The 57,671-nt window shown below is 64.5% G+C and carries 37 protein-coding genes (1 of these 37 running past the window's edge); 7 read left to right on the plus strand and 30 right to left on the minus strand.

What is annotated here, in order from left to right; genetic code table 11:
* The 5 genes from BR71_RS13775 to BR71_RS13795 all read right to left on the minus strand — a co-directional run.
* Window positions 1–7,558 (minus strand): non-ribosomal peptide synthetase (locus BR71_RS13775; RefSeq protein WP_162179217.1); only part of this gene is annotated, 7,558 nt, incomplete at its 3' end.
* 14 nt (window positions 7,559–7,572) lie between these two features.
* Window positions 7,573–11,124 carry a type I polyketide synthase gene (locus BR71_RS13780; protein WP_043638441.1) on the minus strand — a complete coding sequence of 1,184 codons (3,552 nt, stop codon included), beginning with the start codon at window positions 11,122–11,124 and terminating at the stop codon, window positions 7,573–7,575.
* Entirely contained in the window at window positions 11,121–15,782 is a 4,662-nt protein-coding gene (locus BR71_RS13785) for an SDR family NAD(P)-dependent oxidoreductase (protein ID WP_043638445.1), read from the minus strand. Before BR71_RS13785 ends, BR71_RS13780 begins: the two co-directional genes overlap by 4 nt.
* On the minus strand, window positions 15,782–20,875 hold the full coding sequence (locus tag BR71_RS13790) for an amino acid adenylation domain-containing protein (protein WP_081862670.1): 5,094 nt from the start codon (window positions 20,873–20,875) through the stop codon (window positions 15,782–15,784). The genes BR71_RS13785 and BR71_RS13790 overlap by 1 nt, the downstream gene beginning before the upstream one ends.
* Before the next feature lie 1,348 nt (window positions 20,876–22,223).
* Window positions 22,224–23,393: an aminotransferase-like domain-containing protein gene (locus BR71_RS13795; protein ID WP_244269631.1), complete on the minus strand. Its 1,170-nt coding sequence runs from the start codon at window positions 23,391–23,393 to the stop codon at window positions 22,224–22,226.
* 74 nt (window positions 23,394–23,467) lie between these two features.
* Here BR71_RS13795 and BR71_RS13800 point away from each other — a divergent pair, with 74 nt between their 5' ends.
* Both BR71_RS13800 and BR71_RS13805 read left to right on the plus strand, forming a co-directional pair.
* Window positions 23,468–23,935: a MarR family winged helix-turn-helix transcriptional regulator gene (locus tag BR71_RS13800; protein WP_043638457.1), complete on the plus strand. Its 468-nt coding sequence runs from the start codon at window positions 23,468–23,470 to the stop codon at window positions 23,933–23,935.
* Between the two features lie 97 nt (window positions 23,936–24,032).
* The gene (locus BR71_RS13805; RefSeq protein ID WP_043638461.1) at window positions 24,033–24,290 is read left to right on the plus strand and encodes a TFIIB-type zinc ribbon-containing protein; all 258 of its coding nucleotides are present in this window, start codon (window positions 24,033–24,035) and stop codon (window positions 24,288–24,290) included.
* A gap of 71 nt (window positions 24,291–24,361) precedes the next feature.
* Here the strand turns inward: BR71_RS13805 and greB are convergent, their stop codons facing one another.
* The 16 genes from greB to BR71_RS13885 all read right to left on the minus strand — a co-directional run bounded on the left by greB (window position 24,362) and on the right by BR71_RS13885 (window position 42,225).
* The gene (gene greB / locus BR71_RS13810) at window positions 24,362–24,916 is read right to left on the minus strand and encodes a transcription elongation factor GreB (RefSeq protein WP_043591017.1); all 555 of its coding nucleotides are present in this window, start codon (window positions 24,914–24,916) and stop codon (window positions 24,362–24,364) included.
* 32 nt (window positions 24,917–24,948) lie between these two features.
* Window positions 24,949–25,440 carry an NUDIX domain-containing protein gene (locus BR71_RS13815; protein WP_052370569.1) on the minus strand — a complete coding sequence of 164 codons (492 nt, stop codon included), beginning with the start codon at window positions 25,438–25,440 and terminating at the stop codon, window positions 24,949–24,951.
* 11 nt (window positions 25,441–25,451) lie between these two features.
* Window positions 25,452–26,597 (minus strand): pseudouridine synthase, encoded by a 1,146-nt coding sequence (locus tag BR71_RS13820; protein WP_425265945.1) that lies wholly within the window; start codon window positions 26,595–26,597, stop codon window positions 25,452–25,454.
* Between the two features lie 291 nt (window positions 26,598–26,888).
* Window positions 26,889–27,521, minus strand: coding sequence for an SMC-Scp complex subunit ScpB (gene scpB, locus BR71_RS13825; RefSeq protein WP_043638468.1), 633 nt, complete (start codon window positions 27,519–27,521; stop codon window positions 26,889–26,891).
* 67 nt (window positions 27,522–27,588) lie between these two features.
* The gene (locus tag BR71_RS13830; RefSeq protein ID WP_052370570.1) at window positions 27,589–28,122 is read right to left on the minus strand and encodes a GNAT family N-acetyltransferase; all 534 of its coding nucleotides are present in this window, start codon (window positions 28,120–28,122) and stop codon (window positions 27,589–27,591) included.
* A gap of 224 nt (window positions 28,123–28,346) precedes the next feature.
* Window positions 28,347–29,195 (minus strand): segregation and condensation protein A, encoded by an 849-nt coding sequence (locus BR71_RS13835; RefSeq protein WP_081862671.1) that lies wholly within the window; start codon window positions 29,193–29,195, stop codon window positions 28,347–28,349.
* A 64-nt stretch (window positions 29,196–29,259) separates the two neighbouring features.
* Window positions 29,260–30,765: a hypothetical protein gene (locus tag BR71_RS13840; RefSeq protein WP_043638471.1), complete on the minus strand. Its 1,506-nt coding sequence runs from the start codon at window positions 30,763–30,765 to the stop codon at window positions 29,260–29,262.
* A gap of 128 nt (window positions 30,766–30,893) precedes the next feature.
* Window positions 30,894–32,795 carry a molecular chaperone HtpG gene (gene htpG, locus BR71_RS13845; protein ID WP_043638476.1) on the minus strand — a complete coding sequence of 634 codons (1,902 nt, stop codon included), beginning with the start codon at window positions 32,793–32,795 and terminating at the stop codon, window positions 30,894–30,896.
* A 162-nt stretch (window positions 32,796–32,957) separates the two neighbouring features.
* Complete coding sequence (gene ispH / locus BR71_RS13850) at window positions 32,958–33,899, minus strand: 4-hydroxy-3-methylbut-2-enyl diphosphate reductase (RefSeq protein WP_043638479.1); 942 nt, start codon at window positions 33,897–33,899, stop codon at window positions 32,958–32,960.
* Window positions 33,900–33,926: 27 nt separating this feature from the next.
* A complete protein-coding gene (gene lspA / locus BR71_RS13855; protein ID WP_043638483.1) occupies window positions 33,927–34,415 on the minus strand; it encodes a signal peptidase II in 489 nt (162 codons plus the stop codon).
* Window positions 34,416–34,547: 132 nt separating this feature from the next.
* Window positions 34,548–37,325 (minus strand): isoleucine--tRNA ligase, encoded by a 2,778-nt coding sequence (gene ileS / locus BR71_RS13860; RefSeq protein ID WP_043638486.1) that lies wholly within the window; start codon window positions 37,323–37,325, stop codon window positions 34,548–34,550.
* Window positions 37,322–38,257, minus strand: a complete 936-nt coding sequence (locus BR71_RS13865; protein WP_043638490.1) for a bifunctional riboflavin kinase/FAD synthetase — start codon at window positions 38,255–38,257, stop codon at window positions 37,322–37,324. Before BR71_RS13865 ends, ileS begins: the two co-directional genes overlap by 4 nt.
* A 173-nt stretch (window positions 38,258–38,430) precedes the next feature.
* A complete protein-coding gene (locus BR71_RS13870; RefSeq protein ID WP_043638494.1) occupies window positions 38,431–39,108 on the minus strand; it encodes an OmpA family protein in 678 nt (225 codons plus the stop codon).
* A 238-nt stretch (window positions 39,109–39,346) separates the two neighbouring features.
* Window positions 39,347–39,859 carry a DUF934 domain-containing protein gene (locus BR71_RS13875; protein ID WP_043638498.1) on the minus strand — a complete coding sequence of 171 codons (513 nt, stop codon included), beginning with the start codon at window positions 39,857–39,859 and terminating at the stop codon, window positions 39,347–39,349.
* Complete coding sequence (locus BR71_RS13880) at window positions 39,843–41,501, minus strand: nitrite/sulfite reductase (RefSeq protein ID WP_043638501.1); 1,659 nt, start codon at window positions 41,499–41,501, stop codon at window positions 39,843–39,845. The genes BR71_RS13875 and BR71_RS13880 overlap by 17 nt, the downstream gene beginning before the upstream one ends.
* Before the next feature lie 19 nt (window positions 41,502–41,520).
* Window positions 41,521–42,225 (minus strand): phosphoadenylyl-sulfate reductase, encoded by a 705-nt coding sequence (locus BR71_RS13885; protein WP_019102647.1) that lies wholly within the window; start codon window positions 42,223–42,225, stop codon window positions 41,521–41,523.
* A gap of 112 nt (window positions 42,226–42,337) precedes the next feature.
* Here BR71_RS13885 and cysB point away from each other — a divergent pair, with 112 nt between their 5' ends.
* Window positions 42,338–43,282, plus strand: a complete 945-nt coding sequence (gene cysB / locus BR71_RS13890; RefSeq protein ID WP_043638505.1) for an HTH-type transcriptional regulator CysB — start codon at window positions 42,338–42,340, stop codon at window positions 43,280–43,282.
* A 67-nt stretch (window positions 43,283–43,349) separates the two neighbouring features.
* Here the strand turns inward: cysB and fabG are convergent, their stop codons facing one another.
* Window positions 43,350–44,090, minus strand: coding sequence for a 3-oxoacyl-ACP reductase FabG (gene fabG, locus BR71_RS13895; protein WP_043638508.1), 741 nt, complete (start codon window positions 44,088–44,090; stop codon window positions 43,350–43,352).
* 253 nt (window positions 44,091–44,343) lie between these two features.
* Complete coding sequence (locus BR71_RS13900; RefSeq protein WP_039755612.1) at window positions 44,344–45,975, minus strand: ABC-F family ATPase; 1,632 nt, start codon at window positions 45,973–45,975, stop codon at window positions 44,344–44,346.
* Between the two features lie 175 nt (window positions 45,976–46,150).
* On the opposite strand from BR71_RS13900, the gene dapA reads away from it, so the two are divergent.
* Together dapA and bamC are read left to right on the plus strand one after the other, a co-directional pair.
* A complete protein-coding gene (gene dapA / locus BR71_RS13905; protein ID WP_043638511.1) occupies window positions 46,151–47,026 on the plus strand; it encodes a 4-hydroxy-tetrahydrodipicolinate synthase in 876 nt (291 codons plus the stop codon).
* Between the two features lie 31 nt (window positions 47,027–47,057).
* Window positions 47,058–48,185 (plus strand): outer membrane protein assembly factor BamC, encoded by a 1,128-nt coding sequence (bamC, locus tag BR71_RS13910; RefSeq protein ID WP_043638514.1) that lies wholly within the window; start codon window positions 47,058–47,060, stop codon window positions 48,183–48,185.
* Window positions 48,186–48,884: 699 nt separating this feature from the next.
* Here bamC and BR71_RS13915 read toward each other — a convergent pair.
* Window positions 48,885–50,018 (minus strand): ribosomal protein uL16 3-hydroxylase, encoded by a 1,134-nt coding sequence (locus BR71_RS13915; protein WP_043638517.1) that lies wholly within the window; start codon window positions 50,016–50,018, stop codon window positions 48,885–48,887.
* Window positions 50,019–50,157: 139 nt separating this feature from the next.
* Between BR71_RS13915 and BR71_RS13920 the strand changes: the two genes are divergently transcribed.
* Entirely contained in the window at window positions 50,158–50,637 is a 480-nt protein-coding gene (locus BR71_RS13920) for an FKBP-type peptidyl-prolyl cis-trans isomerase (protein ID WP_019102654.1), read from the plus strand.
* Window positions 50,638–50,901: 264 nt separating this feature from the next.
* Here the strand turns inward: BR71_RS13920 and BR71_RS13925 are convergent, their stop codons facing one another.
* The 6 genes from BR71_RS13925 to BR71_RS13950 form a co-directional block, all read right to left on the minus strand.
* Window positions 50,902–51,657: a phosphatase PAP2 family protein gene (locus tag BR71_RS13925; protein ID WP_052370572.1), complete on the minus strand. Its 756-nt coding sequence runs from the start codon at window positions 51,655–51,657 to the stop codon at window positions 50,902–50,904.
* Window positions 51,657–52,475 (minus strand): peptide chain release factor N(5)-glutamine methyltransferase, encoded by an 819-nt coding sequence (gene prmC, locus BR71_RS13930; RefSeq protein WP_043638615.1) that lies wholly within the window; start codon window positions 52,473–52,475, stop codon window positions 51,657–51,659. The genes BR71_RS13925 and prmC overlap by 1 nt, the downstream gene beginning before the upstream one ends.
* 8 nt (window positions 52,476–52,483) lie before the next feature.
* Complete coding sequence (mgtE, locus tag BR71_RS13935; protein ID WP_043638519.1) at window positions 52,484–53,923, minus strand: magnesium transporter; 1,440 nt, start codon at window positions 53,921–53,923, stop codon at window positions 52,484–52,486.
* A 201-nt stretch (window positions 53,924–54,124) separates the two neighbouring features.
* Window positions 54,125–54,808 carry a monofunctional biosynthetic peptidoglycan transglycosylase gene (gene mtgA / locus BR71_RS13940; protein ID WP_043638617.1) on the minus strand — a complete coding sequence of 228 codons (684 nt, stop codon included), beginning with the start codon at window positions 54,806–54,808 and terminating at the stop codon, window positions 54,125–54,127.
* Window positions 54,809–54,925: 117 nt separating this feature from the next.
* Window positions 54,926–55,747: a shikimate dehydrogenase gene (aroE, locus tag BR71_RS13945; RefSeq protein WP_043638522.1), complete on the minus strand. Its 822-nt coding sequence runs from the start codon at window positions 55,745–55,747 to the stop codon at window positions 54,926–54,928.
* 192 nt (window positions 55,748–55,939) lie between these two features.
* On the minus strand, window positions 55,940–56,392 hold the full coding sequence (locus tag BR71_RS13950; RefSeq protein WP_043638525.1) for a rhodanese-like domain-containing protein: 453 nt from the start codon (window positions 56,390–56,392) through the stop codon (window positions 55,940–55,942).
* 374 nt (window positions 56,393–56,766) lie between these two features.
* Here BR71_RS13950 and glnA point away from each other — a divergent pair, with 374 nt between their 5' ends.
* On the plus strand, window positions 56,767–57,671 hold the 5' portion of the coding sequence (glnA, locus tag BR71_RS13955; RefSeq protein WP_043591002.1) for a glutamate--ammonia ligase. Its footprint extends 514 nt past the window's final position; only the first 905 of its 1,419 coding nucleotides appear in the window; it begins with the start codon at window positions 56,767–56,769; its stop codon lies beyond the right edge, outside the window.

The raw sequence follows: 57,671 nt of genomic DNA on the forward strand, positions 1-57,671 counted from the left end.
CCACCAGCGCCGCCTCGGCCTCGGTCTCCGCCGCCGCCGCCCCCGTCTCGACCACCGGATCCGGCAGACGCTTGCGGTCCACTTTGCCGTTGGCGCTCAGCGGCAAGCTGTCCAGCGCCATGATCGACGCGGGCAGCATGTAGGGCGGCAAGCGCCGCGCCAGCGCGTCGCGAACCGCGGCAAGATCCAAACTCGCGCCCGGCAGCAACAGCACATAGCCGGCGATGATTCGCCGCCCGTCTCGCTCGACCACCGAAGTCACGCCGCGCTCCACGCCCGGCGCCGCCGCTAGCGCGGCTTCGATTTCGCCGATCTCGATCCGGAAGCCGCCGATCTTGACCTGGTCGTCCACTCGTCCCAGGAATTCGAGATTGCCGTCGGCAAGAACGCGCGCGCGGTCGCCGGTCCGGTACATCCGCTCGCCCGGCACAAAGGGATTGTCGACAAAACGGTAAGCAGTGAGATCCGGCTGGCCGAGATAACCCAGCGCCACGCCCGCGCCGGCGATCCACAGATCGCCCGGCACGCCCACCGGCACCGCTTGCAGCGAGGAGGACAACACATAAAGCCGCTGCCCCGGCAGATGGCGGCCGTAGGGCACGAAGGCGGCGTCGGACGCCAGTTCCCGCGTGTCGTACCAGCACGACCAGATGGCCGCCTCGGTGGCGCCGCCCAGCGCCAGCACCTCAGGATCGGACGTCGCGGCCGCTCGGATCTGCGCGGGCAGCCCCACCGGCACGCGGTCGCCGCTCAACATCGCCAGCTTCAAGGAAGGCGGCAGCGCGCGCCCGCTTTGCCGGCACTCAAGCAGCAACAGCTCCATCACCGCCGGCACGGATTCCCATACCGTCGCCCCCTCGCGCGTCATCAGTTCCAGCCACACGGCTGGCGCGATCGTCGACGATTCCGGCGCGAGCAAGACGGCGGCGCCCGCCGCGAACGCGCCGAAGAAATCGAATACCGACAGGTCGAAACCCGCCGCCGACACGCACATCAAGCGGTCGGACGCGCCTATCTCATAGCGGCGCAGGAAGACCTCTATCGTCAGCGAGGCCGCGCGATGGGTGATCATCACGCCCTTGGGTTTGCCGGTGGACCCGGAGGTGAACATCACATAGGCCAGATCATCGGGCGCCGCGTCCGGCAGCGCGGCATCGCCCGGCGGCGTTTCGTCGATCAGGATCGCCCGCGCGGCGACGCCGTGCAACATCGGCAGATGCTCGCGCGTCGTCAGCACATAGCCGACCGTGGCCAGCAGATCGCGCAATCGTCCCGGCGGCATCGCCGGATCGGCCGGCACATAAGCGCAGCCGGCGCGCATCACGCCCGAGTACGCGGCGACCGCGCGCGCGCTCCTAGGCAGCAGCACGGCGACCGGTTCGCGCTTCGCGCCCGCCGCCGCCACGGCCCTCGCCGTGCGCAGCGTCTCGTCGGCCAGCTCCCGGTAATTCATCGCTTCGTCCACGCCGATGATCGCCGGCGCCAGCGGCGTCAGCTCGGCGTGCCGCTCTATGCCCGCGTGCAGCAGATAACCTTCGCCTACCGGCGGCGTCGCGTTCCAGTCGTGAATCAGTCGGCGCGCCTCGTCGTCGTCCACCAGGGTCAGATCGCCAAGCCGGGCATCCGGCTGTGCGGCGAGCTGGGAGAGCAGGTGCATGAAGCTCGCGCCCAAGCGGCCTATGCTCTCCTCGTCGTAACGCGAGGCGTCGAAATCGACGTAGAGCACGGTCTCCTCGCCCGGAATCAACTGGCCGACCAGCGGATAGTTGGTGCGCGTTTCGGCGGCTGCGAACTCGCTGACATCGAAACCGGCATCGCCCCGGGCCAGCGTCCGATCCACCGGATAGTTTTCCACCACGAACAAGCTGCTCAGGAGCTCGCCGCCCTCGTAGCCCGCCCAGCGCTGGATGTCTGTGAGCGAGGCCGCCCCCAGCCTGGCCCGCTCACTCTGCTGTTCATGCAACTGCCGCAGCCATTGCGATACGCTCGCGTCGTCGTCCATGCCCACGCGCACCGGCACCGTGTTGATGAAAAGGCCGACCATCCGCTCGACGCCCGGCAAGGTCGCTGGCCGGCCGGACAAGGTGGTGCCGAACACCACGTCGCGCCCGCCGCCGGCATAACCCAGCGTCAACGCCCAAGCGCCGGTCAGCAGGCTGGCGCGGGTTACGCCGGCCCGCCGCGCGGCGCGGTCTACCTGCTCGCGCAGCGCCGCGTCGAAGACGAAGGCGCGCCGGCCCTGGCCCTGCGCTTGAGGTCCGCGCGCCGGAGACGCGAAACCAATGGGCGTGGGCTCCTCTATGCCCTCCAGCACTTGCTTCCAGTACTCCGCCTGTTCGCGCGCGTCCCGCGCGGCCAGCCAGTTCACGAAGGGCAGAAAACGGCTGCCCGGCAGCGGAGCCGCCTCGCCCGCGCCGAGCTCGGCGTAACGGCCAAGCACCTGCTTCAGAATCAGCGGCACCGACCAGCCGTCCACCACCGCGTGGTGGTAGCTCCACAAGAAGCGCCAAGCGTCGCCGGACTCGCGCACCAGGGTGCCGCGCAGCAAGGGTCCGCGTTCGAGATCGAAGCCGCGTTCGCGGTCAAGCTCGCGCAAGGCCGCGAAGCGGCTGGCGCAGGCGTCGGCGGACACGTCTCCCCAATCCAGCGTGTCCCAGTCCGGGTCCAGACGAGGGTGAACGATTTGGAGCGCGCTCTTCAGCCCCCGCCAGCGGAAGGTGGTGCGCAGCGCGGCGTGCGCAGCCGCAACATCGAACCAGGCTTGGCGGAAGCGCTCCGCATCGAAAGCCCCGCTCATTTTCCAGTGCAGTTGTTCCACGTAGAGCGGCGCGCCGTCGTCGGCAATGGAATGGAACAAAATGCCCTGCTGCAGCGGCGTAAGACCGTACAGGGCCTCCAGCCGCGGATGCTCGCGCTCGATCGCGTCGATCTCGCTCTGGTCAAGATGGGCGAGCGGCAGGTCCGACGGCGTCAGCCCTCCAGACTCCGGCGACTGGCAATGCGCCAGCACCGCGTCCAGTTCCGCGCGGAAGCCCTCGGCCAGCGCCTTGATCGCGTCTTCCCGCTGTCGCGCCGCGCTATACAGCCAGTCCACCCGCAGGCGCCCTTCGTGCACCTGCGCCACCACGTCCAGCCCGTAGCGCCGCGTCATCCCCGCCCCGCGCGTCCCGCCCGGCGGCTCGCCCAACCACGTGGAGCGCGGCTCGCCGCCCTCCTCCAGCCGCCATTGGCCCAGGTAGTTGAAACACACCGTGCGCGCGTGACCGCCCAGCTCCGACCCGCGGCCGCCGTAACGCAGCGCGTGGTAAGCCAGGCCGCCGTCCGGCACGCTCCGCATCCGCTCCTTCACCCGTTTCAGGTCTCCTGACAGCTCCCCGCTCAGCGGCAGCCGCAGCGGATACAGGCTGGTGAACCAGCCCACGGTGCGCGACACATCCACGCCCGCCAGCCCGTCGCGGCCATGCCCTTCCAGGTCCAGCACGCATTCCTCCGCGCCCGTCCACTGGCGCAAGGCCCGCGCCAGCGCGGTCACCAGCAATTCTTCCGGACGCATCCGGTAAGCCTCGCCCGCTTGCCGCAGCCAGCGTTCCGTCGTCTCCGGCTCCCACTGCAGCGAGACCCGCGACTCGGCCGCCACCGTATCCTCGGCCGCGTTGAAACCCGGCAGCGGCATGCCCGGCGCGTTCATCTCCCGCCAGTAACTCAGTGTTGAGTCCGGCAAGGTTTCCGCCCATTCCCACAGCCGCTGCGACCACGCCTGATACGACACCGTCTTGGCCGGCCATGCCGCCGCCTCGCCCCGGCTCAGCGCCGCGTAGGCCCGCCACAGGTCTTCCAGCAGAATCCGCCACGACACCCCGTCCACCGAGGCGTGATGCGCCAGCCACAGCAAGCGCCAGCCCTCGTCCAGCCGGTACAGCCGCGCCGCCCACAGGCTCGCGCCGCCCAAACGCAGGCTGGATTGCAACGCGGCGGCGTCCCGCTCCAGCGCGGCCTCCGCATCGGCCAGGCCGCGCAAGTCCACGGCCTTCACTTCCACCGGTTCGCCCGCGCCGCTTTCCTGAATCCAGCGCTCTCCATCCCGCCGCCAGCCTATCCGCAGCGCGTCGTGCCGCTGCGCCACCGCCTGCAGCGCGCCGATCAGCGACTCCGCGTCGACGGCCCCGTCCAGGCCCAGATAGGCCCCCTGGTTGAACTGTTCCCAGTCCGTGCCCGGCCAGTCCAGATACCAGGCCTGAATCGGGCCGGGCCTCACTTCGCCGACCACCTCGCCCTGCTCCGCCTGCACGCCGGCTTCTTCCGCCGCGCAGCCTTCCGCCGCCAGTTCCGCAATCGTCGGATAGCGGAATACTTGCTGCGGGCTGAGGCGCAAGCCCCGTTCCGCCGCCCGCGACGCCATCTGAATGCTCAGGATGGAGTCTCCGCCCAGCGCGAAGAAGTTATCCCTCACCCCCACGCGTTCCAGCCCCAGTAGGCCTTGCCAGATTTCCACCAGCGCCGCCTCGGCCTCGGTCTCCGCCGCCGCCGCCCCCGTCTCGACCACCGGATCCGGCAGACGCTTGCGGTCCACTTTGCCGTTGGCGGACTGCGGCAAGGCGTCCAGCCAGACCCAGACGCGCGGCACCATATAACCCGGCAGCCGCGCCTCCAGCCACGCCTGCACCGCGGCGGAATCCGCGGCCTCGCCCGAATCCGGCCGCGCCACCAGATAGCCGACCAATTGCTTCTCGTCCGCGGCGCTGCGCCGCAGCGCGACAGCGCAACCGCTCAGCCCCGGGTAGTGGCCCAGCGTCGCCTCGATCTCGCCCAGTTCTATCCGATAGCCGCGCAGCTTGATCTGCTCGTCGATCCGGCCCAGGAACTCCAATACCCCGTCGCGCCGCCAGCGCACGCGGTCGCCAGTGCGATACCAGCGTCCGCCGTCCGGCGGCGGCGCGGCGACGAAACGCTCCGCCGTCAAATCGGCGCGCCCCAGATAGCCTAGCGCGAGTCCGTCGCCGCCCGCCCACAGCTCGCCGGGCACGCCGACGGGCACCAGGCGGCCTCCCGCGTCGACCACCCGCACCTCGGTGTTGCCGATAGGCCGCCCAATCGGAATCGAGCCGCGCCGCGCGTCGCCGGCCGTCACCCGATGGCTGCAAGTAAAGGTGGTGTTTTCCGTCGGGCCGTAGCCGTTGATCAGCGCAACGCCGGGGCAGGCCTCGAGAAAAGCCCGGCAGCTCGCCACCGGCAGCGCGTCGCCGCCGGTCAGCAGTTCGCGCAGGCCGCCAAGCGCGGCCGGCTCCTCTTCCACCGCCATGCGGAACAGGTCGGCGGTCAACCACATCGTGGTGACGCCGTCACGCGACGCCGCGTCCAGAAACGGCATGCCCGGCTCCGCGACCACCAACCGCCCGCCGTTCAACCAACATCCCCAGATTTCGAACGTTGAGGCGTCGAAACCCAGCGGAGACTGCTGCAACATCACCGTAGACGCGTCCAGCCGCGCATAGCCGCCGCCGGTCGCTAGCCTCGCCACCGCGCGGTGCGGCACCGCCACGCCCTTGGGCTGACCGGTGGACCCCGAGGTGAACATCACATAGGCCAGGCTCTCCGCCTCCGCGGGCCGCGCTTCAGACTGGAGCGGCCGCGCGACGCCGGCTTCGCAATCGGCCAGGCTCAACACCGGCCCGGCATAATCGCCGAGCCATCCGGCGTCCAAGCCGTCGGCAATGATCATCAGCGCCGGCGCGGCATCCGCCGTCATCGCGCGCAAGCGCGCGGCCGGATAAGTCGGATCAAGCGGCAAATAGGCGGCGCCCGCCTTCAGCACGGCGAGGAAGGCGGCGAGCAGCCGCGGCGAGCGCTCGCCCGCAACGCCCACCACCGCGCCCGCTTCGACGCCGGCCGCACGCAGCGCGCCGGCCGCGCGGTCCGACCACTGATCAAGCTCCGCGTAAGTCCAGCGCACGCCGCCCTGCTCCAGCGCGACGCGTCCGGGATGGTCCGCCGCGCGCTCGCGAAACAGCCGGTCTATCGCGGCGTCGGCGCGATACGGCAGCTCATGCCGCCCCCATCCTCGCAGACGCGCCTCTTCCTCGGCGGATAATATGGGCAAGGCGCGCGCGTCCGCGTCGGGCGAGGCGAGCGCCGCGCGCAGCAGCGCCAGGTAGTGCTCGCCCAACTGGCGGATGGTGGCCGCTTCGTACAGATCGGTGTTGTACTGCCACACCGCGAAAGTGCCTCGCTCGTCGCCTTCGATCGACAGATAGAGATCGAAGCGCGCGAACGGGCTGTCCAGATCGAAGGGCACGGCCGCGCCGCTCGCGGTGCGCACCGCCGGCAGACGGACGTTCTGGAAAGCGAACACCGTCTGCGCGAACTGTTCGTGCCGGGGGCCGCCGCGCGCGCGCAGCCGCTCCACGATGGCGTCCAGCGGCACGCCCTGACGGGCGAACGCCCGCGCGCTGGCGTCGCGAGCCCGGTCCACCAGCGCGCCGAAGCTATCGCCCTCGCCCACCTCGGTGGCCAGCGCCACCAGGTTGACGAAATAGCCGGCGATCTCCTCCGCCGCCTGGAAAGGCCGGTTGGCCGCCGGCGTCAGCGTCAGCGCGCGCGCTTCGCCGGTATAACGATGTTGCAGCAGCGCGAAGGCGCTGAACAAAGTGGTGAACAGGGTGGTGTTGCGGCTGCGGGAGAACGCGGCGGCCGCGTCCATGCAATCGGCCGGAATCTCGAAGCGCTCGGTGCCGCCGCGCCCGCTCATCGCCGGCGGACGCGGGCGGTCGCCGCGTATCGCCGGCACCTCGTCCACTTCCGCCAAGTCGTCCACCCAAGCGTCCAGTTGCGCCGCGTAGTCCGGCGACGCCATCCAGCGGCGCTGCCAGGCGGAATAATCTCGATAGCTGAGGCCGGACGCCGGGGCCTCGGCCGCGTCCGGCGACGCGAGATAGGCGCTGAAATCGCGAATCAGCACGCTCATCGACCAGCGGTCGAAGATGGCGTGATGGATGGTCAGCACCAGCACGGCGGCGCGCTCGGGCGTCGAGAACAAATCGACGCGCCACATCGGCGCGCCGGCGGCAAACGGCAGCCGGGCCAAGTCGGCGGCGCGCGCGCGCAAGGCGTCGTCGCCGTCCACCGTCCACGCTTGCAGCGTGACGATCGGCTCGGGCAAAACCGTCTGTCGCACCGGCTCGCCATCGCTGAAAACGGTGCGCAGGATGTCGTGCCGGCGCGCGAGCGCGGCGAAGGCGCGGGCCACGGCTTCCGCGTCCACCGCGTCCGCGAGTTCGATCGCCGCCTGTTCGTTGTACATTGCCGGATCGCCCAACCTTGTCGCCGCGACCAAACGAGCCTGCCCCGGCGACAAGGCCGCCGCGTCGCCGGCCTCGCCCGGCTGCGCCGGCGCCAGCGGCGCGGCGCGCGCGCCCTCGTCGTCGAGCACGCGCAACAGTTCCTCCTTGGCCTCGCGCAGCCGCGCGACCAGCGCGGCGTCTAGCGCGCCCTGCGGCGCTTGTACCTGAAGCTGATCGCCGCGACGGCGCAGCGTGACGCCCGCGTCGGCAAGATCGGTCATGAGCCGTGCCATGGTCATAGCGTGATTTCCTCCGTGTCGGCGCCGACGGCCGAGTGTTGTTCTGTCACCAGCTTCCGCTCCAGCTGCGCCATGACTTGATCAATCAGTTCATCCAGCGAGGAACCGTCGATCAAATGCGTGATGGCGACGGACACGCCCAGCGCGCGCTCCAATTCGTTGCGCAATTCCGCGCCGGTCAACGAGTCGACGCCCAGGTCCAGCAGCGAGGACTGACGCGGCAAGGCCGCCGGGCTGGACAGCACCGCGCGCAATTCCGCCTCTAGATAATCGGCGACCCGCGCACGGCGCTCGCCGGCGGGGCGGCCGCGCAGTTGGTCGAAAGACAGAGTCCGCGCGCTCGCGGCCGGCGCACGGCCGACCAAGCCTTCAATCAGGCGCGGCAGATCGGGCTGCGCCGCGATCCGGTTCAGATCGATCGAGGCGGCCACCAGGTGCGGCTCGCCCGAGAACGCCTGCTCCAGCGCGGCGAAGGCCTCGCCTTCGCTCAGCGGGTTCAGACCTCCGGCGCGAATCCGTTCCGCCGTTTTCGCGTCTGCCGCGCCCATGCCCGCCGCCCAAGACCCCCAGCCGATGGACAGCGCCGGCCGCGCGCGCAAGCGTCGCCGCTGCGCGAGCGCGTCGAGATAGCCGTTGGCGGCGGCGTAGGCGGCCTGCCCGTGACGGCCCACCGCCGCGGAGATGGATGAATACAGCAGGAAGAAGTCGAGCGGTTCGCCCTCGGTCAAACGATCCAGCAAGGCCGCGCCGCCGGCCTTGGCGCTCAGGGTCGCGGCGAAAGCCGCGGCGTCCAGCGCGTCCAGCGTCGCGTCCCGCACAATGCCCGCGCAGTGCGCGACGCCGCGTATCGGCCTGCCGGCCATGGCGAGCGCGCCGCGCAAGGCGGCCTCGTCGGCAACGTCGGCCGCCGCCACGCGGACCTCGACGCCGTCGTCGCGCAAACGCGCGCAAGCGGCCTTCGCGGCATCGCCGGTTTCGCCGCCGCGGCTGATCAGCAGCAGATGGCGCGCGCCGCGACGAGCCAGCCAGCGCGCGGTCGCGAGGCCCAAGGCGCCGGTGCCGCCGGTCACCACGTAGGCGGCGTCGGCGTCCAGCGCCGGCAGCGCGGCCGCCGCGCCAACGCCCGCCCGCCGCAGCCGCGGCGCCAGCACGGTGGCGCCGCGCACCGCCAGTTGTTCTTCGGCGGCTTCATCGGCAAGCAGCGCCGCCAGTGTGTCGAAGGAGGCCGGCGAGCCGTCGATATCGATCGTGCCTCGCCAGGCTCGCCCCTGTTCGCGCCGCGCGACGCGCACGGCCGCGCTCAAGGCGGCGAGGACGGGATCGACGTCCTCCGCCGGCCCGGTCGCCGCCCCGCCGCGCGTAACCACGGCAATGGACGCCGACGACGTCGCGGCGCGCTCGCGCGCCAGCGCGCTCAGCAAGGCGCCGCGACGCGCAATGGCCTCCACCGCGTCTTCGCCCCCGGACGCGCGGTCGAAAGCAAGCACCAGGCCGGCGGAGCCCGCGTGGCGGATCGCGTCAATCTCGGCGGCCACGATCACGCAGCGTTCGCCGGCGGCTTCCAGCGCGCGCGCCACTTCCGCGCACAAAGCCGGATCGCCGGCGACAATCCGCTCGCCCGATCGGCGCGCGCCGGCCGGCGCCTCCACCGGCTGCCAGGCGATGCGGTAAAGCGGCGACTCCGCGGTCGCGGGCCCTTCGTCAACCCAGTAAGACTGACGGTCAAAGGCATAGGCCGGCAGCCGCGCGACGCGGCTGCCGGCGCCGACCGGCGCCGGCCAGTCGACCGGCAGGCCGGCCACATAACGCCGCGCCAGCGCGTCCAGCCGCTCGGTCGGGTCGCCGCCCGCATCGGTCTCGGGCGGCGCCGCGTCGCGGCCGAACGGCATTCCGCCGCACACGCCGCTGTGGACGGCCGCCGCCTCGCCGCGCGCAAAGCGGCCCAGTTCGCGCGCCATCTCCTCCGCGGTAGCCGCCGTCAGTGCGAGCCGATGCGGAAAATGCGAACGCGCAACGCGCGACGCGTGGCAGGCGGCCGCCCACGCCGAGGCGTCGAGTCCGGCCAGATGGTCCGCAAGCCGCGCCGCGTTGCCGCGCAGCGAGGCGTCGGATTTCGCGGAAACAACCAGCAACTGCGCGCCTTCGCCCGCGCTGGCCGCCGTTTCGCCGGCGGCCTCGCGCGGCGGCGCGACCAGCACCGCGTGCGCATTGGTGCCGCTGAAACCGAAGGAGCTGACCCCGGCGACGCAGGGCGCGTCTCCCCCGTCTATGCGTTCCGCGCCGAGCGCGAGGCGCAACGGCAGGGTGTCCCATTCAATGCCGCGGTTGGGCGTGCGCACATGCAGCGTGGCGGGCACCACGCCATGACGCACCGTCAACGCCGCCTTGATCAGCCCGGCGATTCCCGCCGCGCCTTCAAGGTGGCCGAAATTGCTCTTGATCGAGCCCAACAGCACGCGGTCCGAGCGATCGCGACCGGCAAACACGGAGGCCAGCGCCGCCGCTTCTATCGGGTCGCCCAGCGCGGTGCCGGTGCCGTGCGCCTCCACATAGTTCACCTGGGACGCGTCGATGCGCGCGGCGCGCAGAGCGGCCCGCACCAGCTCGCGCTGCGCGTGCTCGTTCGGCACCGTCAGGCCCGCGCTGCGGCCATCGTGATTGACGGCCGAGCCGGCGATCAGCGCGTCTATCGTGCGCCCGGCAGCTTCAGCGTCGGCCTGCCGCTGCAACACCACCACGCCGCAGCCCTCGCCGCGCACGAAACCGTCCGCGCCGTCGTCGAAGGAACGGCAACGGCCGCTGGGCGACAACATATGCGCCCGGCACTCGGCGGCGGTGGACAGCGGCGACAACACCACATTGACGCCGCCGACGATGGCGATGTCGCACTCGCCGGCGCGCAGCGCATTGCACGCCAGGTGCACGGCGACCAGCGACGACGAGCACGCGGAGTCTATCGTCAGCGTGGGTCCGTGCAGGCCCAGCGCGTGCGACACGCGGCCCGCCAGCACGCTGGGCGCGTTGCCCGAAGCAGTGTAAAGATCGACGTCATCGGCCCGGCGGAAGCGGTGCGCGTAGTCCTGGTGCATGACGCCGGCGAACACCCCGGTGGCCGAGCCTTTCAGTTCCGCCGCCGTCATCCCCGCGCGCTCCACCGCCTCCCAAGTCACTTCAAGCAGCATGCGCTGCTGCGGATCCAGCATCGCCGCCTCGCGCGCCGAAATCCCGAAAAAGCCGGCGTCGAAGGAGGCGATATCGTCCAGAAAACTCCCGGTGCGGCAATAGATGCGGCCCTTCGCGTCCGGGTCTGCGTCGAAGTAGCGCTCGGCGTCCCAACGCTGGGCCGGCACCTCGCTCACGCCGTCCGCGCCGTCAAGCAGCCCCCGCCACAGCGCCTCCGGCGAATCAACGCCGGCGAAGCGGCAAGCCATGCCGACCACGGCGATGGGCGCGTGCCGCCGCTGCTCTGCGCCGTCCAGCTCGCGCTGCAAGCGCTCTATCTCGCGCAGCGCGTTCCGCATCAGCATAGTCGTGTCGATTTGGCTCATCGCGCGCCCTTTCTATTCAGTTCGTTCAATTTCGCGGACAGCATTTCCACGATCTCCTCCTGCGACATCGGGGCGGCGTCCGTCGGCGCGTCGATCTCGGCCGCGGGCGCGGCGGCTGTCGCCTCCGCGTCGGCCATGCCGAATACCGTCTGCGTCAGATGGTCCGCCAGCGCGGCTATGGTCGGGTTCGAGAAAATCACCGTGGTCGGGATGGCCCGGCCGAAGCGCTTTTCCAGCAGTACGCGCAGATCGGTGATCAGCAAGGAATCCAGGTCGTAGTCGAACAAGGAGCGCTCGGGGTCCAGCGAGGCCAGCGGCGTGCCCGTCACCAAGGCCGCGTCCTCCGCCAGCAGCTGGAACAAGCGATGTCGCCGTTCGTCCGCGGGCAGCGCCAGCAGTTCGCTGACCGAGGACGTGGATCCCGCGCCCGGCTGCGCGGTGGCAATGCCGGCGAAGCGGCTGGCCGGCACATGCGGCGGCCATTGTTCGATCAAGCGCCCCCAATCGATGGGCAGCAGCACGAGATGGGCTGGTAGATCCGCCCCCAGCGCGATCTCGAAGGTGGCGCGGCCGCATTCGGCCTCGATCTGGCCGATGCCCAGCTGCGCGAGACGCCGCTTGGCGTTGGCGCTCGAACGGGCCAGCATGCCGACGTCCTGCCACGGTCCCCAGGCGATGGACAGCGCGGGCAGCCCCTGCTCGCGGCGGCGCGCCGCCAGCGCGTCGAGGTAGGCGTTCGCCATCGCATAGGTGGATTGCCCAGGCGCGCCGAAGGCGGCCGCCGCCGAGGAGAACAGCACGAAGTGTTCCAGCGGGTAAGCCAGGGTGCGCTCATGCAGCAGCCAGGCACCGCGAGCCTTGCCGGCCAGAGTGGCGGCCAGCGACGCCGGCGTGACGTCGCCGACCAGGCAGTCCTCCACCACGCCCGCCAGATGGCAGATGCCGCGCAACGGCGGCATGGTCGCGTCGATCTCGGCCAGCAACGCGTCGACATCCGCCTCCACCGCCACATCCGCCTGCCACACCTTCACTTCGACGCCGTCGCGGCGCAGAGCGGACAGCGTCGATTCGGCCGCGGCATCGGCCGGCCGGCGGCCGGTCAGCACCAAGGCGCGCGCGCCCAGCGCAGCCAGCCAGCTTGCAACGCGCAAGCCGAGTTCGCCCAACCCGCCCGTAATCAACCAAGTGGCGTCGGCCGAGAGCGCGAGATCGGCCCGAAGCGGCAGCGCGCGTTCATCGAAGCGCGGCGCGGTGACGGCGTCGCCCCGCACGGCGACTTCGGTCTCGCGGTCAAAGCAGTCTAGGCCGCGGCGGATCGCCCGCGCGTCGCCCGCATGCAGCGCCAGCGTCTGAAGATGCGGCGTTTCCATCGCCACCGCCCGCGACAGCGCCTGCAGCGGCGCCGAGGCCGGCGCGTCCGGCGCCAGCACCACGGCGATGCGGCAAGGCCGCTCGCGTCGCGCGGCCGTGGCGAACAGTTCCAGCGCACCCGCGTAAACCGCCGGCGCCGGCGCGTCGCCGCACGCCTCCAGCCCGCGGCAATCGACAATCAGGCCCGCCTTGTCGAAGGGAATATCATTCACCGCCGCCACCACGACGGCCTCCTTGCCTTCGTCGCGCAGCATCGCCGCCAACCCGGCCGCCGTCTGTCCCGCGCCGCTCAGGATGGCGATGGACGCCGGCAACTCGGCGGCCTCGCCGCCCGCCGCGTCGCGCCATTCCACCGCATAGCCCTCGCGCAGCGGCTCGACGCGCAGCAATTCATTGCGAGTGACCTCGCGCGACTCCAGGCCGGTCATTTCGAGCAGCACCTTGCCTGCATCGAACAGACTGGCCTGCCCCCGCTCGGCCGACGCGTGACAGCGCATCCCGGCGCCGGTCCGCCCTTGCAGCGCCAACCGCGCGATGCGCGTCGGCACAAAAGCCTTGCTGCCCTCGGGCCGCGCGGCCGCCGCCACCAGTTGCAACACCGAATCCAGAATCCCGGGATGCAATAACCAGCCCGCGTCGTCGGCGTCGGCCCGCATATCGCAAGACACGTCGCCGTCCCCGACGACGATGTCCGACAAGCGCCGGAAGGTCGGCCCCATCACCACGCTGCGCGCGCGCAGCCAGCTATCCATCAGCTCGGTGGAGATCGCTTCTCCGCGCACCGGCTCCGACGGCGCCACGCCTGGCGCCTCGCCGGCGTCCACCCTGGCCGTGGCGTGGACGTCGGCGGACTCCAGCGTCAGCACCGTGGCTTCGAAGCCATCGCCGTCGCGCACCAGTTGCAGCTGGACTTTACGCGCCGCGTCCGGCGGAATCACCAAGGCCGCAGGGAAGCGCAAATCGCTCAACACGCAGGCGTCCGACCCCGTCAGCTCGCGCGCGCCGTCTGCGATCATCACCGCCAGCGCCGCGCCGGACACCACCACTTTGTCGTAGATCACATGGTCCTGCAGGAAGGGCAAGGCGGCCACGCTCCACTCCGCGTCGAAGAAGGTCGCGTCCAAGGCGGGCGCGTCCGTGCGTCGTCCGAGGAAGGGCGTCGCGCCCGCCGCCAGGAAACGCGGCGCGCGATCTATCCAGTGACGCTGGCGCTGGAAGGGATAAGTCGGCAACGCCACCCGGTTGCCGTCGCGGTAGTGCTGCGCGAGATCCAGCGCCACGCCCGCGGTCCACAGCCGCGCCAGCGCATCCGGAGAGGCCGGATTCAGCGACGCCATGCCGGCGCCCGTGCCCAACACCGTATCGCCGAAGTCCAGCACCCGCTCCGCGCCGGCAGCCTCCAGCGCCTCGGCGGCGGCAGCGGCGCTAAGCGCCATCTCCGCGCGCGCCAGCTCTTCCCGTACCGCCTCCTCGCTGTCCAGCGGCAGGCCCGAAGCCGCGCTCACCCACAGCAAGGACGGCGCGACGGCGCGGTCCGCGCGGCGCTGCCGCGCATCGTCAAGGCTCAGCGCGCCCGCCGCGAAAGCCGCGGCGAACACACCGTCGCCCGTCGCGCACACACTGGCCGGAACGACGCCACTCGCTTGCCACAGCTGCACGCGGGCAAGCACCGCGTCCAGATCGCCCGCGCCGCCGAAAGCGAAGCTGACTTCCGGCGCGCGCGCCGGCGTTTCCCCCGCGATCACGCCCGCATCCGCCTCGCCGGCGGCGAAGGCGCGCAGCGCGCGTATCAGCGCCTGCCGGGATTCGGCGCGAAACGCCGCACGCTTCTCCCAATGACGCCGCCCCAGGGCCGCCGTCAGGCAAACGTCCTCTATCCTCAGTTCGGGATGGCCGTCGAGAAAGTCCGCGTAATCCGCGCACAGCGCCGGCAAGGCCTCGCCGCGCGCCGACAACAGCAAGAGCGGCGCGACATCCGCCGTGCGCGGCGCGCGCGGCGGCGCCGCTTCGATGATCACGTGGGCGTTGGTGCCGCCGATGCCGAAGGAACTGACGCCCGCGCGCCGCAGCGGCGCATCCCAAGGCGCCGTTTCCGTCGGCAGATAGAAGCCGGCGTCGCCGCGCAACGCGTCTATCGCGCGTTCCGCGCCGACAGCGGCCGGAATCCGCCCATGCTCCACCGCCAGCGCGGCCTTGATCAGCCCGCAAGCGCCCGCCGCCGCGTTCAAATGCCCGACGTTCGCCTTCAGCGTGCCCAGCGCGCAGCGTGCGCCGGAGCGCTCGCCCAAAGCCGCGCCCAGCGCCGCCAGTTCGACCTCGTCGCCGATCGCCGTGCCCGTGCCGTGCGTCTCGACATAGCCGATCGACGCTCCGTCCACCTCGCTGAGCGCCAGCGCCTGGCGGATCACCTCCAGCTGCCCGCGCCCGCCGGGCGCGGTGAAGCCCACCTTGGCCGCGCCGTCGTTGTTGACCGCCCCGCCGCGAATCACCGCCATGATGGGATCGCCGTCGGCCAGCGCGTCCTCCAGGCGGCGCAACACCACCACGCCGGCGCCGTTGCCGAAGACCGTGCCGCTGCTGTCTGTGGTGAACGGACGGCAAGCGCCGTCCGCGGACAAAATGCTGCCCTCCTCGTACACATATCCCTGCCGCTGCGGCAAAGCGACGCTCACCCCGCCCGCCACCGCGAAATCGCACTGGAAGCTCAACAGCCCCTGCATCGCCTGGACCACGGCGACCAGCGAAGTCGAACACGCGGTCTGCAGCGTGATGGCCGGGCCGCCGAAGTCGAGCCGGTACGCAACCTGAGTGGCCAGATAGTCCTTGTCCACGCCCACCCATTGCTGCAGATAGCGGTTGGGCGACGCGCGGTCCAGCCGGTCGCGCACATGGTCAACGAGATAATCCACGCTGGCCGAGCCGGCCCAGACACCGACGCGCGCGCCGCGCGCCGCGCCGTGCCCTGCGCGTTCCAGCGCCTCATGCACGCATTCAAGGAAGATGCGCTGCTGCGGATCCATGGCCGCCGCCTGGGACGGCGGAATGCCGAAATAGGCGGCGTCGAACTGGTCGACGCCGTCCAGCGGACCGCCGGCGCCAACGAAGCCGGGCTGCCCCAGCACCGTCTCCGGCACGCCTTCGCGGCGCGCCGCGTCCGCGCCGAAGCGCTCGATCGCCACTTGGCCGTCGGCAATCATCGACCAGAACTGTTCCAGGGTGCTGACGCCGGGCAAGCGGCAACTGGCGCCGATGATCGCTACGGCGTCCACGGGTGTTGAGTGAGTCATTACAAAGCCTCCTTGCGTGCGCGTACGCGCTGTCGATAGGCGCGCGCGCCGTCGACGTCAATCATTGGGGAAAGGTCCGCGTCGCCCGAATCGGCACGCTCGGCGAGCGCCCGTATCGTGGCAAGCGAAAAGAAATCGACCAGCGGGGGAACGGCGACGCCGCGCGACGCCAACAGCGCGCGCAGCCGCACCACGTGCATCGACGTGGCGCCCGCGTCGAAGAAGCCCTGCTGGGGGTCTATCTCGACGCCGACCACTTCGGCGAACGCGGCCAGCATCGTCGCCTCCAGCGAGTCGTCGCGCCGCGCGGCCGCCGCGGGCTTCGCCGACGCGGGAGCCGGGGCCGCCAGCGCGGCGAGACGCGCGCGGTCCACCTTGCCGTTCGCCGTCAGCGGCAACGCGTCCAACACCGTCACGTGATGCGGCTGCATATAGGCGGGCAGATGCAGAACCAGCTTGGCGCGCACGGCCGCAACGATATCTCCGTCGTAATCCGGCCGCGCGACCACATGCAGCTGGATGGCCGTCGCATTGTTGCGCCGGACCACCGAGGCCACCGCCCGCGCCAGGCAACCTGCGCGCATCGCCGCCGCTTCGATCTCGCCCAGTTCGATCCGATAGCCCTGCACCTTGACCTGCCCGTCCATCCGTCCGAGCAGCTCAAGCTCGCCGTCGGGCTGCCAGCGCGCAAGATCGCCGGTGCGGTAGAGCCTGCGGCCCTCGGCATCGATGAAGAAACGGCGCTGGGTTTCCGCCTCGTTGCCCAGATAGGCGAGCGCGAGGCCGCGGCCGCCCAGCAGCAGTTCGCCCACCACGCCGTCCGGGCGCTCCCGGCCGTCCGGCGCGCGCACGAAACATTGCTGATTGGACAGCGGCCTGCCGTAGGGAATGGACGCCAGCACCGCGTCCTCGGGCGCGATCGGATGCACCACCGACCAAATCGACACCTCCGTCGCCCCGCCCAGGCTGATGGGCCGCAACGCCGGAAACGCGTCGCGCAGCCGCCCGGCCAGACCGGGCGCGATCCAGTCGCCGCTCAACAGCGCCAGCCGCAGATCCGGCGAGCGCGGCGCGGCCACGTCCAGCAATAATTCGAGCACGGCCGGCACGGAATTCCAGATCGTGATCCGGCCGTCGCAGAGCGCCTGGGCCATCGCGTCGGGGTCCCGAGCCCGCTCGGGGAAAACCACCTCGCCGCCGACCGCGAGCAGACCGAAGATGTCGTAGACCGATAAGTCGAAAGCCAGCGAGGACACGCATAGCGTGCGATCCGCCGGACCGACCGCGAAACGCTCGTTGATGTCGTCTATCGTGTTCGCCGCGGCCTCGTGCGCAATCAACACCCCCTTCGGCCGCCCAGTAGAACCGGAAGTGAAAATCACGTAGGCCGCGTCCCCGGCCTCAAGGTCCGGAGCCGGACCCGCGTCGCCGGGCGGCAGAGGCAAATCAAGACGCAACGCTTGCACCGGCAGCGTCCAGCCGCCCTCGCTCACCACCGCGTGGCGGGCGCCGGCTTCGCCGAGCAGCTCCTCGATGCGCGCGGCCGGCCAAGACGGTTCTATCGGCAGGTAGACCGCGCCCGCCATCACGATGCCCAACAGCGCAGCCACCGCCCGCGGCCCCGGCGCGACGATGGCCGCCACCACGTCGCCGCGGGCCACGCCGCTTTGCCGCAGCGCGCCGGCGATGTCCTCCGCCTGGCGCAGCAGCTCGCCGTAGCTCAGCGTCGCCGCGCCCTGCCTGACCGCGACGGCCTCCGGCGCGGTCCGCGCCTGCCGGATGATGGGCGTTTCCAGCCGGCGCGGCGCGCGCTCCGCCTCGGTGGCGTTGACGGCCTCTCGCCGCGCCGCCTGCTCCGGCGCGAGCCGGGCCACCGTCGGCCGCTCAAGGGCAGCGGCTTCAGTCGCCATCGTTTCCAGCGCGCCGAGGAAAGCGTCGAACATCGTGTCTATCATGCCCTCGGGGAACAACTGGGCGACGAACTCCCACATCACCAGCAGCCTATCGCCGCGACGGCCGAGGACAGCGTGCAACGACACCTGCGGCGTCGGATTGGCCATATCGACCACGCGGCCAATGCCGTCCAGGATGGACAGGTCGTCCGCCGGGTCGCCGGACAACAAACTGGTCAACACAACCGGCATCAATACCGGCGCGCCGTTGCGGCGGCTCAACTCGCGCAGGATAGACACGCCGGAGCACCACGGGGCGTCCAGATCCGCCCACACTTGCCGCTGCACCTCCCGGGCGAACGCGGCAAACGACTCATGGCGCTCGCTCAGCGACAGCAAAGCGTTGCTGGTGTAATCGCCTATCGCCTGTCCGGCCTGCTCCGCCCGCGTGTTGCAAGTCACATTGAGCGTGAACGCATGCGCCGCCGTCCACAGCCGCAAGGTGTCGGCGAAGGCGGCGATGCACAGCGAAGTCAGCGTGACCCCAAGCCCCTGCGCGCGCGCCGCCAACGCGGCGGACAGGGCGGCGGGCAATTCACGGCGGCGGCCGGCGAAGCGCGGTTCGGCCACGTCGGCCAGCGCCATCTTCATCGGCAATTCAGGCGCGGGCGCGATGGCTTCCACCCGACGCAACCAAGCCTCGCGCTGCTCGCCGGTCGGCGTCGCCGGCGTCATCGGCGTGATCAGTTGCGCGGGAACATCGCCGGCCGCTCCGCGCGCCAGTTCGGCCATCAGTTGCAGAAAGCTGCGCAGATCGCCGGCCAACAAGCCAAGCCGCATGTGCAGGATGGCCGTGCTGTCCGTCAGGCGGGTCACCGCCGCGACCACGGGCGGCCCGTCGCGCTCGGCCAGGCTCGCGCGCGTCGCCTCCAGACGTTCGGCGGCCTCCGCCGCATCGAGTCCGCGCAAATCCTGCGGCGGCAACAAGGGGTCGTAAGCGAGCGCGTCGAACACCCCGCGCCCATCGGCGCCCACCGTCATCCGCAAAGACGGATGGCGCGCGACCAGGCTCGCTAGACGCCGGCCCAGTTCCGGCGCGCGCGCGGCGTCGATCTCGAAGTCCACTCGGATGTGCGGCGACACGCTGCCCAGCGGCACGCCGCCCTGCTGGCCTATCCAATAAGCTTGCTGCATCTCGGACAGCTCGAACGGCTCTCCCGCCGCATAGCCGCGAACCGAAACAGGCGCAGCGCTTCCATCATGCCGGGCTCTGGCGGCAACGATCTCGCGCCTCAGTTGCTCGGCCGAGAGCGCGAACAGCGTCGCGAACGACAATTCCACGCCGTGGCGCGCCCGCGCCATGGCGGCAAGCCGCGCGGCCGACAGCGAATCCAGCCCCAGATCGATCAGCCTGGCGTCGGGCGTCGCCGCCGCGCCGGGCACAAAACTCGAGATCTCGGCGAGAATCGCGTCGTCGCTCATGGCGGCGGCGTCATCGGCGATGATGCTCAGTTCACCGCGCAGCAGCGCGTCGCGGGTGGCGCTGCGCCGGGTTTTGCCGCTGGACGTGCGCAGGATGCTGCCGCGCCGCAGCAGCGCGACGCGCGCCGGCGCCACGCCGTGCTCCCGCGCAAGCGCCGCGCGAATCACCGGCAGAATCTCGCGGGCATCCGCCTCCTCGCAGCCGCCGCGCACCTCCGCGCCGATCAAAACCTCTTCGCCCTCCTCCCCGTCGACGGCGGCGGCGAATACGCGCCCCATTCGAATGGACGGGTGGCAGGCCGACACGGAGTCTTCGAGATCGTGGCTGTAAAAATTCCGCCCGCCGACAATGATCAAATCCTTCAGCCGGCTGGTCACGAACAGATCGCCGTCGTACAGAAAACCAAGATCGCCGGTTCTCAACCAGACGCCATCGTCATCGGCCAGCCTCGCGCCGAAGATCTCGCGCGACTCCTCAGGGCGGCGCCAGTAGCTGTCGGCAACCGTGCTTCCAGACACCCAGATTTCGCCGACGACATCCGCCGCGCACGGCTCGCGCGTGTCCGGATCGACAATCCGGACGCGCGTATCGATCAGACTCGAACCGCAGGCTGCCAACTCAACTCCGTCCGCCTCTGGCGACACCCGGCCTCGCGCCAGCGCGTCTCGCCCGAAGCGCACGCCGCGCGTGCCCTCGCCGCATCGGCCAGCGGTCACTTTCAGCGTAGCCTCGGCCAGGCCGTAGCCCGGCGCCACCACGGACGGCTTCAGTCCAAACGGCGCGAAGGCCGCCTCGAAACGGCGCACGGTGTCGCAGCGCACGGGTTCCGCGCCGTTCAACGCGTAACGCAGCGACGACAGATCGGTCCCCGGCGCGAGATCCGCCGCGCGGTCCGCGCACAAGGCATAGGCGAAATTCGGCGCGGCGGTGTGGGTGCCCCGCCGCGCCTCGATGGCGCGCAGCCAGGACATGGGCTGGGCTACGAATTTCTCCGGCGCCATCAAATAGGCGGGAAAACCGCATTGCAAGGGGGTGAGAATGCCGTACACCAGGCCCATATCGTGAAAGTACGGCAGCCAACTGATCATCACGCTGTCCGCGTCGTGCATCGCGCCGCGATCAAGATCCTCTATCGTCGCCCACAGCCCGGTCTGCGTGACCACGACACCCTGCGGCGTGCGCGTGGACCCCGAGGTGTACTGAAGCAAAACCGGACTGCCTTCGCCGGCGGCGCGCAAAAAGGGCGCGGCGCCCTCGGTTTCGTCCGTGCGCATCCAGCGCAGGTCAGGCAAGGCGTCTCGCGCCTCAGCCGTCAGCGCGATGACCGCGCCGCAGTCCTCTGCGATCGCAAGCAACGTGTCCCGGCCGTGACGCGGCGCCACCGGCACGGGAATCACGCCGGCCAGGCAGCAGCCAAAGAAAGCCGGAAGGAAATCGAGAGGTTCCTGATAGACCAGCATCACCCGGTCGCCGGTCTCGGTCGCTTGCGCCAGACGCGCGGCGATGCCGGACGCCCGTTCGCACAGCCCCGCATAGCTGAGCGCGATGTTTTTCACCGGATCGGCCGACGCGTAGGCGAGACGATCGGGACTCGCCTCCGCCCGCCACAGCAACTGCCGGGCGATGCTCAGCGCTTCGCGATGCGGAAAAGCATGATGAGGTCCGAACTTGTCCGCGGCGGATATGCGCCGCGATGCGACATCGGAAGAGGAATACATTGCAAGACCTCCATGTATCGACAACTGCTCCGGGAATTCGCGGCGAGCGCCCATCGAAATAAGCCCGTGCGGCCTAAGTCGAATCGTCGCTTCGCCTTCACTGGGCCGACTTTCGCCGTCACCCTGCCGCTCGTTCAGCCACGGCGAATGCCGCGATGATCGCGAGGACTTTGAATACGGGCCGGGCCGTAGCCCGCCCCATTCAAGAAGCAGTCATGCTGTTTTGATATATTCCGCCCTGTCGAAACCATGTCCTCGACAGGTTGGCGAGGATCATCCCTTCGTTTTCACGTAAGGATGCGTGACGCGTGCGCAGCGGTTTGCCCAAGCAGCGTTTGAATCAAGTGAATAGGATTTACAGTGTGTCTCATGCGCCGTAATCGGACTTTCTTTTGAGATGATTCGATATCATTTCAGCGATCAAATCATTGCGAATCAGCATTGCTTTAATAATTTGCATGGCTATTTTTCCGTGTAGCCCCAAATTAGGAAAACGCAATGAATATTGATGCTAAAATTGTTTTCGTGTAGATTTATTTGATCGCTTTAATTCAAAAAATCCCATGCGGGAAGAATGAAGCGTCAGCACTATACTGAAAGACCTCTAGGAAAAGCATCCCCCGAACTGCCAGTTACCACTTCAGCCGATTTACGGCTTGTATTTTTTGAAATACAGATTTTCGCGGCGATATCAAAGATTTAAGCGCCGCGAATTGGATCGACAAAAAAAGATCCGGATCGATGAATTCAACTCCAATCGACATGACAATTACGGCATAAATCACCGGCAGTTGTTTAATTAATTGATCCAATACCGGCAAATTCTTAATTAAAGAAAATAAATATAAGAATGATGCCTAGTAGCGAAACATCCACCGCAATTGACAAAAGCATAAAGTTTGCATCAAAAACAATGTGTTTGGCATATTCAATTTTCTTAATAATGCAGGAGGCCGGTCGATCGCATCGGCCATCTTCTCTGCCTCAGGACAAGGAGAAGCGCTTAGAACCGCTAACGAATCCTCGCAGAGAACCTGAGCCAAGGCGCGCCAACGCAGGCAGTGCAAGTCGTACGGCAAGGAGGCGCAACGCAGGATCAGGGGTTTGGTTAGCGGCTCCTAGCGCCAACTTGGCTTGAGACACGGAAAGGATGCTCCGACACGCCGCGGGAGATAGAGGAAAAGAAGAAGGGGAAAACGATGCCTTCGTTGGGGGCCGGGAAGATGAAGAGAAGCGCCGCCCCATGAGCAAGGCCGGCGCTATTTTTTATGACGCATGGCGGCGAGCATCCCTCCCCGCGCTGACGCGCTAGCCCAGGACGGGCTGCGCGCGGACTTTGAACCGCGGCTTACTCCGCGGCAGCCTGGGCGCGCAGCAAAGCCGCCAGTCTGGCGATGCCTATCTCTATGCGCTCTGGAGAAGCATGGCTGAAATTCAGGCGCATATAGCCGAGGTTCTGTTCCGGCTCCGGAAAGAATGCTTCGCCCGGCATGAAGGCGACATTCTGCTGCAAAGCCAGCGGCAGCAGCTTGCGGGTATCCCTGAGTTGCTTCAGCTTGAGCCAGAAAAACAACCCGCCTTGCGGCAGCTGCCAATCGGCCAAATCCGCGAAATGCCGCTGCAGCGAAGCCTGCATCGCGTCGCGTCCGACGCGATACACCTCGCGCAGCCCCAGCAAACGTTGTTCATAGCCGGGATCCCGCAACTGGCGGGCAATGAACCACTGCGCCGGACGGTTGGTGTGCAGATCGGTCGCCTGCTTCAGACGCATCAAATAGGGGTACAGCTCCGGCGAGGCAATCAGGAAACCGACGCGCAAGCCGGGCGCCAGGGTTTTGGAAAAGGAACCGGAATAAATCCAAGGCGCGTTCTTCAAATGGCTGACCAACGGCGCCGGCGCCTCGCCGTCGTAACTGAGGGCGCGGTAAGGATCGTCTTCGATCAAGGGCACTCCGGCAGCGTCGATGGCGGCAGCCAGCGCTTGCCGGTCTTCGGCGCTGTAACAGCTGCCCGCCGGGTTCTGAAAACTGGGAATCAGGTAACAGCAGCGCGGCCGCGCCTGTTCCAACGCAGCGGCCAAGGCCTGCGGCTCCAGCCTGCCGTCCCGTTGTCCCACCGCGTGAACACGTGCGCCGAAGAGCTTGAAAGCCTGCAAGGCGGCTAGATAAGTCGGCCCTTCGGTCACAACCGGCGTGCCGGGATCGATGAATAGCTTGGCGCACAAATCGATGCTCTGCTGCGAACCAGACAGCACCAACACCTGCTCAGCCTCGCAACTTATGCCCATGCGCCGCGCCTGCTCCGCGATCAGCTCGCGCAACTCCGGCTCCCCTTCGCTGGCCCCGTACTGCGCCATGGCCGCCGGCATCCCGGTAAAATCCAAGGGCGGCAGGCACTGGCTGGCCGGCAGGCCGCCGGCGAAAGAGATCATCTGCGGCTGTTGCGCCGCCGCCAGTATTTCCCGGATCAGCGAGCCGCTGAGCCGTTCGATGCGCTCTGAAAACATGGTACTCTGCATAGGCTTGTCCGCAGCTTTCTTACTAATGTCAATAATATTGACTCAATCTACCGACCACAGCAGGTTCCGTCAACATGGCTGACCTATCTCCGTCCGATGACATGCGCGCCGCCATGGAAGCCTTCTTCCATGCCTACAAAGCTTTCACCGATAAACCGGATGAAATGCTGGCCAAACGCGGCCTGGCTCGCGTGCACCACCGCATCCTTTTCTTCGTCGCCCGCTACCCCGGTTTATCGGTCAAGGATTTGCTGGCCGCGCTGGGCGTGACCAAGCAGGCCATCAACATGCCTCTGCGCCAACTGCTGGAAATGGCGCTGGTGCAAAGCGTGGCCGCGCAGCACGACAAGCGGGTCAAGCAACTGACGCTGACCCCGGAAGGACGCAAGCTGGAGGAAGCCCTTCACCGCGAGCAACTGAAATTGCTGCAAGCGGCGTTTGGGCAAACCGGCAAGCCTGCCACCGCCGGCTGGATGCAGATCAACCGCACCCTGGCCGCGCAATCGCGGCCCGACGACGCGCCTCCGCGCGGCAAAACTTGACCCTGTAGCCGCTTCATGGTTTGCAATGCGCTGGCGAGGCCGAGCCTGCGCATTTCCCTGACCCACCGCGCCGCTCCGGCGCGCCAAGGAGCACGCCATGAATTGTCCCAGTTGCCAAGTCACCCTGCTGATGGGCGAGCGTCTGTCCGTCGCCATCGATTACTGCCCGCAGTGCCGCGGAGTCTGGCTGGCTCCCGGCCAGCTTGAGCGCTTATTGCAAACCCAAACTCCCGCCCCCTCGGCGGCCCCCGCCGCCTACGCCCCGTCCGCGCATGGTCGCGGCCATGACGACGAGCGCCGCCGCGGGGGTCACCACGGCGGCAAACACGGCTGGCTGCGCAAGCTATTGGACTGATTCCGCTCCGCCAAATAAGAAAACGGCCCGGACTGATGTCCGGGCCGTTCTCCCTCGCGTTTGCGAAAATCTCAGTCTATGCGCTCGTAGCGTACTTCCAGCACCTCGATGTCTTCATCGCCATCCGGCCCGCGGAACAACACCGAGTCGCCCTCGCGCGCCTTCAACAGCGTCCGCGCGATCGGCGAGATCCAACTGATATGGCCGCGCGCCAAATCGATCTCGTCGACCCCGACGATGCGCAACAATTGCTCGCTGCCGTCGCCGCGTTCAATCAGCACGGTGGCGGAGAAAAACACTTGGTCGGTCGCCTCCCGGGTTTCCGGATCCACCACTTCGGCGATTTCCAGACGCTTGGTCAGAAAGCGGATGCGGCGGTCTATCTCGCGCAGGCGGCGCTTGCCGTACAGATAGTCGCCATTTTCCGAACGGTCGCCGTTGCTGGCTGCCCAGTTCACAACCTGCACCATCTCCGGCCGCTCGCGGTTGACCAGGTGATAAAGCTCATCCTTCAAGCGCTGCCAGCCGCCGGGCGTAATGTAGTTCTTAGTGGAGGCGGGCAAGCGCCGCTCAGCCGGAAGATCCTCTTCCGCCTCGTCGTTTTCCTTGGTAAACGCCTTGCTCATCTTCGTCCATCCATCCATGAAAAACGCCAGCCTCAACGGCCGGCGGCGGGTTCCAACAAGGCTAGGCAATGCGGCAGCAAGCCCTTGGGCTTCAGCTTGACCCGCCGCAGCTGCTCGCGGTCCAGCCACTCAAGCTCGTAAAGATTGTCGGGCCCCATCTTGGCCAACTCCGGCCCGCCAAGTCTAAGCTCCCCGGCGTGGCTGGCGGCCAGGAACACATGCTCGACCCTGTCCTTGGCGTCCAACACGCACAGCATGCCGCCCAAACGAACGTTGAGCCCGGTTTCCTCGCGCGTCTCGCGCACGCAGGCAATGGCGGCCGTCTCGCGCCGCTTGATGCCGCCGCCCGGCAAAACATAATAGTCCTTGCCGGGTTTGACGCGATGCATCAGCAAAATGCGCCCGCCATCGACGATGGCGATGGCGGCGCGCTGACGCTTGCCTATCGCCGGCGGAGCCGGCTCAACCGCCGGCGCCGCGCCGCGCAAACGCGACCAGGCGCGGGCAGCCAGGCTCCACAACATGGCGCGCACGCTCAGCGGTGCGCCTTGGCCGAGGCCTTCTTGACCGGCGCCGCCTTCTTGCCGCCGGTGACGGTCAGATTGGACCACTTCATCACCGCGGCCACTTCAGCGGAGTTCAGCTCGTAAAACTGACCGCGCTTCAAGCGCGGAGGCAAACCGATATTACCGAAGCGCACGCGGATCAGCCGGCTGACCGTCAAGCCGAAGTGCTCGAACATGCGACGCACTTCGCGATTGCGGCCTTCCTTGATCACCACGTTGAACCATTGGTTGGCCGCCTCTTCCGGGCCGCCTTTCTGGAAGACGCGGTCAAAACGCGCTTCGCCGTCTTCCAGTTCCACGCCGGCCACCATCTGCTTCATGATTTCCGGCGTCAGCTCGCCCAACACGCGCACCGAGTACTCGCGCTCCACTTCGAAGCTGGGGTGCATCATGCGGTTGGCCAGTTCGCCGCTGGTGGTGATCAGCAACAGACCCGAAGTATTGACGTCCAGACGGCCTATCGCCACCCAGCGGCTGGACTTGGCCTGCGGCAAACGGTCGAACACAGTGACGCGGCCTTCCGGATCGTCACGGCTGACGATTTCGCCTTCTTCCTTGTGATACATGATCACGCGCGGCAGACGGTCCGGCCATTTCAACTTGATCTGGTCGCCCTTCACCATCACGCGGTCGCGCGGACCGACGCGGTCGCCCAGGCTGGCTTTCTTGCCGTTGACGGTGACCTGGCCGGCTTCGATCCATTCTTCCATCTCGCGACGCGAGCCGACGCCGGACGCCGCCAGCGCTTTTTGCAGTCGCACCGGTTCGATATCGTCCAGATCCACGCGGACTTCGCGCAAACGCTTGGCCTTGTCCTTGATGTCTTGATTGGGGCTGCGCAAACGCAGTTTCTTGGCTTTTTGCACCAGTTGCTTGCCGCCGTCGGGCTTGCCCTGACGCGGCGGCGCGCCGTTCTTGCCCGTGGCCGGCTGGCCGGCCGGCGCGGCGGCGTTTTTGTTGCCGAAGCGGCGTTCGTGATCCAGCGCCACATTGCCGTTGACGTCCCCGTTGCTGTCGCGCTGGTAGACCGGTTTGTTGCGGCCTTGCGCTTGCTGCATCCTTTGCTGTTCCTGCTCGCGGCGGCTCAGCTTGAACAGCGGCGTGCCCTCGTGCATCAGCGGGTTGCCGTAGGCGTCGCGCGGGGTGCGGCCGCCTTGGCCGCCGCTGCGGCCTTTGCCGCCGGGCTGGCCCTGACGGCCGCTGGGATCCGCCGCCTGGCCGTTGCGGCTCTTGATCATGCCGCCTTGGGTCTTGCCGCGCGGCTGAACGCCGCCGTTGGCCGGCTGGCGCGGTTGGGAAGTTTCGCGACCTTTGACACGCGCCACCGGCTGGCGGGCGTGATTGCGTTGTCCTTTAGACATATGTGCTTTGCTCTTTCCGTGCGAGCAACCTGCAGAATGTCGATGTTATTCTGCGATGGGCTCGAAATTATCCGCCTCATCGTCGAGGGGGATGTCGTCTGTGGCCGCTGCCGGGCCTTGATCCCGAGGCGCCGCCTCGGGCACTACCAGGCTTCCCAGCTCCACCAATGGCGGCAGATCCTTGAGCGAGACAAAGCCCAAGTCGTCCAGGAATTTTCGGGTAGTGGCATATAAGCCCGGCCTGCCGGGTACGTCCTTGTGGCCGATGACTTCGATCCAGCCGCGTTCCAGCAGAGTCTGCATCACGCCGGTGGACACCGATACGCCGCGTATCGCTTCGATATCGCCACGGGTCACAGGTTGTTTGTAGGCGATGATCGCCAAGGTTTCCATTACCGCGCGCGAGTAACGCGGCGGCTTTTCCGGGTTCAAGCGGTTCAAGTATGGCGTGAACTCCGCTCGGGCGCGAAAGCGCCATCCCGACGCCAATTTGACCAGTTCGACGCCCTTGCCTCTCCAGTCGCTCTGGATATCGTCGAGGATGTCGTTGATCAACGCGGCTTTCACCTCTTCGGTGAACAGCTTTTTGAGCATGGCAACCGACAGAGGTTCCTGCGCGGTCAGTAACGCCGTCTCCAGCACGATCTTCAGGTATTTTAGGTCGGTGATGGTGGACATTGAGCCGTGAAGCCGAAACACGTTTGCGCAGGAAACCGGACATTCTACATGAACTCTCCGTCCGGAGCTAAATTAATCCTTCCGCCATGTCGTCCCAAGCCGCCAGCGCGGTCAGGCTGTAACGCCGGAACGCTCGCCCTCCGTTCTCCATCGTTTCCAGCAACTGGCCGCCGCAGGCTTCCACCGTGCGCACCGCGGCAGGCCGGTCCGCCGGGCAAACCAACACCCAATTCCCATGCGCGGGCTTCTCGCCCAGCGTCTGCACATATTGCAACAGCACCCGGCCGTAACCATGGCCTCGCCAAGCCGGCAGCACTTCGAAAGCAATATGGCCGATGCGCTCCACAATCAACGCGTTGTCGGCCAGCCGCTGTCGGATCGCGCCGATGATCTCGGTACGGCCGTTGATCAGAAACCAGGTGCGGCACGGCACCCAGCCTTCGGGCAGCGCTCGCCCTTCGGCGTGTTGCAGCAATTGTCCAAGCCAGGCGTCCGGGTCCGTGCCGGCGCGACGATAATAATCCAGCCCTTCCTCATGACAGGCCAGGAAAAAAGGACGATAGGCTGGCAGATGTTTCTGGTCGGCCGCTTCAATGTGCATGGCATGCTCTCGCAATGGATATCTGTATCCTAATCGCTGCCGCGCCAACATCAAGTGCAAATCGGCGCGCCCCCTCTTTCAGAACCTGTTCAAAGTCTGCTGCGCTTCGTGGAGCGCTGCACGGTGGGTACAAGTTCAAAATGCTCATGCACCCCTCGTACACTCCGCTTTTTCGCTCGTTTTCGCCTTGTCTCGCCCTGGCTCGCAAGACTTTGAACAGCCTCTTAGACCAGCGCTATCCTGACGTAAATGGGCTGATACGGCGCCTCCTGACTGACCTTGACCAAGCCCTCCTTGACCAGCTCCAGCACCGCGATGAAGTTAACCACCAGGTGGGCGACGCCCTTGTCTGCGTCGAACAGCTCCTCGAAAGGCACGTACTCGCGGCCGTCCAGGTAGCGCAGAATCCAGCTCATCTGCTCGCGCACCGACAATTCATCCTTCTCCACCTTATGGTGGCGGTGGTGGCGCGCGCGCGACAGAATCGCCATCCACGCTTGGCGCAGATCCGCCGGGCTGACGTCGGGCAGCCGCTGCTCGGCAGACTGTTCGATCAAGACCGCCAGCCAGGCGAAGTCTCGATCGGCCTGCGGCAACTTGTCCAGCTCCAGCCCCGCCAGCTTCATCTGCTCGTACTCCAGCAAGCGGCGCACCAGTTCGGCGCGCGGATCATCCGGCTCGCCCTCCTCGTCCAACTGGGGCCGGGGCAGCAGCAAGCGCGACTTGATCTCGATCAGCAGCGCCGCCATCAGCAGATATTCGGCGGCCAGTTCCAAACGCCCGTCGCGCATCGCATCGATATAGGCCATGTACTGGACCGTGATGTCCGCCATTGGAATATTCAACACATCCAGGTTCTGTTTGCGGATCAGATAAAGCAGCAGGTCCAGCGGTCCTTCGAAACTATCCAGGATCACTTGCAGCGCGTCCGGCGGGATGAACAAATCCTGCGGCACTTCCAGCACAGGCTGGCCGAACACGTGCGCAATCGGCACGCTGGGCGGCAATTCCGGCGCGGTCAGCTGAAAATCGTCGGCCGAAGATCCGGCCTCGGGAAGGGGGGGCTTGCTCATGGCGGCAAGGATACCAGCACTGGCCGGCTGCGTGGCGGAACTTGTCCGCCGCCCTACCCGCCGTTCAAGCCTGCGCGTCGGCGGGCAGCAGCTCGTCTATCTTGATCTCCACGAATTGATAATGCGCGGTCTGCTGCAATAAGCGCACCGCGCGCACCCGACATTCGCCATCGGCGCCCCGCAGATGAAACGGCCGTAAAGCCTGATATAAACGGCCCGGCAACACCAAAATGCCGGAATGGCGGAAATGCCGCTCGGCCTGCATGCGCAACGCCGGCTCGAAGCCTCCCGCAGCATGGCTGGTGACCGCGGCGACTTCAACCGCCTGCGGCCGTTTGCCGATGAACTCGACCCCGCACTCGGTCTGCATGTCCTCGCCCCCGAAGCTGACCCAGCGCACCAGGCCCAATTGCCAGCCGAAACCGCGGCGGCGCAACATGACCACCTCGCCGGCGCGCAACGGTTGTTGCAAGGACTCTCCCTGCAGCAACAGGCCGGAAGCGCTGAGGTTGCTGATCTGCAAACGGCAGGGCTCCAACTCTCCGTCAGCCGGCTCGCCGGCGGCCAGCCGCCAGCAACGTGGCAACAAGCTGACCAGCTCGACGGTTTCGACGCTGAGCCGGCGCAACCTGACGTGCCGCCGACGAGGCGGCGCCCCCCACTCCTGACGCAAACGCGCCAGCAACCAGGCTTCGTGGCAGCCGTCCAATCCCTGTCGCTGGCGCTGGCGGCTCAATTCATCCAGGCGCTCCAGCAAACGACCGGCGTCCAGTCGCCACCACACGCCGTCGCCGTCCAGATCCAGCTCGGCGCAGAAGCGCGCCGGCCGGTCGGCGTCGGCGCGGAAAGCGAGCGCGCCGTCGTCCCCCAGCGGCTGATCCAACTGCTCCACGCGCAGCAAGCCGGCATGCTGCTCCAGCCATTGCAGCAGCAAGGCGATCTTGGCCGTCTCCAGCCGGTTGCTGGCGGTCAAACCCAACAACATCAGCCGGCGGTAGCTAAGCCCAGGCGCCGCCACGCCCCCCGCCGCCTGCCGCCCCTCCCAGCCCTGGGCCAGCGCGTAGGCGTACAAACGGTGGCAATCGCGCCAGAAGCCCTTGTGCAACGGCGCGTAGCTGCGCGCGTGCAGCGCCAGCAAATCGTAGCCGCTCGCCAACGCCAGTTGCAGGGCCTCCAACCGCGGACGAGAACTGGAAAAACGGCCGGCTTCCTGCGCGCTGAATGCCTGAGCCAGCAGCTTGCACTGCTCATGCCATTGCCGCAGCAATTGGCGGGCCGATTGCAATGCGGCGCGCGCCTCCGGGGTGCAGGACAATTCCTGCCGCGCCGCCGCGCGCTCCAGCCTGGCAACCAGCGCGGCCAACGGCGCACGCAGCGCCTGCAGTAGTTGCAAGCGTTCCGCTGGCGCCAAGGCCAAGCGCAGCCATTGCCCCAACCACTGACTGGCCTTGTCCGCGGCAAGGGTGGCCGGCTGCGTCGCCAGCGCCTCCAATTGCGCCTGGATCGCCTTGAGGTCCAGTGCCGCCCAGGGGCCTTCCGGCAGAGCGTGAATCAGCGACAGTTCCATCATGACTAAGTCATAGCTAGAGAGAAGCCGCCGATGATACCCCCAGCCATGATTTTTGGCGCGGCATTATTGCCAGCGTAAAAAAAATGCCCCGCGCGCGGCGGGGCATTCCGATGGGGACGACGTTCGGCTTAAGCCGACAGCTCCAGCATCAGCTTGTTGATGCGCTTGACGAAGGCCGCCGGATCCTCCAGCTTGCCGCCTTCGGCCAGCAAGGCCTGATCGTACAGCACCTGGGCCAGATCGCTAGCGCGGGCCTCGTCGGCCTCGTCGGCCAGTTTTTTCACCAGCACGTGCTCGGGGTTGATCTCCAGCGTGGGCTTGCTAGCCTCCACCTTCTGCCCCGCCGCTTTCAACATGCGCTCCAAGTGGGCGCTCATATCATGCTCGCCGGCTACCAGGCAGGCCGGGCTCTCGGTCAGGCGGGCGGTGGCGCGCACGTCCTTGACCCGGTCGGCCAAGGCTTTCTGCACTTTCTCCACCACCGGCTTGGCGCTTTCCTCCACCTGCTTTTGCGCTTCCTTGTCGGCTTCGTCTTCCAGCGCGCCCAAATCCAGCGCGCCCTTGGCCACGGACTGCAGCGCCTTGCCGTCGAACTCGAACAGCGAGCCCACCACCCACTCGTCTACGCGATCGGTCAGCAACAGCACCTCGACGCCCTTCTTCTTGAACACTTCCAGGTGCGGGCTGTTCTTGGCCGCGGCCAGGGTATCGGCGGTGATGTAGTAGATCTTGTCCTGGCCTTCCTTCATCCGGGCGACGTAGTCGCTCAGCGTCACCGTCGGCTCAGTGCCTTCGGACGCGGTGGAGACGAAACGCAGCAGCTTGGCGATGCGTTCCTTGTTGGCCATATCCTCGCCGACGCCCTCTTTCAGTACTTGGCCGAACTCTTGCCAGAACTCGGCGTATTTTTCCGGCTGATTGGCGGCAAGGTCTTCCAGCAGGCCCAGCACTTTCTTGACGCAGCCGTTGCGGATGGCGTCGATGTCCTTGCTTTCTTGCAGGATCTCGCGCGACACGTTCAGCGGCAGGTCGTTGCTGTCTATCACCCCGCGCACGAAGCGCAGGTAGTGCGGCATCAGCTTCTCGGTGTCTTCCATGATGAAGACGCGGCGCACGTAGAGTTTGACGCCCTGTTTGCGCTCGCGATCGAACAAGTCGAAGGGCGCGCGCGACGGGATGTACAACAGCTCGGTGTATTCCTGGCGGCCCTCGACGCGAGCGTGGCTCCAGGCCAGCGGGTCGGTGAAGTCGTGAGCCACATGCTTGTAGAACTCCTTGTACTGCTCTTCGCTGATCTCGCTCTTGCCGCGGGTCCACAGCGCGGAAGCGGAGTTCACGGCTTCCATCTCGTCGCTGACGATGACTTCGCCGTTTTCGCCGTAGCTATTGCCCTTTTTCATCTCGATCGGGATCGAGATGTGGTCGGAGTACTTGCGAACGATGCCTTTCAGCTTCCAATCGTTCAGTAGCTCGTCCTCGCCCTCCTTCAGGTGCAGCACGATTTCCGTGCCGCGGCCGGCCTTCTCCACTTGCTCCAGCGTGTATTCGCCGGCGCCCTCGGATTCCCAGCGAGTGGCGGAGTCGGCGGCGTCGCCGGCGCGGCGGGTGGTCAGCGTGACTTTATCGGCCACGATAAAGGCGGAGTAGAAGCCGACACCGAACTGACCGATCAGGTTGGCGTCTTTCTTGGCGTCGCCGGACAACTGCTCGAAAAAGGCCTTGGTGCCGGACTTGGCGATGGTGCCGATATTGGCGATGACTTCGTCGCGGCTCATGCCGATGCCGTTGTCGGCGATGGTCAGCGTGCGCGCCTCGGCGTCGTAGCCGATGGTGATCTTCAGCTCAGGCTCGTTTTCGAACAGCTCGGGCTTGGCCAAACCTTCGAAACGCAGCTTGTCGGCGGCGTCGGAAGCGTTGGAAATCAGTTCACGCAGGAAGATCTCCTTGTTGGAATACAAGGAGTGGATCATCAGCTGCAGCAGCTGCTTGACTTCGGTCTGAAAACCCAGGGTTTCTTTCAATGCGCTCATGGTGACTTATCACAAGAGTTGGTCAACGATGCGCATCAGATAAGGGCTGTCCCGGACTTTTCAATACCCCTGCCCGCAACACAGGATCGCCCCCCGCGCGAACATGAAAAAGCCCCGCGGGGGACCGCGGGGCCAGTTTGGCGTCGAGACCGCCGGGCGGGCTCAGGCGCGCTTGTCTTCGCGCAGCGCCGGCGGCAACGCAAACACCGTGTTCTCCTCCACACCGTCCAGCTCGCTGACGCTGTCCGCACCGAAAGCCTTGATCTGGTCTATCACCGCCTGCACCAGCACCTCCGGCGCGCTGGCTCCGGCGGTGACGCCCACCCGCCGCTTGCCGGCGAACCAGGCCTCCTCCAATTGACCGGCGTTGTCCACCATATAGGCGTCCACGCCCTTGAGCGCGGCCACTTCGCGCAAGCGGTTGGAGTTGGAGCTATTGGGCGACCCCACCACCACCACGATATCGCATTCATCGGCCAGCACCTTCACCGCGTCCTGCCGATTTTGCGTGGCGTAGCAGATATCGTCTTTTTTCGGGCTGGAGATCTCCGGGAAACGTGCCTTCAACGCGGCGATGATGTCGCGGGTCTCATCCACCGACAGCGTGGTCTGGCTGACGTAGGACAAGGCCGCCGGGTTGCGCACCTGCAAGCCCGCGACATCGGCGACGTTTTCCACCAGATACATGCCGCCGTCCACCTGGCCCATGGTGCCCTCCACCTCGGGGTGGCCGGCGTGGCCGATCATGACGATCTCCATGCCCGCCTTGTTCATTCGCTTGACTTCGACATGCACCTTCGTCACCAGGGGACAGGTGGCGTCGAACACCTGCAGGCCCAAAGCCGCCGCCTCTTCGCGCACCGACTGCGGCACGCCATGAGCGGAATACACCAGGGTGCTGCCGCTGGGCACATCCTTCAATTCCTCGATGAACACCGCGCCCTTGGCGCGTAGGTTCTCGACGACAAAACGGTTGTGCACCACTTCATGACGCACATAGATCGGCGCGCCGTACAGTTCAATCGCCCGCTCGACGATGGCGATGGCCCGGTCCACGCCTGCGCAGAAACCGCGCGGGTTGGCCAGCATAATGGTCTTCGTCATCACAAATCCTTGCTCAAGCCGCGGCGCTCAGGCGCGCGGCTTTCTGAAACTATCCATCACCATCAGGGCGGCTCCCACGCAAATGAAGGAGTCCGCCAGATTGAAGGCAGGGTACGACCAGCTGCTGTAGTAATGCACCTGGATGAAATCGATCACATGGCCGTGGACGATGCGGTCGATCACATTACCAAGCGCGCCGCCCATGATGAAAGCCGCGGCCAGATTCATCAGTCCGCTAAAGCGGTTCTTGAAGATATTCCAGCCCAGCCAGCCAGACACGGCGAAAGCCAGGCCCGAGAACAGATACTTCTGCCAGCCGCCGGCGTCGTGCAGGAAGCTGAACGCCGCGCCCGGATTGTACAGCAAGGTAAAACCGAAAAAGCCGGGAATGACTTCCCGGACTTCGCCGTACTGGTAATTGCCGTTGAAATAGATCTTGGACAATTGATCCAGCAACACGATTACCGCCGCCAGCGCAAACCACTTCGGCCATTGCTTGGCCTTGGGCATAGTCATTGCAGATTCCATCAGACCTTTCCACGACGCGAAGCGGAACTCCGCGCACTCTATATCAAAGCGCCGGAAGTCGGGAATGCTGAGCGCCCCCATCCTTCCGGCCCGGCCGTGCCGCCGCGTCGTCGACGCGGATCAGGCGAAGCGGCGCGTCTCGCCCTTGCCGTCGATATTGTCCACGCAACGACCGCACACCGCGCCGTGGCCGGCATGGCTGCCGACGTCTGCGCGGTAGTGCCAGCAACGCTCGCACTTCTGCTGCGTCGACGACACCACGCTGACGCGGGTTTGCTCGCCTTGCTTGACGCTGGCTTTAGAGACAATCAGCACGAACTTGAGTTCATCGCCCAAGGCGTTCAGCCACTGCAACAGCCCGCCGTCGGCTTCGATTTCGATCTCCGCCTGCAAGGAGGAGCCCAGCTGATCGGCGCTGCGCAGCGCTTCGATCTGCTTGTTGACCTGAGCGCGCAGTTCGCGAATGGCAAGCCACTTGGCGGACAAGGCCGCTTCGCGCTCGGCGGACTGAGCCGGGAATTCATGCCAGACGTGATACAGCGGCGACTCTTCCTCGCTGTCCACCAGCACGTTCCACGCCTCGTCGGCGGTGAAGCACAGGATGGGCGCCACTAGCAGCAGCAAGCTGCGGGTGATGTGGTACAGCGCGGTCTGGGCGCTTCGGCGCGCATGGCTGTCCGCCTTGGTGGTGTACAAACGGTCCTTGATCACATCCAGGTAGAAGGCGCCCAGATCCTCGGAGCAATAGCCCACCACTTCCTGCACCACATGGTGGAAGGCATAGCGCGAGTACAGTTCACCCGCCGCCTTCTCCTGCACTTCACGGGCGCGCAGCAACGCGTACTGGTCCAGTTCCACCATATTGGCCAGCGGAACAGCGTGTTCCAGCGGGTCGAAATCCGACAGATTGGACAGCAGGAAGCGGATGGTATTACGCAGACGGCGATAGCTTTCCGTTGTGCGCTTCAAGATTTCCTGCGACAGCGACATATCGCCGGAGTAGTCAGCGCTGGCCACCCACAGACGCAGGATGTCGGCGCCCAAGGTGCCGCAAATCTCTTCCGGCGCAATGCCGTTGCCGCGCGACTTGGACATCTTGTAGCCCTTGTCGTCCACGGTGAAGCCGTGGGTCAAGAGCTGCTTGTACGGCGCGCGGCCTATGGTGGCGCAACCGGTTTTCAGCGAGGACTGGAACCAGCCGCGATGCTGGTCCGAGCCTTCCAGATACAGGTCCGCCGGCCAGGCCAGCTCCGGGCGCTGCTTCAGCACCGCGAAGTGGGTGGAGCCGGAATCGAACCAAACGTCCAGAGTGTCGGAGAGCTTGCGGTATTGCTCGGCTTCTTCGCCCAGCAACTCCTTGGCGTCCAGGCTGAACCAGGCTTCGATGCCCTGCTGTTCAATGCGCAGCGCCACTTCTTCCAGCAGTTGGACGGAACGCGGATGCAGCTCGCCCGACTCCTTGTGGATGAAGAAAGTCATCGGCACGCCCCAGTTTCGCTGACGCGACACGCACCAGTCGGGGCTGTTCTTGATCATCGCGTCCAAACGCGCGCGGCCCCAGGCCGGGAAGAACTCGGTGGCATCGACGGCGCGCTGGCTGATCTCGCGCAGCGTCTCGCCGCCATTAGCCTGGCGGTCCATGCTGATGAACCACTGCGGCGTGGCACGGAAGATGATCGGCGTCTTGTGGCGCCAGCAATGCGGATAGCTATGCTCCAGCTTGGCCTTGTGCACCAGCGTGCCGCGCTCTTCCAGGGTTTCGATCACGCGCGGGTTGGCGTCCCATACCAGCATGCCGGCGAACAGTTCGGTGGTGCTCTTGTAGCGCCCGTCGTCGGCCACCGGATTGGCCACCGGCAGTTTGTACTGCAAGCCGGCCTGGAAGTCTTCCAGACCATGAGCCGGCGCGGTATGCACCAAGCCGGTACCCGCGTCGGTGGTAACGTGGTCGCCCAGAATCACCGGCACCTGGCGGTCGTAGAACGGATGGCTCAACTGAATCAGCTCCAGCGCCTCGCCCTTGGCTTCGCCCAGCACGCGGAACTCTTCGATGCCATAGCGCTTCATCGCCGACTCGACCAGATCCTTGCCCAGGATCAGCTTGCCCTTGGGGGTGTCGATCAACTGATAATCCAGATTCGCGCCGGCGGCGACGGCCTGGTTGGCCGGCAGCGTCCACGGCGTGGTGGTCCAGATTACGGCCATCGCGCCGGAAGCGTCGGCATCGAAGGCGGCCGAAGCCTTGTCGGCGTCAAGCACCTTGAAGCCGACATCGATCGCCGGCGACACTTTGTCTTCGTATTCGACTTCGGCCTCGGCCAGCGACGAGCCGCATTCGATGCACCAGTGCACCGGCTTCTCGCCCTTGCTCAGATAGCCGTTCTCGAAGATCTTGCCGAGGGTCCGCACGATATCGGCCTCGGTCTTGAAATCCATGGTCAGATAGGGATTGTCCCAATCGCCCAACACGCCAAGGCGAATGAAGCCCTTCTTCTGGCGCGCCACCTGCTCTTTCGCGTATTCGCGACACAGTTCGCGAAACTTGGCGGCGGGAATGTCCTTGCCGTGCAGCTTCTCCACCATCAGTTCGATGGGCAGGCCGTGGCAGTCCCAGCCCGGCACATAAGGGGCGTCGAAACCGGCCAGCGTCTTGGAGCGGACGATGATGTCCTTCAACACCTTGTTGACCGCGTGGCCCAGGTGGATGTCGTTGTTGGCGTACGGAGGGCCGTCGTGCAGGATGAACTTGGGGCGGCCGGCGGAGAGCTTGCGCAGCTTGTCGTAGCGCTTCTCTTCCTGCCAGCGCTTGACCCAGGCCGGTTCGCGTTTGGCCAGATCCCCGCGCATGGCGAAGGGTGTATCCAGCAGGTTTACGGTTTTACGATAATCGATGCTCATGCCTGCTCTCGCTGCAAACTTGTCAAATAGGTCTTGGCGCTGCCCGCGTCTTTTTCAATCTGAGCGATCAGCGCCGATAAATCATCATACCGCGCCTCGTCGCGCAGTTTCTTCAGGAATCGCACCGTCAGCCGCTGCCCGTAGAGATCGCCGGCGAAATCGAACAGATGCACTTCCAGTTTGTAGTCCGGTGTGTTGCTGACCGTCGGGTTCAAACCCAGGCTGGCCACGCCGCCCAACACGCCGTCGGCGGTTTCCGCCTGCACGACGAATACGCCCTGCAAGGCCGGACGCAAATGCGGCAAATGGATGTTGGCCGTGGGAAAGCCTATGGTGCGGCCCAGCTTCTTGCCATGCACCACACGCCCGGAAATCTGATACTCGCGCCCCAGCAGGCTTTCCGCGCCGCTCAGGTCCCCTGCGGCCAGCCGCTCGCGCACCAAGGTGCTGGAGGCGCGTTCACCCATGGCCAACACCGTCGGCATCGCCTCGGTGACGAAATGGGGACAGGAGCTCAGCATCTCGAAATGGCCCTGCCGCTTGGCGCCGAACTGGAAGTCGTCGCCGATCAGCAAATACTTGGTCTGCAGCCCCTGGACCAGAACCTTGTCGATGAAATCCGACGCCGACATGCCGGCGAAGCCGCGATTGAAGCGATAGACGAACACATAATCAACCAAACCCAACCGCTGCAGAAACACCAGTTTATCTCGCAACGTGGACAAACGGCCAGGCGGATTGTCGCGCGCGAAGAACTCCCTCGGATGGGGCTCGAAGGTCAACAGGGCCGTCGGTAGGCCTCGGGCGTCGGCTTCCAGCCGCAGACGCTGCAGCATTTTCTGATGGCCAAGGTGCACGCCGTCGAAATTGCCTATGGTCAAGGCGCAGGCTGGCAGCTGATAACGCCGCGGATCTCCAAAAAATACCTGCATGTGCTGGTCTTATTGCGTCCTGAAAACCTTCGATTGTATCTGCCAGCTACGGATAGCGTCCAGACATGAAACGCAATTGGGCCGGCAACGGCGAACTGAGCCGGCTATCCGCCATACAATGCAAAAAGCCCCGCAAGATTGCGGGGCTTTTTGAACAGAGCAGCTAATCGAGATTACTTCTTCTCAACCAGGGACTCTTTAACCGCGTCGATGGTCAGCTCAACGCGACGATCAGACTCGATGCATTCCTTGATAGCCAGGTTCTGCTTGGAACCTTTCTTCTGGTATTTCGGGAATTTGGCCTTGCACTCGGCAGTCATCTTGGCTTCGGCGGCGCCGCGACCTACGGAGGTCACTTTTTCAGCCGGAACGCCAGCAGCGATGAAGTAGCCTTTAACAGCGTCGGCGCGCTCTTGCGACAGACGGTTGTTGTAAGCAGCGGAACCCATGAAGTCGGTGTAGCCAGCAACTTCAACGGACTTCAGGTAGCCTTTGCCAGCGTTGGCTTTCAGCTTTTCAACCAGCGGGTCCAGTTCGTTCTTGGCATCAGCGCGCAGCTTGGCCTTGTCGAAGTCGAACAGCACTTTAGCGGACAGGGTGACTTTTTCTTTTTCGGAAACCAGCACCGGCTTCGGAGCTTCTGCTACCGGCTTGGCAGCTTCGCGATCGCCACATTCAACCAGGCCGTCTTTAGCCTTGTCGAAGAAGTTGGTTCTCCAGCACTCGCCGTAGTTGTTGCGAGTCACGGATTCGGTGGACTGGTCAACGGCATAGCCAGGTTTAGCAGCAAAAGCGCTAGCGGAAACCAACAGAGCAGCAACCAGGGCGCTCAGTTTCAGCTGTTTAGTCATGTTATTCCCTCTTTAATCTATAAAATGGGTAGCAATGCGGGCTGACGCAAAGACCACACGAACAATTTTACTGCAAACAACAGGGTGATCTGCAAACTGTGTTTATGCAGTTAACCCGCACTATAGAAACGCTGCAACCCCATGTCAACTTAGGACGCCACAGATTGAGAGCAATCCGTTGCAAAAAAACGTCAAAAAAAGCGTTTTTTTGTGGCCTCTGTCTCGCATAAACCACACATTACAGCGATGTGACGCGCCTACGAAACAGTGGCAGCGGATTGAGCACAGTAGCCTGATAGTTTTCGCTAAAAGTATTAAAACCATCCAGCGAAGATTCCAGCGCCTTGCCATCCTTAATGGCGAATGCATCAAAACCGACTTGCGCCATGGAGTGCAGTAAGTCTTGCCAGACATCCCCAATCGCCCGCAGTTCCCCGCGATAGCCGTAACGCTCGCGCAGCAAGCGGGCATGACTGTAGCCGCGGCCATCGGTAAAGGCCGGAAAATCGACGGCGATCAACTCCAGCTCTGGCAAATCGGCCAGTAGCTGTGCGGGATCCTCGTCCGGCCCTAGCCAAACCCCCACCCGCGCAGCATGGCTGCGCCAGAACGCGCGCCTCTCCAGCCAATCGGACAGCGGCACGATCACATTGCCGCCCGCCGCGACTTCCGGCAACTGGCCGTTTTCGTCCCTGCGCAGCAGACTCCAATCGTCCGGCCGGACTTGTCCCTGTTTAATGATGTTTGGCATACACCCGCTCCTTGAAGGGTTCGATGCCGATACGGCGCACGGTTTCAATGAAGCGCTCACCCGAACCGCGTTGTTCCAAATAGACGCTCATGATGGTGGTGAAAGCCTTGGGCACGTCGGCCTGAGCAAACGAGGGCCCTATCACCTTGCCTATGCTGGTGGCGCTGCCCTGGCTGCCGCCCAGCGTGATCTGGTACCACTCCTCCCCGTTCTTGTCGACGCCGAGTATGCCGATATTGCCGATATGGTGATGACCGCAAGCGTTCATGCAACCGGAGAAATTGCAGTCAATGTCGCCAAGGTCGTACAGATAGTCCATGTCCTCGAAGGTTTGCTGAATAGCCTCCGCAACCGGAATCGAACGCGCATTGGCCAGCGAGCAGAAGTCGCCGCCCGGACAGCAGATAATGTCGGTGAGCAGGCCGATATTGGGCGTGGCGAAGCCATGCTCGCGCGCCAGTAGCCACAGCGCGTGCAAATCCTTCTCCGGCACGTCCGGCAGCACCAGGTTTTGCTCATGGGCGACGCGCAGCTCGCCAAAGCCGAAGCGGTCGGCCAAATCCGCCGCCGCGTCCATCTGTTCCGCGCTGATGTCGCCGGGCGGCACGCCGGCCCGCTTCAGCGACAGCACCACCGAGCGATAGCCCGGCCGCTTGTGGGCGCGGGTATTGCGCTCCGCCCAACGGGCGAAGCCTTTGTCCTCTTCGAGCAGTGCCCGCAGTTCGGGGGGATTGGCCGGCAGCGTCTGATACGGCGGGTCAGTGAAAAAGCTGGCGTAATGAGCGACGTCCTCGTCACGCAGGGTGGCAGGACCGCCCTTGATATGCAGCCATTCGTCCTCGACCTTGGCGGCAAAGCCCTCCACCGTCATCGCCTTGACCAGAATCTTGATGCGCGCCTTGTACTTGTTGTCGCGACGGCCAAAGCGGTTGTAAACCCGCAGCACCGCGTCCAGATAGGTCAGCAGGTGCGGCGTGGGCAAAAAATCCTTGACCACGTCGCCGACGATGGGGGTACGCCCCAGACCGCCGCCCACCATCACTCGGAAGCCCACTTCGCCGGCCTCGTTGCGCACCACGTGCAGGCCGATGTCGTGCACGCGGGTGGCTGCGCGGTCCTCCACGCTGCCGGACACCGCGATCTTGAATTTGCGCGGCAGGAAGGTGAACTCGGGGTGCAAGGTGCTCCACTGCCGAATGATTTCGCACCAGGGCCGCGGGTCCAGCAGTTCGTCGCCGGCCACGCCGGCGAACGCGTCGGTCGTCGTGTTGCGCACGCAGTTGCCCGAAGTCTGGATCGCATGCATCTCCACCGTGGACAGCTCTTCCAGGATATCGGGCACCCGCGCCAGCTCCGGCCAGTTGAACTGAATGTTCTGGCGGGTGGTGAAATGGCCGTAGCCCTTATCGTAGCGGCGGGCGATGTCGGCCAACTTGCGCAGCTGGCCGCTGCGCAGATGGCCGTAGGGAATGGCGACGCGCAGCATCGGCGCGTGGCGCTGCACGTACAGGCCATTCATCAAACGCAGCGGGCGAAACTCGTCCTCGCTCAGCTCGCCGGCCAGATAGCGCCGGGTCTGATCGCGGAACTGGACCACGCGCTCGCGGACGATACGGTGATCGACTTCATCATATTGATACATGGTGCTCTTTCAGACGGCGCTATGCCGGACGTTTCAACGGGCTGGCCTTGACGTGCAGGCCGCACTCCTTGGAATCGGGGTTTTCCCACCACCAGCGTCCAGCTCGGACGTCCTCGCCCACCGAAATGGCCCGGGTACAGGGCGCGCAGCCGATGGAAGGATAATGGCGGTCATGCAGGGCGTTGTAGGGCACTTCGTGCGCGCGCAGGTAGTCCCAGACATCACGCTCGCTCCAGTCCAGCAGCGGGCTGTATTTTTGCAGGCCGTTGTCGGCGTCGTATTCGCTGACCTGCAGGTCCTGACGCGTCGGCGACTGTTCGCGCCGCAACCCCGTGATCCAGGCGGACCGCCCGGCCAGCGCGCGCCGCAGCGGCTCCAGCTTGCGTACCTGGCAACAGGACTTGCGCGCGTCCACGCTGCGGTAAAAGCCGTTGATGCCATGGAGACCGACGTATTGCTCGACCGCGGCGGCCTGAGGGAAATACACGGCGACTGGGTGGCTGGGGTAGCGCTCTTCCACCCGTTGCATCAGATCGTAGGTTTCCGCCGGCAGGCGGCCGGTGTCCAGGCTAAAGGCCGCTATGCCCAGCCCCAGACGGGCGATCAGATCGGTCAGCACCATGTCCTCCGCGCCGTAGCTGTTGGCCAGCACGGCGTCCGGATGCGCGGCGGCGATCGTCCTGAGGCAGGCGACGGTGGCGTCCAGTTTTGCTTCCAGGCTCATCAGAGACTCCAGGCAGGAAATTTCATGACAATCCTACCCAAGCCGCTTATAAACCGAAAAGAATATTGTGTTAGTATTTAATTACTACAGGTTTTATAGAGGATGGCGTCGCATGAAGCTGCAACAACTGCGTTACTTGGTGGAGGTGGCCAAGCAAGGGCTGAACGTCTCGGAAGCCGCGGAAAAACTGCACACCTCGCAGCCGGGCATTTCCAAGCAGATCCGGCTGCTGGAGGATGAACTGGGCATCCAGGTCTTCATCCGCAACGGCAAGCGGGTGGTTTCAGTGTCCGAGCCCGGCAAAGAGGTGCTGCGCATCTCGGAGCGCATTCTGCGCGAAGCGCAGAATCTGAAACGGGTGGGCGACGAATTCTCCAAAGAGGCGGAAGGCGCGCTGACCATCGCCACCACGCACACCCAAGCACGCTACGCGCTGCCGCCGGCCATCGCCGAATTCGTTCGACGTTACCCCAAAGTGAGGCTGTCGATCAAGCAGGGGAGCCCCACCCAGATCTGCGAAATGGTGGTGTCCGGCGAAGCCGACCTCGCCATCGCCACCGAAGGCATCGCTTTGTACAAAGAATTGGCGATGCTGCCCTGCTATGAATGGAACCGTTCCATCGTGGTGCAGGAAGGACACGAGCTGACGGGGTTGGATCGCCCGCTGACGCTGGCGGACATCGCCCGCTACCCCATCGTCACCTACGACTTCGCCTTCGCCGGCCGCTCCAAGATCAACAAAGCTTTCGCCGACCAGGGCCTGGCGCCCAACGTGGTGCTGACCGCGATCGATACCGACGTGATCAAGACCTATGTCGGCCTGGGACTGGGCATAGGCATCATCGCCAGCATGGCTTACGAGCCGGAGCGCGACGTCAATCTGCAATTGCTGGACGCCGGCCATCTGTTCGAACCGTCCACGACCAAGATCGGCATCCGCAAGGACGCCTATCTGCGCGGCTTCGCCTACACCTTTATCGAGCTGTTCGCGCCGCATTTGCACCGACGCGAAGTCGAAGCCGCTCTGCTGGCCCGGGACCCGGACAGCGAGGATTGAAGCCTCCGTGGCCCGACAAAGCAAAACGCCCCGACATCGGGGCGTTTTCACGTGCGGGCGCGAAGAATCAGAGCGTCAGGCCGCCAGTCACTTCGATGGCCGCGCCGTTGATGTAGCTGGCTTCGTCGGACGCCAGGAAGGCGTAGACGTTGGCGATCTCGGTCGGATCGGCCATGCGCCGCATCGGCACTTTGTCCTCCATCGCCTGAATCACCTTCTCCGGCATCGATTGCAGGATGGGGGTGGCAACGAAGCCCGGGCACACCGCGTTGGCGCGAATGCCTTTTTTGCCCAATTCCTTGGCCCAGGTTTTGACGAAGCCAATGACGCCGAACTTGGACGCAGCGTAGTTGGTCTGGCCGAAGTTGCCGTAGACACCCACCACCGAGGACGCGTTCAGAATCACGCCGCCGCCCTGCTCCACCATGGTGTCGATCACCGCGCGGGCACAGTTGTAAACGCCTTTCAGATTGATGTCGATCACCTTGTCGAACTGGTCTTCGGTCATCTTCATCAGTTGAGCGTCCATGACGATGCCGGCGTTGTTGACCAGAACGTCGATGCGGCCGCGGCGGTTTTTCAGATCGGCAACCATGTCCGCGATCTGCCCCTTATTCGTCACATCCACCTTGTAGCCGATGGCTTCGCCGCCAGCCTGCTGCAACTCCTCTACCACCGCGTTAACAGCGTCCAGATTGAGGTCGCAAACGGCGACGACCGCGCCTTCTTTAACGAATTTCTCGGCTGTCGCCTTGCCGATGCCGCTGGCGGCGCCGGTGATGATGGAGACTTTACCTTTCAAGCGCATGGATTTTCCTTACTGACTTTGTAGATGACAGGCAATCCGTCCAGAGGCCGGACTCACAACTCCACCATCGACCACCTATGGCCAAATACCTGTTTTTATTGGTTATTTTTTAAAGCAAAAAGAAAAGCGGAAGTTTGTGCGCCGCAGCCATTGCAGTGCACAAGACGCACTGCAATATAGCGCACTCACTCCCGCCGGTAAAGCAACTGCTCTACAGGTCAGTTACCGAGTGTAACCGACCATAAGCAGCAACTTACTCCAGGCCTTTGCTGGCCAAGTAGTCTTCGTAGTTGCCGGTGTAGTAGTCGTACCCGCCCTTGCCGTCCAGCTCCAACACATGCGTCGCCAGCGAGCTGACGAACTGACGGTCGTGGGAGACAAAGATCAAGGTGCCCTTGTACTTCTCCAGCGCCATGTTCAGGGATTCGATCGACTCCATGTCCATATGGTTGGTCGGCTCATCCATAATCATCACATTCGGCTTTTGCAGGATCAGCTTGCCGTACAGCATGCGGCCCTTCTCGCCGCCGGACAGCACGCGCACCGGCTTGCCCACCTCGTCGCCACCAAACAACAGACGGCCCAGCGTGCCGCGGATCACCTGCTCGTCGTCGCCTTCCTGGCCCCATTCGCGCATCCATTCCGTCAGCGTCATGTCGCTGTCGAAATCGGCCTCGTGGTCCTGGGCGAAATAGCCCACCTGGGCTTTCTCCGCCCATTTGATCGAGCCGTGGTCAGCGCTCAGGCCTTCGGCGAACTGCGCGTCAAAGGCGCCGGCCAGCAATTTAACCAGCGAGGTCTTGCCCGCGCCGTTAGGGCCGATAATGGCCAAGCGGGCCCCTGCCTCCAGGATCAGGCTCAAATCCTTGAACAGGACTTTGGTATCGTAAGCCTTATTGAGGTGATCCACCTCCACCGCCTGACGGTGCAGTTTGAACTTGTCGTCCATTTCAAAACGAATGAACGGGTTTTGACGGCTGGACGGCTTCACTTCCACCATTTCGGACTTCAGCTTGTCCACCTGCTTCAGTCGGCTGGTCGCCTGGCGCGCCTTGGACTTGTTGGCAGAGAAGCGGGCCACGAACTCTTGCAGTTCCTGGATACGTTCCTTGGCCTTGCTGTTGGACGACAACTGGCGTTCGCGCGCCTGGGCCGACGCGATCATGTAGTCGTCGTAATTGCCCGGGTAGATACGAATGGTGTTGTAGTCCAAATCCGCCATGTGGGTGCACACCGAATTCAGGAAGTGACGGTCGTGCGAAATGATGATCATGGTGGAGTTGCGCTCGTTGAGCACGTTTTCCAACCAGCGGATGGTGTTGATGTCCAGGTTGTTGGTGGGTTCGTCCAGCAACAGGATGTCCGGATTGGAGAACAGAGCCTGAGCCAGCAAAACACGCAATTTCCAGCCCGGCGCCACTTCGCTCATCGGGCCGGCGTGCTGTTCCACCGGAATGCCCACGCCCATCAGCAGTTCGCCGGCGCGCGCCTCGGCGGTGTAGCCGTCGTATTCGGCGAACTTGGCTTCCAGTTCGGCGGCGTGCATGTAATCGTCTTCGCTGGCTTCCGGGTTGGCATAGATGGCGTCGCGTTCGCTCATCGCCGCCCACATTTCGGAATGCCCCATCATCACCACGTCGATGACGCGCTGATCTTCATAGGCGAACTGATCCTGGCGCAGCTTACCCAGGCGCAGGCCGTTCTCAATGGCCACCTCGCCGCTGGTCTGCTCCAGGTCGCCACCCAGAATCTTCATAAAAGTGGATTTGCCGGAACCGTTGGCGCCGATCAGGCCATAACGGTTGCCTTCGCCAAATTTGACGGAAACCTTTTCGAACAAAGGTTTGACGCCAAACTGCATGGTAATATTGCTTGTGGTAATCACGCTTAGGGATCCTTCAGCCAAATAGCCGTAAGTATCGGAAAAACGTGGGATTCTAGCACAGTGCAGGCGTTTTCCCGAACCGTCCGTCAAGGAAACGCCGCCTACCTTTTGCCAGCTTCTCGAATTCCGCTACAATCGTAAGCCTTGTTTTCTATTCCCTGAGATAGGCTGAACTATGCTTACCGGCAGCTTGGTCGCCCTGGTCACCCCGATGTCCGCAGACGGCTCGGTCGACTACGAGGCACTGCGACGACTCGTCGATTTCCATATTGAGAATGGCACCGACGGCATTGTCGCGGTTGGCACCACTGGCGAATCCGCCACATTGAACGTGACCGAGCACATCGCCGTGGTCAAGGCGGTTGTGAAATACGCCGCCGGCCGCGTCAAAGTCGTCGCCGGCGCCGGCGGCAACTCCACGGCCGAAGCGATCGAACTGAGCCACTTGTCTCAGGAGGTTGGCGCCGATTACGTGTTGTCGGTCGTGCCTTATTACAACAAGCCCACTCAGGAAGGTCTTTACCAGCATTTCAAAGCGATCGCCGATGCCAGCAAGCTGCCGGTCATCCTTTATAACGTGCCCGGCCGCACCGTTGCCGACATGAGCAACGACACCGCGCTGCGCCTGGCCGCCCACCCCAACATCGTCGGCCTGAAAGACGCCACCGGCGACATCGGCCGCGCCTGTGATCTGGTCATGCGCGTTCCGGACGGCTTCACCCTCTACTCCGGGGACGACGCCACCGGCATGGCTTTCATGCTGTGCGGCGGCCATGGCGTGATCTCGGTCACCGCCAATATCGCGCCCAAATTGATGAGCGAGCTTTGCAAAGCCGCCACCGGCGGCAACGCCAAGCTGGCTCGCGAAATCAACGACAAGCTGCAAGGCCTGCACAAGCAGCTGTTTATCGAACCCAACCCGATTCCGGCCAAGTGGGCGCTGGCGCGGATGAACCGGATTCCCTCCGGCATACGCCTGCCGCTGACGCCGCTGTCCATCGACGCGCAAGCCTCCGTGGAAGCGGCGATGAAACAAGCCGACATCCTTTAATCCTTCCTCTGCCGAAACGATGGGAGACCGCATGAAACGAACCGCGCCCGCCGCGATTCTGCTGGCAACCGGCATTATCGCCGGTTGCAGCTCGCAACAGCCGCTGACCAAGAAGCTGGACTACCAGTCCGACAAGCCTAAAACCGTCAACACTCTGGAAGTGCCGCCCGACCTGACCGCGCCGCAAATCCAGAACAAGTACACCATCCCCGGCGCAGCCAGCGCCGCAGCCCAAGGCGCCAAAGTCGACTCTCCGGCCCAACAGCCGGCGGCCGGCAGCTCGGTTGCGCTGAACCAGCTGGACAACGTCAAGATGGAGCGCGCCGGCACCCAACGCTGGCTGGTGGTATCCGGCAAGAGCCCGGAACAGCTGTGGCCGGCATTGAAGGCCTTCTGGCAAGACAACGGCTTCGTCATCAAGAGCGAAGACCCGGCCGTAGGCGTCATGGAAACGGACTGGGCGGAAAACCGCGCCAAGCTGCCCAACGACGGCCTGCGCAAACTGCTGGAAACCGTCGGTCTCGGCAGCGTCTACTCCACCGGCGAGCGCGACAAATTCCGCATTCGTCTGGAAAAGACCGCCAACGGCACAGAAGTCTACTTCTCCCACCGCGGCATGGAAGAAGTCTATGCCGACACAACCAAGACCAACACCATCTGGCAGCCCCGCGCCACCGACCCAGGCCTGGAAGCCGAGTTGCTGGGCCGCTTCATGATGAATCTGGGCATGGCCGAGGACAAAGCTCGCGAACAGGTCAAGCAGACGCTGAGCGCGCCGACCAAGCCGCAAACACCCATCGTCGACGGCCAGTTGGTGCTCAGTGACGAGTTCGACCGCGCCTGGCGCCGCGTCGGCTTGGCGCTGGATCGCGTCGGCCTGGTGGTCAGCGACCGAGACCGCTCCCAAGGCGTTTACTTCGTCAAACCGGCCAAGAGCGAAACCGATAAGAACGAATCCGGCGGCTTCTGGTCCAGCCTCGCCTTCTGGAAGAGCAACGACGGCAAGTCCGCCAAGCCCACCGAGCAGGAATACCGCGTGCAAATCAAGGAAACCGCGCCCGGCTCCAGCACGGTGTCCATTCAGGACAAGCAGGGCAAGCCTCTGTCCGACGCGTTCAGCAAGGCCGCGCTGTCGAAATTGCAAACCGAGCTGCAATAAGACGCGAAATCAGCGCGTGCCTTAAAAAAGAAAAGCCCGCTATCGCGGGCTTTTCTTTGCACCTTGATTATCAAACTGCCGATCAGTTAATCCGGCCATAGACAATCAGGCAAAAATGTAACACTTTGTAGCGAACAGACAATTGTGTTGTTTTCATGTTGCAACACCCCTTGTTCCATTTGCTACAGATACAAAAAAACCGGCCATAGCCGGTTTTTTTGTCGCAGGCCAAGAATTACTTGGCAGCGGAAGCCTCAGCAGCCGGAGCGGAAGCAGCAGCCGGAGCGGAAGCTTCAGCAGCCGGAGCGGATGCCGGAGCGGCAGCCGGAGCGGATGCTTCAACAGCAGGAGCGGAAGCTTCAGCCGGAGCTTCAGCTTTCTTACCGCAAGCGGACAGGGCTACAGCCAGCAGGGCAGCAACGAGGAGCGACTGTTTCATTTTTTCATTACCTTTGAGGATAAGTTGAACAAGACGTCAGTTATCGCACGGTCTTCGAAATAAGCCGGGCGACTGAAAATCCATCAGTGCGCAAATTGTATCACGAAAAAAAAGGCTGTATAGGGGGCAAAATTCCAAAAAAACACCTTTGCCCATAATCCTCTTCCGCAAAGCAGCATAGCCACAAAAACGGGCGTTTACCCCTGTCGTTGAGGCCAGAATTTGTCGATATCACTTGCGCATCCGAACAATTTCTGTGGTTATTTTGCTACATTCGTCGCCAAATGCCAATAGCCTGCCAGATATCCCTCATACAAACATTCCTGCATGCCGGGCCCAAGCGCCGCGCCTGCAATGCGTCTGGCATTGGCGAAGGCGCACCAGGCCTCGAAATCCCCCTCTTCCACCTCCAGTTTCTCGCCATTGCAATAGAAACTGTCGCCGCAGAACAGAATCTGACTCTTGCGATCCAGCTCCAATCCATGCTCGGCCGCTTCGATCTCGAATTCGTCTTCGTCCAACTCCTCTTCCGGCGCCTCGTAAAAGACATGCGCCTTGGGTTCGGTCAGATAGTGGCCCAGAAAGTCGCCCACCGCGGCCTTGTCCCAGCGAATCTGCTCCAGCAGCCGGCTAACCTGCTCCACCATATCATCGCCTATTCGCGCCGGATCTTGCTGCAACGTGAGGTCGGGGTCGGCGTACACGCCTTCCACGCAGAGGCGGTCTTGCAAATGCACCAGGAATTGTGTCGCCAGTTCCTGCGCCGGCGGGGCGCGAAAACCGATCGAATAAGTCATGCCGGGATCCAACGCCACGCCGTGATGCGCGCACTTTGGCGGCAGATAGAGCATGTCGCCGTGCTCCAGCACGAACTCCTGCTCGCAGCGGAAATCCTTCAGCACCCGGATCGGCGCGTCTTCGATGAAGTCGTCGTCGTGCTGGGTGGATATCTGCCAGCGCTTGCGCCCGCCCACTTGCAGCAGGAACACATCGTAGGCGTCGAAATGCGGGCCCACGGTGCCGCCCGGCGGCGCGTAGCTGATCATCAAATCGTCCAGCCGCGCGTAAGGAATGAAATTGAAACGCCACAGCAGCTCGTCGATGTGCGGCAAGTGCTGGTTGACGCCCTGCACCAACAAGGTCCAGTCCGTCTCCGGCAGGCGGCGGAAGCGCGCCGGGCGGAACGGACCGCGCTCCAGGCTCCAGCGTCCGTCGCGACATTCAATCAAGCGCGATTCAGCGTCTTCGCGGGTCGCCAGCTGAGACAGCACCGAAAAATCCGCCAGCGGCCCCACTTCGGTCAGAGCGCCGCGGATCAGCAAAGGCTTCTTGTGCCAGTACTCGGCAAGGAATTGTTGGGGCGACATCCCGCCCAGCAAAGTTGTTGTGTTCATGGCAGTTTCACGGGCTGAAACGCCCGGCAATGGTTTACAATAAGGGATGCGCGCAATGGCGGCGCATCTGAAAATCGTTTTCGATGGCCGGCTTGCGCCGCCATCTGCTTTATTGACCTTCCTTCACGGATCCGCACTCATGCAAATCTCCAAAAACACCGTCGTTACCCTCCACTACGAGATGTTCGACGCTGACAACAACCTCCTCGACAAAACCGAAGAGCCGATCAGCTATCTGCATGGCGGCTACGACGGCATCTTCCCGCTGGTGGAAGAAGCTTTGGAAGGCAAGGCCGTTGGCGACTCCATCGACGTCAAGATGACGCCGGACGACGCTTTCGGCGACCCGGAAGAAGAACTGATCCGCCTGGAAGATCTGGACGTGTTCCCGGCTGACGTCGAAGTCGGCATGATGTTCGAAGCTGACGATCCGGAAACCGGCGACGTGCTGCTGTTCCGCGTCACCGACATCGCCGACGGCAAGGCCGTTGTCGACGCCAACCACCCGCTGGCCGGCCAAAGCATCCGCTTCGCCGCCAAGGTTGTGGAAATCCGCGCAGCCAGCGCCGATGAAATCAGCCACGGCCACGCCCACGGCGAGCACGGCCACCACCATTGATCAGGCAGCCAGCCAAGCCGGCATTGTAATGCTTTTGCCGGTTCGCCGGCCTGATTTCGACAAAGGCGGCCCGATGGGCCGCCTTTGTCATGCCAGCTCGCGGAATCAACCGCGCCATCTCTAAAGGGCCTGCTCAAAGTCTCGCGAGCCAGGGCGAGACATGGCGAAAACGGCTGAGAAAGCGGAATGTACGCGTGGCACATGAGCATTTCGAAGCCGTTTTCAACGCTGTATCGCCGACGCGCAGCAGATCGTAAGCAGGCACTAACGAGCGAGCCACCAGCGCCGGCAGCCAGCGGCAAGCACCAGCGAGCACACCGCCAGCCTCAAGCCGTACTCCTCATGGCTGCCGGGCTTGTACAACAACCACAACAACTGCAGCGCCAGAGCAGGCAGCATCAACGATTGCAGCCGCGCGCTCAAACCCGCAGGCCACCCTTGAGGCCAGGCCCAGCGGCAGGCGCCGAACATAGCGGCCCACCCCAGCAAGGCGCCCACCGTCACATCCAGCGGCCAATGCACGCCGGTAGCCAGCCGAGCGCACATCACCAAGACCACGCCGACGCTCAGCCACAAGCCCTGTCGCACCATGCCTGAATAGTAAAGAAAGCTCGCCAGCGTGGCGGAGGCCATTGCATGGCCGGAGGGAAAAGAACCGTTGCCGGGCAAGTCGTCCAGCAATTGCACCGCGCCAGGAGGCAGCACCAACGGCGGCCGCGGCACGGCGAAGCCGGCTTTGAGCACAATGGCCAGAAACACGCCGGCGCCGCAGCCGAACAATAAAGCCGGCAGCTTGTCCGGCCGTCGCCAGCTCAGGGCCAGCAGCAGGGCCAGCACCGTAGGCCAATCGCCCAACACATTGAGCAGCCGCCAGCAGACGGCGGGCACGATGCGCGCCCCCTGATGCACGGCAAGAAAAACCTCCCGGTTCAAGTCCGGCGACAACAGCAAGGACAGAATCAAAGGCGACAACAACAACGCCGGCCACAGCCGGCGCAAACAGGACAACTTAAACCACATCAGTCAGCTTTCATCGTTGCAAGGGTGATTCGATCCAGACCCGCCAGATCGACAATGGTTTCCACTTGCAGCAAACCCGTGTCGGAGAAAAGCCGACGCACTGCCTCGCCTTGATCGTAGCCATGCTCGACGATCAAGCAACCGCCCGGAGCCAGCCGCCTCGGCGCGCCTGCGGCGATGGCGCGCAGACAGGCCAGACCGTCGGCTTCGTCGGTCAACGCCATCCGCGGCTCGAAACGCACGTCCCCCAGCCCCAAATGCTCGTCGTCGCGCCGGATGTAAGGCGGATTGGAGACAATGAGATCAAAGACCGCGTCCGCCGGCAGCGCTTGATACCAACTGCCCTGATAAAAATCGACGCGCGCGCCCAGACGCTCGGCGTTGCCGCGGGCGACGGCCAGCGCCTCGGGCGACAGATCGACAGCGCTCACCCGCCAAGCCGGCGCTTCCAGCGCCAAAGTCGCGGCGATGGCCCCGCTGCCGGTGCCCAGGTCCACCACGCGGGCGGCGCCTCGGCCGGTCCGTTCCAACGCAGCCTCGATCAGATGCTCGGTTTCCGGCCGGGGAATCAGCACCTGCGGCCCCACGGCGAAATCGCGGCCGTAAAACTCGCGCCGGCCAATCAGATAGGCCACTGGCTCTCCCGCTGCCCGCCGGGCCGCCAACGCGCGGAAACACGCGTCTTGTTCCGCGCTCAGCGCCTGCTCCGGATAAGCGGCGATGCGGGCGTGAGTCAGCTCCGGCGCCGCCTGCTGCAACAGCATGCGCGCTTCCAGACGGGGCAAAGGGTATAGGCGCAAGGCCTCGGCTATCGTCAACATGGTCGTCACAGCAGAAACAGGGTGGCCAAACCCAGGAAGATGAAAAACCCGCCGGAATCGGTGCAGGCGGTGATCAGCACGCTGGAACCCAACGCCGGGTCACGCCCGGAACGTTGCATCAGGCAGGGAATCAGCACCCCCATGGTGGCGGCCAGCATCAGGTTGAGCAACATCGCGCCCAGCATGACCAGGCCCAGCGAGAAACTGCCGTACAACAACCAGGCCACGCTGCCTATCACCCCTCCCCACAACACGCCGTTGATCATGCTGACGCCAAGCTCCTTGCGCCACAAGCGCCAAGCCTGGCTCAGCTGCATCTGTCCCATGGCCAGCGCGCGCACGATCATGGTGATGGTCTGGTTGCCGGAGTTGCCGCCGATGCCGGCAACGATGGGCATCAAGGCGGCCAAGGCCACCAATTGGGAAATGGAGTGCTCGAACACGCCGATCACGCGCGAGGCGACGAAGGCGGTGCATAGATTGATCGCCAGCCAGGCCCAGCGGTTCTTCACCGAGTCGATCACCGGCGCGAACAGGTCTTCTTCCTCTTTCAAACCGGCCAGGTTCAGCACTTCGCTGTCGGACTCTTCGCGGATCACGTCCACCATCTCGTCCACGGTCAGCCGGCCAATCAACTTGCCGGCCTCGTCCACCACCGGCGCGGTAATCAAGTCGTAGCGCTCGAAGGCCAGCGCTGCGTCGGCGGCGTCTTCGTCCGGACTGAAGCTGACCAGTTCGGTGGCCATCACTTCGGCCACCAGCGCGTCGGGGTCGGACACCAGCAGTTTGCGGATGGAGAGCACGCCCTTGAGCAGGCCCAAATCGTCGATCACGAAAATTTTGTCGGTATGCGCCGGCAACTCGTCGAAACGGCGCAGATAGCGAAGCACGACTTCGCAACTGACGTCGGCACGGATCTTGACCAAGTCGAAGTCCATCAGCGCGCCGACCTTATCCTCGTCGTAGGACAGCGCCGATTGCAGTTGGGCGCGTTCCTCCTCGCCCAGCCCGCCCATCACTTCGTACACCACTTGGCGCGGCATGTCCGGCGCCAGCTCGGCCAGCTCGTCCGCGTCCAGCTGTTCGGCGGCGTTCACGAGCTCGCCGTACTCCATCACTTCGATCAGCGATTCCCTGACCGCGTCGGATACTTCCAACAGGATGGCGCCGTCGCGCGCGCCCTCCACCTGGTCCCAAACCAGCAAGCGGTCTTCCAGCGGCAAGGCTTCCAGAATATGGGCGACATCGGCCGGGTGCAGCTGCTCCAACTTGAGGCGCAGCGCCTCCAGATTGTAATGCGGGGCCAGCGGGTCCGTCGGCGGCTCGGACGCCTCCTGGCGGGATACAAGATCTTCCAACTGCCGCTGGCGCTCGATCAGGCGCTGCACCAGGGCCAGGCTTTCTTGCAGACGATCGGCGGATTGTTGCTTGAAGGCAACCGTCATGCACGTCTCCTTCCGCCCAGATGGCGCGCGCGGCGCGGGCGGTCTGAGGCGGGCATTATTCTCTAACGGTAAATCGGGATTGGATTACGGGATAACTGGGTAAGTCCATTGCGTAGCCGCCATGCCTCGCGCACGGCGCACTCAAAGAAAGTCGCAATTGTAACATGCGCCCTGCGCCGCTCCAATCCGCCCCACAGACGCTCAAGGCAGTTCCACATAGCCCATCCGCCGCTGGATGATACGGGTTTTGCGCGCCAGGCCCGGCGCGCCGCGGTGGGTGTCATAGTAGCGCGGGTTGGGCACCATCGCCGCCAGCTTGGCCGCCTGAGCCGAGGACAGCCGGGCCGCGCTGGAATGGTAGTAGTAGCGTGACGCCGCCTCCGCGCCAAACACGCCGTTGCCCCATTCGATCACGTTCAGATAGATCTCGAAGATGCGCCGCTTGTCCAGCACGGTTTCCAGCATCACCGTAATCAAGGCCTCCTCCACCTTCCGCCACGGGGTCTTGCTGCTGGACAGGAATAGATTTTTGGCCAGTTGCTGACTGATGGTGGAACCGCCAGCGACGATCTTGCCCTTCTTCATGTTTTTTTCGAACGCGGCCTCAATGCCATCCCAGTCGAATCCCTCGTGATCGACGAACTTGGCGTCCTCGGATGCGATCAGCGCGCGCTTGAGATTGGGGGATATCTGCTCGTAACTCACCCATTTGTGGCGCAGTTCCGCCTCGGGATCGTCCTGCTGCAGCTTGGCCAGCTGTTCGTTCATGAAGGAACTGGCCGATGGATTGTGGCCGCGCCAATAAACAATGTGGCCAAAGATCCACAGGTTATACAGCAGAAAGGCGGCCATCAGGGCCGCCAACACTTTCAGGAAGAGACGCATCATCTGACTCGCAAAGCGAGCCCCCTCGCAGAGCAAGGGGGATTGGGATTCAAACCGCGGGAGGGGAATGCCGGCACAGCTCAAAATAGGTCCGCCCCGGCTAGACCCGGGCAGGCGTCAGGCCAGCACTTCCCGCAGCATATTGGTCACTTTGCGAGTGGCCGGCTCCACGCCGCGCCAGATGGAGAAGGATTCCGCCGCCTGCTCCACCAGCATGCCCAGGCCGTCGGCCAGCATGCCGGCGTTCTCTGCCTGAGCGCGCTGCAGGAAGGGCGTCAGGCCCTTGCTGTACACCATGTCGTAAGCCAGGGTGCGCGCAGTAAACAAGCCGTAGGGAATAGGGGGCAATTCATTGCTGAGACTGGTCGAGGTAGCGTTGATCACGATGTCGAAGCTGCGGCCCTTCAATTGCTCGTAGCCGATCGCTTCCACCTTGCCCCAGGGCGCGAAGTGGTGCGCCAGCGCCTCCGCCTTGATCAGGGTGCGGTTGGCGATGGTCAAAGAGGCGGGCTTTTGCTCCAGAATGGGTTCCAGCACGCCGCGCACCGCGCCGCCAGCGCCTAGAATCAGCACCTTGGCGCCGGCGATCGGGTAGTCCAGATTATCGACGATGTCGCGCACAAGGCCCACGCCGTCGGTATTGTCGCCGTAGATCTTGCCGTCGCGGAAGCACAAGGTGTTGACCGCTTCCGCCGCGCGGGCGCGCTCGGTCAGCTCGTTGGCGAAACGGTAAGCGTCCCCCTTGAACGGCAGCGTAATATTGAGGCCCTTGCCGCCGGCGGCGACGAACTCGGCCACCACGTCGTTGAAACGCCCCAGTTCCGCGAACAATTTGTCGTAAGCGATATCCTGGCCGGTGGCCGCCGCGAATTCGTTATGGATGAACGGTGACTGGCTGTGCGAAACAGGATTGCCGATAACGGCGTAACGGTCGGTCATGAGTCAGTTTTCCAAGATTGGGTATGTTTTTGGTATCGGATTAGAGAGTGGCTAACAAAACCCTCGCGCCGCGTCGCGCTTGGCTTTGTTGGCGGCTCTCGCCGCGTCCGCGCCGACGTAGCGGCGGCGCTATGACACTTTGCCGTGGAATACGCCAAACATCAACCACGACATCGCCGCGCAGCCCCCGGTTCAGCCTTGTTGCCAGGGCAGCCCGCGCGCTTTCCAGCCCCCCACGGTGTTGCGGTGGCCTGCGGCGTCCTTGTCGCCTTCAAAACCCTCCAACACGTTGTAGGCCTCGGTGTAGCCGGCGGCGGCTGCCATGCGCGCCACCTCGTCGGAGCGCACGCCGGATCGGCACATCAGCATCAGCACGCCCTTCTTGGGCAACATGCTCTGCAATTGCTCGAGGAAACGCGGATTGGGCTGCATGCCGGGAAAGCTGCGCCACTCCAGCCGCTGGGCATAGGGCACCACGCCGACGAACTGCCATTCCGCCGCACTGCGCACATCCAGCAGCACCGCTTCCGGCATGGCTTGTTTTAACTGATGCGCCTCCTGCGGCGTCAAGGCACCGCGATAGGGCAAGCCCTGTTCTTCCCCTCGGCGCTGAGCCTGCTGCAATAGCTGCGTCATCTGATCCATGCATGCTCTCCTCGCGGCCGGGCCGCCTTGTTTAGCCGCTCCCCCTGATGCTGCGCCGACTGGCCTTGGCATCTTAGAACCTGTTCAGCGCAGCAGCCATTGAACCGACTCTCAGCGGGGTTTTGTGAGCCGCTCTTGTTACCTTATATACGGATTATCCATATCGACGAAGACGGCCGCAACGCCGTCAACGCCCTATTTTGGTGCACCAGCCAGACCCAGGCACCACCCTGGTTCATTCAACTTCGCTAGCGCCCGGTTTTGGGCTATGACACAATGGAATCTCAGCGATTTCAAAGCTGGCACGCTTAATGCTTAAGCGCTAGCCATCCACTCATTCGCACATGATGCATGTAGCCTTTCAGGAGAAAACCATGGCGGTTGCAGACGTAGTCAAGCTGATTACCGAAAATGATGTCAAGTTCATCGACCTGCGCTTTACCGACACCCGCGGCAAAGAACAACACGTGTCGATTCCGGCCCATGTCCTGCTGGACGATCCGGACGCATGGTTCGAACACGGCCACGCTTTCGACGGTTCCTCGATCGCAGGCTGGAAAGGCATCCAGGCATCCGACATGCTGCTGATGGCCGACCCGGCCACCGCGCGCATCGACCCGTTCTACGACGAACCCACCGTCTTCATGCACTGCGATGTGATCGACCCGGCCGACGGCAAGGGCTACGACCGCGACCCGCGCTCCATCGCCAAGCGCGCCGAAGCCTATCTGAAAGCCTCCGGACTGGGCGACACCGCCTACTTCGGCCCGGAACCGGAATTCTTCATCTTCGACAGCGTGACCTGGGGCACCGACATGTCCGGCTGCTTCGTCAAGATCAAGGCGGAAGAAGCCGCCTGGGCCTCCGCCGAGGAGTTCGAGGGCGGCAATATGGGCCACCGCCCCGGCATTAAAGGCGGTTACTTCCCGGTGCCGCCGGTGGACTCCTCCCAAGACATCCGTTCCGCCATGGTGCTGCTGCTGGAAGAGCTGGGCATCCCGGTGGAAGTGCATCACCACGAAGTGGCCACTGCCGGCCAGAACGAGATCGGCACCAAGTTCAGCACGCTCACCCAGCGCGCGGACTGGACCCAGATTCTGAAATACGTGGTGCACAACGTGGCTCACAGCTACGGCAAAACCGCCACCTTCATGCCCAAGCCCATCGTCGGCGACAACGGCTCTGGCATGCATGTTCACCAGTCCATCTGGAAGGACGGCAAAAACCTGTTCGCAGGCGACGGCTACGCCGGCCTGTCCGAAACCGCGCTTTACTACAT

Source organism: Chromobacterium haemolyticum DSM 19808 (assembly GCF_000711885.1).
GTDB lineage: Bacteria > Pseudomonadota > Gammaproteobacteria > Burkholderiales > Chromobacteriaceae > Chromobacterium > Chromobacterium haemolyticum.

Bases quoted from the DNA above. Each gene is read 5' to 3' on its own strand.
- BR71_RS13780 (WP_043638441.1), bottom strand. From the start codon at position 11,124: ATGAGCCAAATCGACACGACTATGCTGATGCGGAACGCGCTGCGCGAG.
- BR71_RS13785 (WP_043638445.1), bottom strand. From the start codon at position 15,782: ATGACTCACTCAACACCCGTGGACGCCGTAGCGATCATCGGCGCCAGT.
- BR71_RS13790 (WP_081862670.1), bottom strand. From the start codon at position 20,875: ATGTATTCCTCTTCCGATGTCGCATCGCGGCGCATATCCGCCGCGGAC.
- BR71_RS13795 (WP_244269631.1), bottom strand. From the start codon at position 23,393: ATGCAGAGTACCATGTTTTCAGAGCGCATCGAACGGCTCAGCGGCTCG.
- BR71_RS13800 (WP_043638457.1), top strand. From the start codon at position 23,468: ATGGCTGACCTATCTCCGTCCGATGACATGCGCGCCGCCATGGAAGCC.
- BR71_RS13805 (WP_043638461.1), top strand. From the start codon at position 24,033: ATGAATTGTCCCAGTTGCCAAGTCACCCTGCTGATGGGCGAGCGTCTG.
- greB (WP_043591017.1), bottom strand. From the start codon at position 24,916: ATGAGCAAGGCGTTTACCAAGGAAAACGACGAGGCGGAAGAGGATCTT.
- BR71_RS13815 (WP_052370569.1), bottom strand. From the start codon at position 25,440: ATGTTGTGGAGCCTGGCTGCCCGCGCCTGGTCGCGTTTGCGCGGCGCG.
- BR71_RS13820 (WP_425265945.1), bottom strand. From the start codon at position 26,597: ATGCACGAGGGCACGCCGCTGTTCAAGCTGAGCCGCCGCGAGCAGGAA.
- scpB (WP_043638468.1), bottom strand. From the start codon at position 27,521: ATGTCCACCATCACCGACCTAAAATACCTGAAGATCGTGCTGGAGACG.
- BR71_RS13830 (WP_052370570.1), bottom strand. From the start codon at position 28,122: ATGCACATTGAAGCGGCCGACCAGAAACATCTGCCAGCCTATCGTCCT.
- BR71_RS13835 (WP_081862671.1), bottom strand. From the start codon at position 29,195: ATGAGCAAGCCCCCCCTTCCCGAGGCCGGATCTTCGGCCGACGATTTT.
- BR71_RS13840 (WP_043638471.1), bottom strand. From the start codon at position 30,765: ATGATGGAACTGTCGCTGATTCACGCTCTGCCGGAAGGCCCCTGGGCG.
- htpG (WP_043638476.1), bottom strand. From the start codon at position 32,795: ATGAGCGCATTGAAAGAAACCCTGGGTTTTCAGACCGAAGTCAAGCAG.
- ispH (WP_043638479.1), bottom strand. From the start codon at position 33,899: ATGACGAAGACCATTATGCTGGCCAACCCGCGCGGTTTCTGCGCAGGC.
- lspA (WP_043638483.1), bottom strand. From the start codon at position 34,415: ATGACTATGCCCAAGGCCAAGCAATGGCCGAAGTGGTTTGCGCTGGCG.
- ileS (WP_043638486.1), bottom strand. From the start codon at position 37,325: ATGAGCATCGATTATCGTAAAACCGTAAACCTGCTGGATACACCCTTC.
- BR71_RS13865 (WP_043638490.1), bottom strand. From the start codon at position 38,257: ATGCAGGTATTTTTTGGAGATCCGCGGCGTTATCAGCTGCCAGCCTGC.
- BR71_RS13870 (WP_043638494.1), bottom strand. From the start codon at position 39,108: ATGACTAAACAGCTGAAACTGAGCGCCCTGGTTGCTGCTCTGTTGGTT.
- BR71_RS13875 (WP_043638498.1), bottom strand. From the start codon at position 39,859: ATGCCAAACATCATTAAACAGGGACAAGTCCGGCCGGACGATTGGAGT.
- BR71_RS13880 (WP_043638501.1), bottom strand. From the start codon at position 41,501: ATGTATCAATATGATGAAGTCGATCACCGTATCGTCCGCGAGCGCGTG.
- BR71_RS13885 (WP_019102647.1), bottom strand. From the start codon at position 42,225: ATGAGCCTGGAAGCAAAACTGGACGCCACCGTCGCCTGCCTCAGGACG.
- cysB (WP_043638505.1), top strand. From the start codon at position 42,338: ATGAAGCTGCAACAACTGCGTTACTTGGTGGAGGTGGCCAAGCAAGGG.
- fabG (WP_043638508.1), bottom strand. From the start codon at position 44,090: ATGCGCTTGAAAGGTAAAGTCTCCATCATCACCGGCGCCGCCAGCGGC.
- dapA (WP_043638511.1), top strand. From the start codon at position 46,151: ATGCTTACCGGCAGCTTGGTCGCCCTGGTCACCCCGATGTCCGCAGAC.
- bamC (WP_043638514.1), top strand. From the start codon at position 47,058: ATGAAACGAACCGCGCCCGCCGCGATTCTGCTGGCAACCGGCATTATC.
- BR71_RS13915 (WP_043638517.1), bottom strand. From the start codon at position 50,018: ATGAACACAACAACTTTGCTGGGCGGGATGTCGCCCCAACAATTCCTT.
- BR71_RS13920 (WP_019102654.1), top strand. From the start codon at position 50,158: ATGCAAATCTCCAAAAACACCGTCGTTACCCTCCACTACGAGATGTTC.
- BR71_RS13925 (WP_052370572.1), bottom strand. From the start codon at position 51,657: ATGTGGTTTAAGTTGTCCTGTTTGCGCCGGCTGTGGCCGGCGTTGTTG.
- mgtE (WP_043638519.1), bottom strand. From the start codon at position 53,923: ATGACGGTTGCCTTCAAGCAACAATCCGCCGATCGTCTGCAAGAAAGC.
- mtgA (WP_043638617.1), bottom strand. From the start codon at position 54,808: ATGCGTCTCTTCCTGAAAGTGTTGGCGGCCCTGATGGCCGCCTTTCTG.
- aroE (WP_043638522.1), bottom strand. From the start codon at position 55,747: ATGACCGACCGTTACGCCGTTATCGGCAATCCTGTTTCGCACAGCCAG.
- BR71_RS13950 (WP_043638525.1), bottom strand. From the start codon at position 56,392: ATGGATCAGATGACGCAGCTATTGCAGCAGGCTCAGCGCCGAGGGGAA.